This is a genomic window from Nocardioides sp. (assembly GCF_044226765.1).
GTDB lineage: Bacteria > Actinomycetota > Actinomycetes > Propionibacteriales > Nocardioidaceae > Nocardioides.
The window spans coordinates 1-53,321 of the sequence record NZ_JBGAGJ010000005.1 but is presented as its reverse complement, the minus strand read 5'-3'; the positions used below and the strand labels follow the sequence as shown (position 1 = coordinate 53,321).

Below are 53,321 nucleotides of genomic sequence, written 5' to 3'. Positions count from 1 at the left end.
AAGGGCCTCACCCACCGCGCCGTGGACCGGCGGGCCGGGCTGCCGGAGGGCAGCTGCTCGGCCTACCTGCGCACCCGGCACGCCCTCCAGGCGGCGCTGGCCGAGCACGTGTCCGGCCAGCTGCTGGCCGACGTCGACGAGCTGGCCGACCGGTTGCTGCACTCCGACGAGCCGCACGGCTTCGACGCCGCCCTGGGGCTGCTGCTGCGCTGGCTGGACCAGCGCGACCTGCTGGTGGCCCGGCTCGAGCTCACCATGGCGGCGACCCGCGACCCCGGGCTCGCCCAGGTGCTCGCGACCCACCGGGCCCGGCTCGTCACCATCGTCGAGGGGATCATGACCACGCTCGGCAAGGAGCACGGTGCCGCGCGCGCCGAGGCGCTGGTGGCGTCGTACGACGGTCTGCTGCTGACGGCCCTGCTCAAGCCCGAGGACGAGCGGACCGCGTTCCTGGCCGAGTCGCTCCAGCTGCTCGGGAGCACGATGGCCGGCGCCCCGGTGACGTGACGTACGCCTCGTCTTCCTGACCAGGACCCGGGTCTACCCTGGGCGCTCTACTGTGGGCGCGGCAGTCGCCGCCCGCACGTCCTCGTCGAACGGAGTCCCCATGCCCGAGGCAGTCATCGTCAGCGCCGCCCGCACGCCGATCGGTCGGGCCAACAAGGGCTCGATGACCGAGTTCCGGCCAGACGACCTGACGGCGTTCATCGTCAAGACGGCGCTGGACAAGATCCCGGAGCTCGACCCGACGACGATCGACGACCACTACCTCGGCTGCGGCCTGCCCGGCGGCGAGTCCGGCAACAACATGGCGCGCGTCGTCAACGTGCTCAACGGGCTCGACGACGTCCCCGGGGCGACGATCACCCGCTACTGCTCCTCCTCGGTCCAGACCACCCGGATGGCGTTCCACGCGATCAAGGCCGGCGAGGGCGACGTGTTCATCTCCTCGGGCGTGGAGACGGTGTCGCGGTTCATGAAGGGCACCTCCGACCACTGGCCCGACACCAAGAACCCGGTCTTCGCCGACGCCGAGGCCCGCACCGCGAAGACCGCCGAGGGCGGCGTCGACTGGCACGACCCGCGGCAGGACGGCGACGTGCCCGACGTCTACATCGCGATGGGCCAGACCGCCGAGAACGTCGCCCGTCTGCGCGGGCTGTCGCGCCAGGAGCTCGACGAGTTCGGTGTCCGCTCGCAGAACCTCGCCGAGAAGGCGATCAACGACGGCTTCTGGGCCCGCGAGATCACCCCGGTGACCACGCCGAGCGGCACCGTCGTCTCCGCCGACGACGGCCCCCGCGCCGGCGTCACCTACGACGGGATCAAGGACCTCAAGCCGGTCTTCCGTCCCGACGGCGTCGTCACCGCCGGGAACTGCTGTGCGCTGAACGACGGCGCCGCGGCGGTCGTGATCATGTCCGACACGAAGGCCGCCGAGCTCGGCCTCAAGCCGCTGGCGCGGATCGTGTCGACCGGCGTCTCCGGTCTCTCCCCCGAGATCATGGGACTCGGTCCGGTCGAGGCGACCAAGCGGGCGCTGGCCCACGCCGGGATGAGCATCGGCGACATCGACCTGGTCGAGATCAACGAGGCGTTCGCCGCCCAGGTCGTGCCGTCCTACCAGGACCTCGGCATCGACCTGGACCGCCTGAACGTCAACGGCGGCGCGATCGCGGTCGGCCACCCCTTCGGCATGACCGGCGCCCGGCTGCAGAACACCATGCTCAACTCGCTGGAGTGGCACGACAAGTCCACCGGGCTGATCACGATGTGCGTGGGTGGCGGCCAGGGCATGGCACTCATCCTGGAGCGGCTCTGACCGGGCCGCGTGCGACCTAGACTGCCGGTGTGACGGACGACGGGGACTCGGGGACGACCTGGCTCGACGAGGACGAGCAACGCTCCTGGCGCGCGCTCGTGATGGGCATGACCCTCCTCCTCGACCGCCTCGACGACGACCTGCACCGGGTGTGCGACCTGTCGATGGTCGAGTACGAGATCCTGGTGCGGCTCTCCGAGCGCGAGGGCCGGCAGATGCGGATGGCACAGCTCGCTGCCGCACTCGCCCACAGCCGCAGCCGCGTCACGCACACGATCGGCCGGATGGAGCGCGCGGGACTGGTGAGCCGGTCGTCGTCCCCGGAGGACGGGCGCGGTGTCATCGCGTCGATGACCGACAAGGGCTGGGACCTGCTGGTGCGCACCGCACCGGTCCACGTCACGGGGGTGCGCGACAACCTCGTCGACCTGGTGAGCAAGGAGGACTTCCAGGCGGTCGGCCGCGTCATGAACGCCGTCGCCGACCACCTGGTCGCCGCGCACCCCGAGATGGAGATCAGGGACGCTCCCGCCAATCGCCGCTGAGTCGGGCCCGGTTCCCGTTGAGTGGGGCCGAGTTCCCGCTCTCGGGGAACCAGGCCCGACTCACGGGCGAATCAGGCCCCACTCGACGGCGTAGATCAGTCGCGGGTCAGGCGGCGATGGGTGACCCGGTGGGGGCGGGCCGCCTCCTGGCCGAGGCGCTCGATCTTGTTCTCCTCGTAGGCGGCGAAGTTGCCCTCGAACCAGAACCACTTGCCGCCGTCCTCGTCGTCGCCCTCCCAGGCGAGGATGTGGGTGGCGACGCGGTCCAGGAACCACCGGTCGTGCGAGGTGACCACGGCACATCCGGGGAAGTCGAGGATCGCGTCCTCCAGGGACGACAGGGTCTCGACGTCAAGGTCGTTGGTGGGCTCGTCGAGCAGCAGCACGTTGCCGCCCATCTTCAGGGTCAGCGCCAGGTTGAGCCGGTTGCGCTCGCCACCCGAGAGCACCCCCGCCTTCTTCTGCTGGTCCGGGCCCTTGAAGCCGAACGAGGCGACGTAGGCGCGCGAGTTCATCTCGAAGTTCGCGACCTTGATGAAGTCCAGGCCGTCGGAGACGACCTCCCAGACGTTCTTGTTCGGGTCGATGCCGCCGCGGCTCTGGTCGACGTACGACAGCTTGACCGTGCTGCCGACCTTCAGCTCGCCGGCGTCGGGAGCCTCGGTGCCGGTGATCATCCGGAAGAGCGTGGTCTTGCCGACGCCGTTGGGGCCGATCACGCCGACGATGCCTGCCCGCGGCAGCGAGAACGACAGGTCGTGCATGAGGACCCGACCCTCGAAGCCCTTGGTCAGTCCCTTCGCCTCGAGCACGACGTCACCCAGGCGCGGTCCGGCCGGGATGTTGATCTCGGAGGTGTCGATCTTGCGCATCCGGTCGGCCTCGGCCGCCATCTCCTCGTAGCGGGCGAGGCGGGAGCGGCTCTTGGTCTGGCGCGCCTTGGCGTTCGAGCGCACCCACTCGAGCTCCTTCTCCAGCATCTTGGCGCGCTTGGCGTCCTTCTGCCCCTCGATCTTGAGGCGCTCCTTCTTGGTCTCGAGGTAGGTCGAGTAGTTGCCCTCGTAGGGGTGGGTGCGACCCCGGTCGAGCTCGAGGATCCACTCCGCGACGTTGTCGAGGAAGTAGCGGTCGTGGGTGACCGCGAGGACGGCGCCCGGGTAGGACTTCAGGTGACCCTCGAGCCACTGGACGGACTCGGCGTCGAGGTGGTTGGTGGGCTCGTCGAGCAGCAGCAGGTCGGGCTGCTGCAGGAGCAGCTTGCACAGCGCCACCCGGCGGCGCTCGCCACCGGAGAGGTTGTCGACCAGGGCGTCCGGCGGCGGGCAGCGCAGCGCGTCCATGGCCTGGTCGAGGCGGCTGTCGAGGTCCCAGGCGCTGGCGTGGTCGAGCTCGGTCTGGAGGTTGCCCGCCTCCTCGTTCAGCTTGTCGAGGTCGGCGTCGGGGTCGCCCATCGACATGTACAGCTCGTCGAGCCGGGCCATCTTGGCCTTGAGCTCGCCGACCGCCTCCTCGACGTTCTCCTGCACCGTCTTGCCCTCGGTGAGCGGCGGCTCCTGCTGGAGCATGCCGACCGTCGCGTCGGGGTCGAGGATCGCGTCGCCGTTGTTGGCGTGGTCGAGCCCCGCCATGATCTTGAGCAACGAGGACTTGCCGGTGCCGTTGGGCCCGACGACGCCGATCTTCGCCCCGTGCAGGAACGACAGCGTCACGTTGTCGAGGACGACCTTGTCACCGTGGGCCTTGCGCACGTTGCGCAGGGTGAACACATACTCCGCCATGATCACCGAGCCTAGTTGGCGCACCCCCGGAGCACCGAGCCGGGGACCACGGTCGGTGACCGGCCGGGCCGCCGACCGGTCGCCCGCCGGGCGGCCGGGCGGTCAGGCGGCGGGCGCCTCGGCACCGGCCGAGGGCTCGGACCGCGGCGTCCGGGTGAACTGGCTGGTCCCGCGACTCAGGTCGTGACCGACCGCCGTGGCGTCGATCTCGAACGCCTCGACCTCGATGTTCTGGCTGTTGACGTAGCGCCGCAGGTCCAGGCGCCCCTGCACGAGGACCGGGTCACCGCGGCGCAGCGACCGGGCCACGTTGTCGGCCAGCCCGCGCCAGCAGGTCACGGTGTACCACTGCGTCGCGCCGTCCGACCAGGTCTCGGTGCGGCGGCTGAACCGGCGCGGGGTGCACGCGAGCCGGAAGCTCGCGACCGGCGCGTCACCGGCCTTCCGCAGGTCGACGTCGCCGCCGAGCCAGCCGCGGACGGTGATGGTGCAGTCGTTCATCTGACGGTCTCCTCGCCTCGGTGGGCCCGGTGGGCCTCGATGGATGCTCCGAGGCTCGGTGAGGGCACCGACGACCGGCGGGGCCCCACGTCCCGCCTGTGGAGGGGCCGGCCGCAGGCTCTCCTTGTGGACGGAGTGCGGCCCGCCAGGATCAGGCGAGTGCCCGGGCGAGACCGGACCGCACGGCGTCGTACGCCGCCAGCTCGGCGTCGACCGGTGTCACGACCAGCTCGCGGGACACCTGGGACACGGCCTCGCGCAACCGCTGGTCGGCCCGGTCGGCACGCCGACGGGCGACACGACCGGCCAGCAACCGGCCGAGCAGGCCGAGCACGATCCCGAGCACGAGTCCACCGGCCAGCAGCACCACCGGGAGGGCCACGCCGGCGACCTGGAGGGCGTCGGACAGCGTGCCGGTGACCAGCAGGGCCACGGTCCACCCCGCCCCGGCGACGGCGGCGACCAGCAGCAGCCACTGGAGGACCCGCGCCAGCGACGCCCAGGCCGGGGTCCTCGTGCCGCCGACCTCGGTGGCGCCGAGCGCGGCGTCGAGCCGGTCGCCGAGCTCGTCGAGGCGCGAGACCGACGCGCGGTGGACGGAGTCGACCCAGGGCCGGGCGAGCCCGGTCGACACCTCGTCGGCCAGCGCGCGCACCTCGCCGTCGACCCGTTCGCGCTGCACCTGCGCCGCCTGCGGCAGGTCGCGGGTGCGCCCGCTGAGCCGGCGTCCCTCGGTCCCGAGGTCCAGCTGGAGTTTGCGGGCCGGGTCGCGCCGCAGACCCGAGGTCCAGGTCGCGGGGGGCCACCCGGTCGCCCGCTGCACGGCGGTCCGGGTCGAGCGCTCGACCGCCTCGACCACGACCGGGACCCCGGCCGCGGCGGCGAACGCGTCCTCCAGGGCGCGCGTGCGCTCCTCGGAGAGGGTCCCGGCCGGGCGGTCACCGCTGTGCTCGGACAGCTCGGCCGCCACCTCGTGCAGGTCGGCGTCGATGCGAGCGCGGGTGGACTGCTTCTCCCCCGCCCGCCGCGCGATCTCCTCGCGCAGCTCCTCGATGCCGGTGCCCTCGCGCGCGCTCACGGCGAGCACGGGCACCCGGTCGAGCCCGTCCGCATCGAGGAGGCGGCGCACGTCGGCCAGCATCGACTCCCGGCGCTCCTCGGGGACGGTGTCGATGTGGTTGAGGACGACCAGCATCACGTCCTGGTGCCCCACGGCAGGGGCGAGGTAGCGGTCGTGGATCGCGGCGTCGGCGTACTTCTGGGGGTCCAGCACCCAGACGATCACGTCGGCCAGCACGACCAGGCGGTCGACCTCGAGGTGGTGGGCCACCTCGGTCGAGTCGTGGTCGGGGAGGTCGAGCAGCACCACGCCGTCGAGCTCGGAGTGGGAGCTGCGTCGTCCCGAGTCGAGCATCGAGTCGCGGGTCGTCTGGTGCCGGGCCGGGATGCCGAGCCACTCGAGCAGCTCACCGGCGCCGTCGCGGCCCCACACGCAGGCGGAGGCCCACGAGGTCGTCGGACGGCGCACGCCCACCGCCGACAGCTCGAGACCGGTGAGCGCGTTGAACGTCGAGGACTTGCCCGACCCGGTCGCGCCCGCGATCGCGACCACGGTGTGGGTGGCCGAGAGGCGCAGCCTGCCGGTGGCCCGGTCCACGACCTGCTGCGCCCGGTCGACCACGGCGTCGTCCAGCCGGCCGCGGGCGGCCGTGGTCGCGGTCTCGAGGCCCTCGATGCGCGCACCGGTGTCGGTGCCGCGGGTGACCAGCTGGTGGGCCCCCTCGAGCGTGGACGTCATCTTCTCCCTCGGCACGGACGATGTGACCCCAGCCTAGTGGTTGTCCGTGGCCGTCCCGTCGGTCTCCCCCCGTGCCTGCTCGAACCGACGGTCGTCGACGCGACGCGCGGCGGCGCGCAGCTGCTCGGCCGAGTCCTCGGCCACGCCGAGCGCGGTCACCACGGCGGCGAACCGGGCCCGGTCCGCGTCCAGCAGACCCCCGACCCGGCGGTCGAGGGAGGCACCGGCCCGCTCGACGAGGTCGCCGACGGCCGCCGCGCCGAGCACCGCGTCCAGGAGGGTGCGCCCGGGCTGCGCGGCAGAGCGGTCGGCGGCGGTCCGGGTCAGGACCTGCACCATCAGCGCCACCCCGAGGCCCTGGGCCCCGTAGGTGAGCAGGTCGGCGTTCATCCGCCACTCGGCGACCGCGGCGCGCACCTGCTCGAGGACCTCCTGCTGCCAGGAGCGCACCTCGGCCTCGGCCCGCCGGCGGACGTCGGGCCCGGCCCGACCCAGCCGGTGGTCACCGGCCAGCAGCACCCGGCCGTCCTCCCGCTCCGACCACGCGGCGGCGGCAGCGTCGGCGGCGGACTCGGCCACGTCGAGCACGAGCGACTCGACGCCGGCCTCGATGGCCAGCGCGACCCGGTCGGCGGCCTGGGGCGTCCCCTTGACCGCGCTGAACACCCGGTCGCGGAGCCGGCCGACGCGCTGGTCGAGCCCGCGCAGCAGCTCCCCGCTCCCGATGAAGTCCTGCCAGCGCGCCAGCGCCTCACCCCGCAGCAGCGACCCGTCGCCGACCAGGCCGACCAGCCGGGCCGCCTGCTCGTCGTACGCCGCGTCGGCGCTCGCCCGGAGCGCGGCGGCGGCCGCCAGCTGCTCGCCCACAGCGTCCGCGACGGCGTGCGAGTGACGGGCCAGGGTGCGCACCGTGCCGTCGAGGGTCTGCCGCACGACGAGCTGCCGGGCGGCCGGGTCGGCGGCGAGCGACAGCAACCAACCACGGATGTCGGCGACCAGCTCGGCGGGGAGCAGGCCGTCCTCGGAGACCGGAGACTCGTCGACAGTGAACAGCGGCGAGTCCTTCAGGCCGCGGCTGGCCAGCATCCGGGCCAGGTGCGCCGAGACCGTCTGCACGGCGTCGGCGGGCGTCCGGTCCAGGACGACCGCGACCGCTGTGCCACGCTCGGCGGCCGTGCGCAGGTGCTCCCACGGCACCTGGTCGGAGTAGCGGGCCGCCGAGGTCACGAAGAGCCACAGGTCCGCCGCGGCCAACAGGTGTGCCGCCAGCTCCCGGTTGTGCTCCTCCACCGAGTCCACGTCCGGGGCATCGAGGATGGCCAGCCCCTCGGGCACCCGGTCGGACGCCACCAGCTGCAGCGAGCGCGGGTCGTCCGTGCCGTGGTCCACGCGCACCAGGTCGGGCAGCAGGCGGTCCTGGCCGAACCACTGCTCCTCGCCCGGGTGGTGGACCAGGACCGGGGAGCGGGTGGTCGGACGCAGCAGTCCGGACGCCGTGACCCGGCTGCCGACCAGGGAGTTGACCAGGGTCGACTTGCCGGCCCCGGTGGAGCCGCCGACCACGACCAGGAGCGGGGCGTCGAGGCTCATCTGGCGCGGGATCGCGTAGTCCTCGAGCTGGTCGATCATCTGCTGCCGGCTCGCCCGCAGGGCGTCGACGCCCGGCAGCTCGAGCGGGAGCCCCGCAGCCTGCAGCGCACCGCGGAGCTGCACCAGGGCGGTGATCATCCGGGTGTTCTGGTCGCTGGAGACGCTCATCGGGTCGGAACCACCTGTCCGGGGAAGGCGATCGACGGGCGGAGCGCGTCGATGCGCTGGAGGAATCGCTGGCCGCGGGCGGCGTAGTCGGGCGGCGGGGTGCCGCGCAGCAGACGGTAGTGGAGGAAGCCGAGCTCGACCGCAGCCTGCTGGTAGTCGCGCATGGCGCGCTCGGCGGTCCTGCCGCCGGTCTCGCGGGCGTAGAGGCGGGCGCGCCGCCGGGCCCCGAGGTCGACCACCCAGCCGATGTCGGTCGCGGGGATCAGCCCGCGATCGGCGGCGTCGGCCAGTGATGCCGCGAGCATCCGCCGCTCCGAGCTGCGCGACCACACCGCGAGGAGCAGCACCCCGACGAAGGCGGGCGCCATCAGCACCAGGTACGCCAACGCGAAGTTGTCGAACCCGTACACGGTGGAGGTGTTCCACAACGCGTGGGCGCCCACGGCGCACACGTACCCCGCCACCGGCCACAGGACACGGGCCCGGTGGGTGCGGGCGTTGACCGCGAGCCCGACGCCGATGCCGGTGAACGTCGTGAACATCGGGTGAGCGAACGGACCGATCACGCAGCGCACGAGGAAGGTGGAGGTGAGGGCGTGGGTGCCGCCCGGACCCGCCCCGTCGGTGCCGTTGTAGGCGGCCGCGAGGTAGAGGATGTTCTCGGTGAACGCGAACCCGATGCCGACCATGCCGGCGTAGACGATGCCGTCGAGCACCCCGTCGAGCTCGCCGCGGCGCCACCACAGGAGCATCAGGAGGAACAGGCCCTTGACCGCCTCCTCCGACACCGGGGCGACGATCTCGAGGCTCTCCCGGTCCGTGAAGGCCACCACGTAGCCGCCGAGGCCCTGGATGAGCAGCGCCAGCGTCGTGGCGACGAAGCACCCCCAGAGCAGTCCGGCCGCCAGCAGCGTCCGCGGCTCGGGCTCGTAGCGGTCCAGCCACAGGTAGCACGCGACCAGGGGGCCTACCGGCAGCGCGGCCAGGACGGTCGCCAGCAGGACGGTCCGCGGGGCGCCGGCGAAGGCCAGGACGGTGAGCATCAGCAGTGCGCCGAGGACCACCAGGACCGTCACCACGACCGTGAAGACCACCGACGAACCGGTGGTCCGATGGCGGCTCCCTGGCATGGCCCGCAGCCTATCGGTGGGCCCGGGCCGGGCCCCGGTCGCGGCGTAGAGTGGCCGGCGTGACCGAGCAGACCACGCCCGAGACCGGTTCCAGCACGGCAGCCCCCGCGACCGAGTCGCACGACCCGGCCGTGCCCGCGGCGTACGCCGCGTTCATGCGTGAGGGATGGGGCGACCGCGAGCTCGACCTGCCGGTGCAGCCGGTCGCCGAGCGCGCGGCCCAGCGGCGTGCCCGGCTCGCCGAGGCCTTCCCCGGCGATCGCCTCGTGCTGCCGGCCGGCGGGTTCAAGGTCCGGGCCTACGACACCGATTACCGCTTCCGCCCCGACACCGCCCACACCTACTTCTCCGGCAACCAGACCAGCGACGCCGTCCTGGTCGTCGACGACGGCGAGTCGGTCCTCTACGCCCGGCCGCGCTCGTCCCGCGACACCGACGAGTTCTTCCGCGACCGGCAGTACGGCGAGCTGTGGGTCGGCCGCCGGCCGTCCCTGAAGGAGATCTCGGACTCCCTCGGCATCGAGGTGCGCCACATCGAGGACCTCCCCTCGTTCGACGACGACCGCAAGACCCGCCACCTCGACACCGACGACGAACTGGCCCGGGTCGCGTCGGAGCTGCGGCTGGTCAAGGACGCCTGGGAGGTCGAGCAGCTGCGCGAGGCCTGCGACGTCACGACCCTCGGCTTCGAGGACTCCGTGCGGGAGTGGGACCGCGTCCTCGAGCACGGCGAGCGCTGGATCGAGGGCACGTTCTTCCGCCGGGCCCGGGCGATGGGCAACGACATCGGCTACGACTCGATCGTCGGCGGCGGCTCGCACGCCACGACCCTGCACTGGATCGACAACACCGGCCCGATCACGCCCGGCACGCTGGTGCTGCTCGACATGGGCGTGGAGAACCGCTCGCTCTACACCGCGGACGTCACCCGGACGCTGCCGGTCGACGGGACGTTCTCGCCCCTGCAGCGCGAGCTCTACGACATCGTGCACGCCGCCCAGCAGGCCGGCATCGACGCCGTCCGGCCGGGCGTCCCCTTCCGCGCCGCCCACAACGCGGCGATGGAGGTGCTCGCGCACGCGCTCGCCGACCTGGGCCTGCTGCCCGTCTCCGCCGAGGAGGCGCTCGACCCCGACAGCCGGGTCTATGCCCGCTGGACGCTGCACGGCACCAGCCACATGCTCGGCATGGACGTCCACGACTGCGGCATGGCCGCGCCGGCGGCGTACGCCGAGGGCACCCTCGCCGAGGGCATGGTGCTCACGGTCGAGCCGGGCCTGTACTTCCAGGAGGACGACCTCCTCGTCCCCGAGGAGCTGCGCGGGATCGGCATCCGGATCGAGGACGACCTCCTCGTGACCGCCACCGGGTCGGAGAACCTGTCGGCCGCCCTGCCCCGGACCTCGGCCGACGTCGAGGCGTGGATGGCCCAGCACCGCCGCTGACCGAGCACCACCACCGACCCGGCGGCGCGCGCCCGGTGGGCTAGTGGAGCCAGACCTTCAGCAGCACGACGAGGAGTCCGACCGCGAGACCGGCGACCGCACTCGCGATCCGGCCCCACAGGTCGAGGCCGCCGCGGGCGCCGGCGACGTAGCTGTAGACGCCGAGCAGCCCCACGGTCGCGAAGAGCGCGATCCAGGCCGCTGTGCGCAGCTCCGCCCCGAGCAGCTCGGCGCCCACGAGGATGACCAGGGGCACGACCGACGCCCCGGCGATCGGGGCGGTCTCGCGCAGCGCGTGCCGGAACGCCACGAGCGGGTGGTGCCGGTGGGTCATCGCGCTGCCGAGGGTCACCGCGTGGAGGTGGGCGATCCAGTAGACGAAGACCGTGCCCAGGATGGCGGCGCACAGGTCGCGGGTGGAGTCGATGTGGCCGGCGGCGTACGCGATGGCGGCCGCGCACACGACGGTGCCGGTGATGGCACCCTCGCCCCCGGTGATCAGCCCGAGCGGGTCCCGGGTGCGCGCGTCAGGCACTGCCGAACGTCTCCAGCAGCGTCTCCCGCTCGGCCTCGGTCAGGTTGGTGCTGATCAGCGTCGCGTCCCGCCCGTGGAACCGCTCGCCGAGCCGGTCCAGGTCGCCCTCGTCGGTGACGAGGAAGAGCGCCGACGTCCCCTCGGTCACCTCGGTGCGGATCCGTTCGAGGTCGGCCTCGGAGATGCCCACGCCGGACGTTGCCTTGGCCAGGGCACCGATGCCGGCGCCGAGCGCCAGCCCGGCGACGGGGATCATGAACAGCGCACCACCGAGGACCCCCCAGAGCGCTCCCCAGGCGGCGCCCTTCTTGGCGCTGCTGTGCTGGTGGTGCAGCTCGGGCTTCTCGGCTCCCTGCGGCCACGAGAGGGTGGCGTGGTCGAGGATCTTGACCAGCCCCTCGGACGCCGCGGCGGTGAGCTGGCCCTCCGCGTGCGCCGCCCCGTCGGCGGTCTCGAACTTCCACACGGTGAAGGTGGTCATCGGTGCCTCCTGCTCGTCCGGCGATCGGTCGAACGCTACTCCGAGCGGGACGGTGGCCAAGCCACCCGAATCGTGTGAGGCGCGCCCTCGACGGCGATGGAAGTGTCGACGCCGGACCGGCGGCCCGCCGGTCGTCACCACGGTCATCACGAGGGAGAGACCATGACCGAGACCAGCCCGGACGTCGGGCCTGTCGACTACCTCGTCGTCGAGTTCCCCGGCGCGAACTTCACCGGCGAGGCGCTCGCCGAGGTGGTGAGCCTCGTCGACCGCGGCATCGTCCGCATCCTCGACCTCCAGGTCGCGATGGTCGGGGAGAACGGGGAGTTCACCGCGATCGAGATCGCCGACTTCGACGGGGACGGCGCTCTCGACCTCGCTGTCTTCGAGGGCGTCCAGTCCGGCCTGCTCGACGAGGACGACCTCGCCGAGAGCGCCGCCCTGGTCGGACCGGGCGACGCCGTCGCCGTCTTGCTGTACGAGAACACCTGGGCGGGACCGTTCGTCTCCGCCCTGCGCCGCCAGGGCGCCGATGTCATCGCCAGCGGGCGCATCCCCGCCGACGAGGTCATCGAAGCCCTCGAATCGATGGAGGACTGACCATGCCCGGACTCGTTCGTGGCGTCGCGCGTACCGCTGTCATCGCCGGTACGGCGACCGCCGTCTCGAACCGCGTCTCCCGCCGTCAGGCCGGCCGCTGGGCCGAGCAGGAGCAGGCGCAGGCGTACCAGCAGCAGCAACAGCAGCCGCCGCCCCAGCAGTACGCGCCCCCGCCGCCGCCCCCGGCCGCTCCGGCCGAGGACGACATGATCGCCAAGCTCGAGCAGCTCGGCTCCCTGCACGACAAGGGGATCCTCACCGACGAGGAGTTCGCCGCGCAGAAGGCCAAGATCCTGAACGGCTGAGCCCAGCAGCACAGCAGGACGAGAAGAAGCCCGCCGGACCGAGGTCCGGCGGGCTTCCTCGTCTGCGACGAACGCTCAGGCGAGCAGCTTGGCCTTGGCGGCCTCGAACTCCTCCTGCGAGATCGCACCCTGCTGCTGCAGGTCGTGCAGACGGGCGATCTCCTCGGCAGCACTCGTGCTGCCGCTGGTCCCGGCCACGCTCTGCACGTACTCACGCATCTGGTCCTGCTGCTGCTGAGCAGCCTTCGCGGCGTGCTCGCTCATCTTGTGTCCCCGGGCGATCAGGTAGACCAGGACCCCGAGGTACGGGACCAGGATGACGAAGAACACCCAGATCGCCTTCGACCAGCCACCCAGGTCGTCACTGCGGAAGATGTCCGCGAAGACCGTGATCAGTAGCCAGATCCAGATGAAGAACAAGAAGAACCAAAGCATCGACAAGAAGACGTCTCCGTTGCCGAACTCCATGACGGTCATGATTCGCTAACCCTCCCGGTGCGAGTGTGTCTGGCGCGATTCTCACGGCCCCGGAGCGGGAGCACACCACCCGATTCGCGTGAGCCTCAGACCTCGGCGAGCCCGCCAGCGGCCCGGCGACGGCGGCGCAGCGGGGCGGTGGCGGCGTACGCGCCCACGCTGAGCCCGCCGACGAAGAAGACGTGCAGCCCGGCGGTCTGGGCGACGCCGACGGACGCGAACGCACCCGGGGCGGCCAACGCCCAGCGGCGCACCTGGCGGCTGCGCGAGGCGCCGGTGGAGGCCCACGTGGCCAGGTGCTCGCAGTTGTTGCGGACCAGGTGGTAGTCCTCCCACCCGAGCCGTGACTCGGCGTTCGCCATGATCGCGTCGACGGGCAGCCGCTGGCGGTAGGGCCGGACCTGGACGGGCGAGCCCTCGGCGAACGCGTCGATCGAGGTGCGCTCCACGCGTCGCACGGGTCCGCGCACGCGGACGAAGTGGATGACGGTGCCGTCACCGCAGTCGATGCCGTGGTGGGTGTAGCGGCGACCGCGGCGGACGAACACGTGGTCTCCGCGAGCCATCCCCCACTCCTTCCGCTTCGCCGCCCATCCTGCCGCATCCGGCGCGGGCGGGCGGCGGCGGGGCGGAGGGTCAGCCGGCCCGGCCGACCGGCTCCGGCTCGACGGCCTGGTCGAACACGAACCGCCGGAACACCCAGAACCGCAGGACGACGCTCAGACCGAGCCCGACGACGTTGGCCGAGACGTTGTCCGCCAGGGGGCTGCTGAGCCCGAGCACGTACCGGCTCACCCACAGGCACACCACCGGCACGAGCATGGTGAGCGCACCGAGGCCGAAGAACCGCAGCAGCCCCGTCGAGGGGTTGCTGACCTCGCGGTCGCGGAACGCCCACGCCCGCATGCCGGCGTACGCCAGGCAGCCGGCCAGCACGTTGACGAGCACGAACGCGGCGACCGGCTGGTCCCGCATCGGCGCGCTCCCGGTCCCGAGCCCGTGCACGAGCAGGTTGAACCCGACGAAGGAGACGAGGGTCGCCACCCCGCCGACTGTCAGGAACCGCAGCACCTCGCCCAGCAGCCTGCGCGTGCTGCGGGGGCGCCCCGAGGTCGTGCTCACACCTCGAGGCTACGTGCCGGCAGGGCGAGGGACCGCATCGGGGAGCCGGGCCACTCCGTGGCGGACAGCCGACGACAGCCGCCGTTCCGGGGCGGTCCGGTCGCGTCCAAGGCAGGTCCAAGTGAAGCCCAAGCCGCTGGTCGCACGCTGGTCCTACCCAACCGAACAACTGTAGGAATCGAGAAGAGGAAAGTCCCATGGAGTACTTCACCGGTCTGTCGACCATCTACCCGCTGGCCGTCGCCCTGCTCGTCGTGATGGCCGTCACCGCCGTCGTCGCGCTCACCGCCCTGACCCAGACGCTGGTCGCTCGGCGCGAGCAGCGCGTCACCCGACCTGAGCCCGTCCCGGCCCGTCAGGCGTGCGCGGCATGATCGACGTGAGCGGCATGATCATGGCCCACGACGCGTTCCGGTGGAGCCTGCTGCCCGCCGCCGACCTCGTGCGCGGGGTCGCGGACGGCGACACCCGCCGCGCGGCGCTCGTCGCCACGCACGTGGAGACGACCCTCGCGATCCTGGAGGGCCACCACACCAGCGAGGACACCCTGCTGTGGCCGCGCCTGCTGGAGCGGGTGCCCGAGGAGCTGGCGCCGGTCGTGCACCTGATGGAGAGCCAGCACGAGCAGATCCACGAGCACCTCGAGCAGACCCTCGCCCTCCTGCCGCGCTGGCGGCAGGGCGCCGCTGCCGGTGACCGCGAGCAGCTCGCCCTCGCCGTGGACGCGCTCGTCGCCTCGCTCGTCGAGCACATGGCGGCCGAGGAGGAGCACCTGCTGCCCCTGGCAGCGCGCTCGATGAGCGAGTCCGAGTGGGCCGAGCTCGGGGAGCGCGGGATCCGGAAGATCCCGTTCCGGTTCCTGCCGACCGCGTTCGGCATCATGCGGCACGTCGGCGACCCGGTCGTCGTCGCCACCGACCTCGCCAAGGCCCCGCTGCCGATCCGCACCTGGTTGCGGCTGACCGCCGACCGCGCCTTCACCCGCTACGCCGCCGAGCTGGGCATTGCGCAGTAGGTGTGGGACCGCGGGCGCTGCCGCGGCTCACGTCGCCCGAGGGTCGCCTCCAGGCCCGTGTCAGCAGGCGATGTAGTACGGGTCCCAGCGGTACACCTGCCCGTTGCGGTAGACGAGCTTGAAGCCGGTGAAGAACCGGTGCCCGCACACATCGGTGGCTCGGTAGAGCACGATGCGCGCGGGTCGCTTCGCGATGGGGCCAGAGGCGCAGTCCGGCGTGCAACGGGTGACCCATGCGATCCCGTGGCCGACAGCCCTGGTCGCGGTCCAGGAGCTCCAGCGCGCTGGTTTGACCATCAACGTGCCGTCGCCGGACACATAGAGGATGCGCGGTCGATAGACGGGGTACGACCCGGAGCCACTCGACGCCCAGTAGGTCCGCGGCGCTGCTCGCCCTCCATCAGTGACGGCCTCGCTGGGTGCCATGGCCAGCGGTAGGAGCACGACGGCGACGGTCGTCGCGACAACGACGGCGACGGATCGCACTGAGGCCACGGCGTGGCTCGCGGTTGCGCGCATGGCGGCACCCTAGGTCCGTGCACCTCGATGCGCGGCCTTTTCAACGAGGCTGTCTGCTCAGCAGTAGGTGTGGCACCGGCTGTCGTCGCCATAGGCGGCCCGAGCCTGCACCACTTCGTCGACCGGGCTTGCCTGTCCGCCATCTCGCCAGGAGTTCAAGTACGGCTGCGGGTACACGGTGCCGCGGCGGATCCACCAGTACCCAGCGGGGGTGGGCCAGCTGATGGCGAAGTGCAGATGGGTCCCGGTCCCCGCGGCGCTGCCACTGTCCCCAACGCGGCCGAGCGGGGTACCGGCCGTGACGTGCGTGCCGGGGCGGATGTCGGACAGCACCTCCTCGAGATGTGACCCGTAGTACCGCACGCCGTCGACCCCGACCAACGAGACGGATCGGCCCCCGCGATCCGCGCCGAGGTTGGTCGATGAGGACCAGGTGTCGTCGCGGGTGACCTCGTCAACGCGACCGTCGACCGGGGCGACGAACATGCAGCCTCGCGCGGCGAACATGTCCGCGGCCGGGTAGTCGTGGTGAGTCGATCCGTAGGTGGCCGTACAGTCCGCGATCGGGAACCTGTAGTGCGGCACAGCCGATGGGCTCGATGTCGGAGAGGTCGCCCGCTTCGGGTGTCTGGCTCCGTGACGGTGGTGCGACGTCGCGCCGGCGACATCGGTATCACCAGCTTCCCCGGCCCCCACAGTCGTCACCCCGCTCGGCGAGGAGACGGTGGGCGAGGGGGTGGGGGTCAGCGGCGGGGCGACGACCGGGTGACGCAGGGTGTGGACGGCATAGGCCAGGCCGGCGAGGACGACGAAGACGGCGAACGCTGACATCAACGCGATCCACCACGCGGCACGGCTCGTCGACGGTGTGCGTGAAGCCGCGTGCTTGCTCATAGTCCCCCGTCACTGGCGTCCACTCGCCGCCCTGTGGCGTCATCGGCCGAAGTACTGGGCGGCTTGCGGACCAGCGTAGGCCGCGTCCGAGGTTTGGTCGGCCGTTTGTGACCAGTCGGCGGCCCGCTCGGCGAGCGAATTCGCAGTTACGCGGTGGAGGACGGCGCCGCCGCCCTAGCATCATCTCGACCGTGTACTCGTGGCACGACTCGGATCCAACCGGGATGGTGCCGTCCTTGGGGGAACGAGACCACTGATGAGCCATTGCCCGCGCTGCGGCAACCCGACGGCAGGATCGGCTTTCTGTCCGGCCTGCGGCAGCCCGCAGACCACAGCGGACGACACTCAGTCGCTTCCTCAGCAGCCGAGCGACGACGTGCCAGAGATCCTCCAGCCGGACTCTCCGCCGCCGGCGGCGCCGTACGTGACGCCGCCACACCAGCAGCTGCCCCCTTCGATGCCCCAACCGCTGCCCCAGCAAGTGCCGCAGGTGGTCGTCCAGCAGACGCCGAGGTCGTCACCGGCCGTGGCGATCACTGCGGTCATCGCGGGAGCGGTCGTGCTGGTGGTGGGGCTCGGCGTCTTGTTCCTCACCCTGCGTGACGGGAGTTCCAGCGACACCGCGACCCAGGGCGGTGCGGTCGCGAGCGAGGCGTCGACGCCGGCGGATGCGTCGAGCACGACGGAGGCGTCACCGACAGCCCAGAGCCCGGCGACGCGTTCCAGGAACCACCATGCCGGCAGCGGGCCGGCGACCGGGACGCGAGACGTGGCGACGCTGCGGGCTGGCCTGTTCTGCCGCGACCTCTACGCCCGCGGGTACAGCTACGTTGCAGCCGTCAACTACTGGCGGCTCCACGGCAACCCGAACCAGATGGACATCGACCGCAACGGCATCCCGTGCCAGACCGTGTACTCGCCCTCGGACGTCAGCGCCTACTGGGGCGTGCACGCGGTCCCACAACAGATCGTCACGTCAGTGCAATCGCTCCCGAGTGGGTTGTTCTGCCGCGACCTCTACGCCTCGGGCTACAGCTACTCCGACGCGGTGAACTACTGGTTCTACCACGGTCAGCCGGACCAGATGGACATCGACCTCAACGGAGTTCCGTGCGAGACCGTCTATCCATGGGTCGACATCCAGACGTACTGGTACGGATGAGCAACGACGATTCGGGAGTCCTTTCCATGTCTGATCTCGCTTTCACCACCTCGGTCAGCAGACGTGCCAGGAAGGGGACGCGACGCATCGTCCTGGCGCCGCTCACCGCTCTGGTCTTCGTGGCCGGCCTGCTCATCGGAGTTCCGGTGCCCACCGACGCCCTCACTTCCGGCGGTCCAGGGGTCATGACGACAGGATCTTGGTATGGAGTCAAGCTCGGCGACTCCCTGAACCGGGTCGCGCGCGTGCATGGCTGGTCCGCCGGTTCGTGCCTCGGCGGGTCGGTGCCGGACTACATCCGCGTTCCCCGCACCTATGGCGTCGCGATCGCGCGTGGCGCCAGGGCCGGGCGGGTGGGCTTCATCGAGGCCTATCGCAAGCAGGTGGGCGGACCTCACGGAGTCAGGGTCGGAGTCCGGGTCTCCAGCGTCGCAGGATTCCTGGACACCGGCACCGAGCATCATGCAGACGAGGGCATCGGCTCCGGCAACGAGTGGCGCTACTGGGTGATCCCGGTGCGATCCCACTACTTCTACGTCCGCGCCGGCAGCCTGAGCCCGCGTTCGCGCGTCATCTCCTTCGGTCTGGCAGTGTCCAGGTCCGTGGCCAACGAGCGCGGCCGAACCCAGGGCGGCTGCTACTAGACCCCCGGCCGCGCCGGCACAGCTCGATCGGCAAGCGGAGCAGCGGTCAGCAAGCTTCCCACAGGACCTGCGGCCACTTCCCCCCGAGGACCATGACGTGCACCATGGTGTCAGCGGTCGGTTCGGTGTCGGCGTCGAACTGGAACGTCAGCGTCCGCGCGCCGACACGAACGAACATGAACGGGATGCTGTAACCCTCGACCTCTCGGTACCGCACGCTGCTCAGGCCCGGGTACGCCGCGCTGATCTCGGCCACTGTCGATCCAACGCCGGTGCCACCACGAGCATGCTCCCTCGGGGACCAGACGGCCATCATCCGCAGTCTCGAGGCTGGGGAGAAGCTCACCCAGCCGCGCTTCGCCCACGCCGGCCTCAAGCCGATCGGGCCGCAGACCGGGGCGTGCCGCGTCACCATCCCGGTGGCGACCGCGGCATCGACGGTCATTCCGATGCGCAGCTGACGCCACCGCCCCACCCCCACCTGCGCGGTCGAGGTTCGCAGCACCGTGGTGGGCGCAGCTTGGTGCCGGGCACCCCGATCGGCGCTCGCCTCTGCGCCGGCCGCACCAGTCCCACCCACCAGCAGCGAGCCCGTCACAGCGGCGGCGAGAGCACACGAACGGATTCGGTCCTTTCGCACGACGCCCCCTAGTCACCCATCCACTCGATGACCTGCTTCTTCCCGTGGTGAGTGCGGCGACAGGTCATGCCGCTGAAGTAGTCGTGGTCGGGGAACTTGCACTTGAACCCGCGGACGGTGAACGCGTACTGACCCAGGTCGACGTGGTCCAGCGCTCCGTCAAGCACCTTCTTCGCCTCGGCGCAGGAGACGTTCTTCACTCCGAGGTAGTCGCCGCCAGCGGGACAGTGCTTCATGAGTGCGGCCTGAGCCGGGCTGGCGACGGCGGCGGCCAGCCCGAGCACCAGCACGGCGGGCGACACAAGACTGACAAGCTGTCGAGGCTTCATGGCCGCAGAGCGTAGGCCGAAGGCGTCCCGTTGACAGCCGCTTGGAGGCAAGACGCCTGATTTCATCCCTTCGGGGGATTCGCAGCTCACCTTGCCCCCGCACCGTCGGGCATACTGACGACCGAGACGAGCAACGTGCCGGTCATGCACCGAGGGGAACCGAGGTCATGTTCAGCTGGTTGCCGTCCTTCCGCCTCCGTAGCTCAGCTGGATAGAGCAGCGGCCTTCTAATCCGCCGGTCGCAGGTTCGAGTCCTGCCGGGGGCGCCCCGATACAACGTCTTGTCGACGGAGCGGACCGTGGCGCCGACCCCCGTGGTCGTGCGTCGGATCTCGCTCTGCAGCTTGCCGACCGGTCATACCTCGCCCGATCCAGCGGACACTCGGTCAGTCGCCCAACCAGTAGATGCTCTGCTTCTTGCCCTTGTGGTTGCGGTGGCACGAGATGCCGTTGGCGGCGTCACGACCCGGGAAGACGCAGTGGAAGCCTCGGACGGTGAACGAGTAGTCCACGCCGACATGATCGAGCGCAGCCCAGACGACCTTCTTCGCCTCCGTGCAGGACACGTTCTTGACGCGCAGGAGATCCGGACCGGCGCAGCGGCTCGAGGCGGCGGCGTCAGCCGCCGGGGCAGTCGCGGACAGTCCGATGACGAGAGCGGCCGCTGACGCCGCAGAGGCGAGGTGTCGAAGACCCATGGCCGGGACGCTAACCGAGGCCGGCCCGGTCCGACCCGAGTTCACACGAATGCACCGTGCCGTTCACACCGCACGCGGACAGCGCAAGTCGTCGGGCGACTGTGAAACCCGCCCGAAACGCGAGTCGAGCCGTCAGGACGTCTCGGTGGGCAGCGGCGTGTCCGGGTCGTCGAAGGGGCGCCGCTCGGCGGGGTCGAAGTCGGGCTGGTCGGGCCGGTTGACGTGATCCTCGGGGTCCATGTCGACGTCCTTGACGTCGGCATCGTCCTGCCCGTGCTCGTCCTGCCCGTGCTCCTCGCCCGGACCTGGCTGCGGGTGCGGTTCGCTCATACCGGCTGGGTACCCGGCCGGGTCGGCGCTACGCGGGCGGCGAGGTGTCGATGCTGCGCATCCGGTCGGGCTCGAAGCCGTTGCGCATGCCCCACCCGACCGCCTGCGAGCGCCGGGTGACGCCGATCTTGCGGTAGGCGGTGCGGATGTAGGTCTTCACCGAGTTGATCGAGAGATAGGTGCGCTCGGCGATCTCCTGGTTGCTCAGGCCCTGGGTGATCAGGGCGAGAACCTCGGACTCACGGGCCGTCAGCCCCGCCTCGCGGCCGGGCCACTCCCCGGCGGCCCGCTCGGCTGCTTCGGGGTCCGGGCGGGGCGTGACGGTCTCGCCGGCGTGCACCGCCTCGATGCCGTCGACGATCTGGTCGGCGCTCAGCCCCTTGGACAGGTAGCCGGCGGCGCCGCGGTCGATCGCGCGCGCGACCAGGTCGGGCTGCACGTTCCAGCTGAAGATGACGACCCTGGCCTCGCTGCCGCGCACCAGGTCCTCGAGGTCGACCCCGTCGCCCTGCACCTGGCCGAAGGTGTCGTAGAGGATCACGTCGACGTCGCTGATCACGGGCAGGCCCGAGTCGAGCTCGACGACGCTCACGCGATCGGTGTGGGGCGAGAGCATGGCCGCGACGCCGGCGACGACCATCTCGTAGTCGTTGACGACCGCGACCCGGATCGGGCTGCCAGACATGAGCCCACCCTAAGCCGAAGGCGGGGATTGTCGGATGTGATCGGGTCGACACGCGCGTCAATGCCGGGTTCGGCGGCCGCCGCAGGTTAGAAAAGGACTGCCCCGCTTGGTATGAGCTCGCGGGGCTCAACTCATTTCTGGGCTCGTTCCGGAGCCTGGTCCGCCACGTAGGCGTCGATCTCCGCCAGCAGCCGGGCCTTGACCGGCTCGTCGGCGAACGACACGCGTACGGCGTCCCGCGCCACGTCGGCGACCCCCGCCTCGTCGAGACCGAGCAGCTCGGCCGCGATCTCGTACTCGCGGTTCAGCGTGGTCCCGAACATCGGCGGGTCGTCGGAGTTGATGGTGACCGTCACCCCGGCGTCCCGGAACGCCCGGATGGGGTGCTCGTCGAGCGAGGCGACCGCGCGGGTGGCGACGTTGGAGGACGGGCACACCTCGAGCGGTACGCCGGACTCCGCGAGGTGCGCGAGCAGCGCCGGGTCCTGGGCGGACGACGTGCCGTGCCCGATCCGCTCGGCCCCGAGGTGCTGCAGCGCGTGCCAGACCGTCTCGGGCCCGGTGGTCTCCCCGGCGTGCGGCACGCTGTGCAGCCCGGCCGCCCGCGCCGCGTCGAAGTGCGGCTGGAACTGCGGCCGGGGCACCCCGAGCTCCGGCCCACCCAGGCCGAAGCCGACCAGCCCCTCCGGCCGGTGGCGCAGCGCGAATTCCAGCGTGGCGTCGGCGGCCGGGACACCGGACTCGCCCGGGATGTCGTAGATCCACCGCAGGACCAGCCCGAAGTCGCGCTCGACGGCCCGCCGGGCGTCCTCGATCGCCTCGGTGTAGGCCTCGATCGGCATGCCGCGCTCGTCGTCGTGGGGCAGCACCGAGGTGTACGGCGTGCAGGTGAGCTCGGCGTACCGCAGGCCCTGACCGGTCGCCATCTCGCGCCCGATCTCGTGGGTCAGGTAGCGGATGTCCTCCGGTGTGCGCACCAGGTCGACGACCGCCAGGTAGACCTCGACGAAGTGCGCGAAGTCGCGGAAGGCGAAGAACCGGCGCAGCTCGTCGGGGTCGCTGGGCACCGTGCCGGGATGGCGCTCGGCGAGCTCGGAGACGATGCGTGGCGAGGCGGACCCGACGTGGTGGACGTGCAGCTCGGCCTTGGGCAGGTGGGTGATGAACTCCGACAGGCTCACCCGGCGGAGTCTGTCAGCGGCCCCGCCGGTTCGCCTACTCGTCGCGGCCGGTCAGCCCTGGAGCTGCGCCACCAGGTTCTGGCTGAGCTCGTCCATGGTCCGGCCGTCCGAGAAGACCTTCCCGTCGAGCAGCACGGTGGGCGTGCCCTGCACCCCGGCGCTCACCGCGGCCTTGGTCGCCTTGGTGACCCACGGGGTGCCTTCGTCGGCCTCGATCGCGTCGCGGACGTCGGACTCCTTGGCCCCGGCCTGCACGGCGAGGTCCGCGAGCTCGGAGCTCTCCGGGAACGGGCCGGCCTCGCTGGGCTGGTTGTCGTAGAGGAGGTCGTGGAACTTCTTGGCGACCTCAGGCCCGGAGTTCGCGAGCACGATCGAGAACGCGCCGGCCGAGCGCACGGAGTAGCTCGACTCGTCGCCGCCCCCGAGGAGGTCGAAGGGCCGGTACTCCACCTGCACCTTGCCCTCGTCGGCGAGCTTCGCGAGGTCCTCGCGGCTGGCCTTCTCGAGCTCGCCGCAGTAGGGGCAGAGGAAGTCCTCGTAGATGACGACCTCATGGGGCGCACTGTCGGGTCCGATGGTGACGCCGAGCTCGCTCGTGGAGCTCGACGAGGAGGCCGAGACGTCGTTCGTGGTGTCGAGGGCACGCGCGATGAGGAAGCCGCCGGCGAGGATGACGAGGACGGCGAGCACCACCCCGCCCACCATCAGGTTGCGGCGGCGGCGCTCGGCCGCCTGCTGCTCGGCCATGGCGGCCGCAGCGCGGGCGGTGCGGTCGGTGTCTCGGTTCTTCTTCGACATGCGCGGTCCTTCTAGGCAGGGGTACGACGGAACAGCAGCGAGTCCAGCGACAGTCTGGTGGACGGCAGCCAGGCGAGGAACAGCGAGAGCAGCAGGAGCACGACGTCGCGACCGATCTCCCACGGGTACTTCGAGGCCGCGTCCTGGTCGTACCCGCCGCCACCGAAGCAGCCGCAGTCGATCGAGATGCCGCGCGCCCACACCGATGCGATCCCGATGATGAAGGCGACGAACAGGAGGCTCGACACGACGGCCGCGCCCCGGGTGAGCAGGCCCAGCACGAGCATCAGGCCGACGACGATCTCGAGGACGGGGAGCAGCTGCCCGACCGGCTGGGCGAGGTTGCCCGGCAGGAGCTGGTAGGCGCGGACGGCGGTGACGCTCTCCGCGGGATGCAGGACCTTGGCGGCACCGGCCCAGATCCACACCGACCCCACCACCAGGCGCGCGACCAGGCCGAGCCACTCCTTCACGTCTCCGACCCTAAGGGGGCATGCTGAACCTCGACTGAGACGGAGGTCCCGACCGGTCAGGACTAAGGTGTGCGCGTGAACGACCGACTCGTGTGGATCGACTGCGAGATGACCGGGCTGGACCTCGGCGCGGACGCGCTGATCGAGGTCGCGGCCCTGGTTACCGACTTCGACCTCAACGTGCTCGGCACCGGCGTGGACGTGATCGTCAAGCCACCGGCCGAGGCCCTGGACCAGATGAACGACTTCGTCCGCGACATGCACGAGACCTCGGGCCTGCGCCAGGAGCTGGACGCCGGCGTCTCGCTCGCCGAGGCCGAGGACCAGGTGCTCGCCTACATCCGGGAGCACTGCCCCGAGGGCAGCCGCCCGCCGCTGGCCGGCAACAGCGTGGCCACGGACCGGGCGTTCATCGCCCGGGACATGCCGCGGCTGGAGACGTTCCTGCACTACCGGATCGTCGACGTGTCGTCGATCAAGGAGCTGTCGCGCCGGTGGTTCCCGCGGGCGTACTTCCAGGCGCCCGCCAAGCGCGGCAACCACCGCGCCCTGGCCGACATCCAGGAGAGCATCGAGGAGCTGCGGTACTACCGGGACGCGGTGTTCGTCCCCTCCCCCGGTCCCGACTCGGACGCCGCGCGGGAGATCGCCCGCCGCCACGGTGGCTCGCTGACCGGGCTGGTCGCAGACGAGCCGCCCACGGCGCAGGCCGATTCCGCGGAACCGGTCTGACTCCTCTACACTTTCGCAACGCACCGACCCCGGTCGGAGCGATCGTGGTGGGTGTAGCTCAGCTGGTAGAGCACCTGGTTGTGGTCCAGGTGGCCGCGGGTTCAAGTCCCGTCACTCACCCCACTGCCCGCGAGGGCGACGAGGCCCCGGTCGGCGCAGCGCCGACCGGGGCCTCGTCCGTCCCAGCGGGGTCGCCTGCTCGTCCTCGGCCCGGCTCCCCGCCGGGCTCACGCCGACCTTGCACGGCGAGGTCCGTGGAAAACAAGGTCCGACGCACCCGGTCGACCGACGGGAGAGCCCTCGTCCGCAGCACCGTGGTTAGCATCGCGTCATGGGCGCCGGCCATCACCATCCCTCCGGGCACGCCGGCACGCACCACCGCTGGCGGCTCGCGACGACCTTCGGGCTCGTCGCGGCCTTCCTCGTCGTCGAGCTCGTCGTCGGACTGTCGACCGGGTCCCTCGCCCTGGTCTCCGACGCCGGCCACATGGCCGCCGACGTGGTCGCCCTCGGTGCGGCGCTCGCCGCGACCAAGATCGCCACCCGGCCCGACACGACCGGACGGCGCACCTACGGCTCCTATCGGGCCGAGATCTTCGCCTCCGGGCTGACCGTCCTCATCATGCTGGGCGTGGCGGCGTACGTCGTCGTCGAGGCGCTGGGTCGGTGGGGCGACGACGTCGAGGTCTCACCGGGGCCGCTGCTCGTGGTCGGGACGCTCGGCCTGGCCGTCAACGTCGTCTCGATGCTCCTCCTGCGCGGTGGGTCCGACGAGTCGCTCAACGTCAAGGGCGCCTACTACGAGGTCGTGGCGGACGCCGCGGGCAGCGTCGGCGTGATCGTGGCCGGGCTGCTGGTGCGAGTCACCGGCGACGGCTGGTGGGACACCGTGGTCGCGCTTGCGATCGGGGTGTTCGTCGCCGTGCGCGCGGTCGCGCTCGGCCGCGAGGTGCTGGCCGTGCTGGGCCAGCACGTCCCGGCAGGCATGGAGGTCGACGACGTCGTGCGCGACCTCGAGCTGGTGGAGGGCGTGGCCGACGTGCACGACCTCCACGTCTGGACCCTGACTTCGGGCATGCTCGTCGCGACCGCCCACCTGGTGCTCGACGAGAGCGGTGACGCGCAGCAGGTGCTGGACGGCGCCCGCCGGGTGCTGCGCGAGCGGCACCGGGTCGAGCACGCCACCTTGCAGGTCGAGACGACCCGGACGCGTGAGTGCGAGGACACGACCTGGTAGTCGATTCGAATACCCCCGGGGGTATCTGTTACGGTGAGGGCACCGCACCAGGACACCGACCAGGAGGAACCATGTCGACCTCGGACCACGGTCACGGCAAGACCGTCCTGCGCGATCTCTCGCCGCTGCACCGTGACCTGCGCAAGGCGATCCCGGACGTCTACCAGGGCTTCCGCGAGCTGCACCAGGCCGCCTTCGCCGAGGGTGTCCTCGACGTCCGCACCAAGGAGCTCATCGCCCTCGCGATCGGGGTCGTCGAGCAGTGCGACGGCTGCATCGCCTCCCACGCCCAGGGCGCCGTCCGCGCCGGCGCCACCCGCCAGGAGGCCGCCGAGGCCATCGGCGTCACGTTCCTGATGAACGGCGGCCCCGCCACCATCTACGGCCCCCGTGCCTACAACGCGTTCTGCGAGTTCGCGGACGCGGCCGAAGCCACCGACCCGACCCCCTGAAGGGATCCACCGATGTGCTCACCCACCCCCTGCCGGACCTGCCGGAAGATCACCTGGTCCGGCTGCGGCCAGCACGTCGCCCAGGTCAAGGCGTCCGTGCCGGACGACCTGTGGTGCCCGGGCCACCCCGGCGAGAGCGGCTCCGGGCTCCTGTCGCGCGTCTTCGGGCGCTGAGTCGCGCCCGCGCACGCCGTCAGTCGGTCGCGAGGTCGACGACCTCGGCGCCGGCGGCGACGGAGCGCACCATCTCGATCGCCTCGATCGCTGCGCTCTTCCAGATGTAGCCCTGGCTGCGGGCGACCAGCTCACCCTGGGCGTCACGCAGCTGCCAGCGGTACTCGCCGCCGACCTCGACCACCTCGAACCTGCCCCACATCGCATCCATCGCTTACCCGGACCGGTGGTCGTCTAAGCCTGGGCCGGGTCCGGGTCACCGACTGGTCTGGTCGGGAGCAGCCGGGTGAAGAAGAGCGACACCAGCGTGAGCAGGCCGAGCACGGAGAGGCTGATCCGCAGCGCGTCGATCCGCGCGGAGGTGTTCGCGTCCACCACCGCCTGCGCCGTCGAGTCCGAGACCCCGGCGTCGGTCAGCGCCTGGTCGAGCTGGGCGTCGGAGAGGAACGGGATCCCACCGGCGAGGTCGACCGAGGCCTGCTGCGCCACCTCGTGCGGCACGGCAGGGTTCGCGTCGATCCCGGCCAGGAAGGACGCGGTGAGCGCGCCGATCAGCACCGAGCCGGCCAGCGCCGTCCCGAGCGACGCCCCCAGGTTGGTGGCGGTGTTCTGCAGACCACCCACCTCACCGCTCATCTCGTCCGGCATCGCGGACACCGTCACGGCGCCCAGCTGCGAGGCGAGCGCCCCCACGCCGAGCCCGGCGAAGAGGAGCGGCACGGTCACGATCGACGCGCCCGCACCGACCTCGAGGGCACCGACGAGCGAGACGATGCCGGCCAGGAGCGCGACGAGCCCCCACGTGACCACGCGACGCGGCGAGGCGTGCGGCCAGACCTTGGGTACGCCGATGGCCGCGATGAGCAGCGTGACGGAGAGCGGCAGCAGCCGGACGCCGGTCTCGAGGGCGGTGAGGCCGAGCGCGACCGACAAGAAGAGGGGGATGGTGAAGAACAGGCCGGCCTGGATGAGGAACTGGAAGAAGAACATCGTCAGCCCCCCGGCCAGCTGCCGGTTGCCGAGCATCGAGACCTGCACCAGCGGCTCCCGGCCCGACGCGGCCCGACGCTCCTCCCACCAGAAGAAGACCCGCACGACGACCAGGCCCGCGAGCACCAGCCAGGTCGTGTACGACACGCCGGCCAGGTCGGGCGCCCCCGGCTTCGGCAGCACCCAGCCCCACTCGCCGGACCGCAGGACGCCGTACACCGCCATGCCGAGGCCGGCGGCGGAGAGCAGGATCCCGACGACGTCGAGCGGCTTGCGCTCCTCCGGGGCGACGTCGACGATCTTGCGCGCCGCCGCCAGGATCGCCACCACGATCACGACCTCGCCGGCGAACACCAGCCGCCAGGTCCACCAGGTCGTGACGGCGCCGCCGATGAGCGGGCCGGCCGCGACCGCGATCGCACCGGCGGCCGCCACCAGGCCGTAGGCGCGCGGCCGCTCGGCGGCCGGGAAGTTGCTGGCCACGAGGGCGACGATCGCCGGCATGATCAGCGCCGCCCCGAGACCCTCGAGCAGGGACCAGCCGATGATCAGGACGGTCAGGTTGGGCGCCAGGGCGGTCGTGAAGGACCCGGCGCCGTAGATGACGCACCCGATCGAGAAGGCGCGCCGGCGCCCGATCATCGTGCCGATCTTGCCGCCGGTGATCATCATCGTCGCCATCACCAGGGTGTACAGCGTGATGGCGGTCTGCACGCCGGTGACCGTCGTCCCGACGTCGGTCGCGACCTGGGCGATCGAGACGTTCATGACCGAGCTGTCGAGGGTCATCAGGAACTGGGAGGACGCGAGGGTGAGCAGCACCAGCCCGGCCCCGGTCTTGGTCGATGCCGTCACCCGGGCATGGTGACCCGCGGCGGGTGGGGACGCCTCACCCGGTTGGGGTGGTTGGGTGATGGAGGCGGCCTCGATCAGTCGGCGGTGATCAGGGGCAGGCGCACGCGGAACACGGTGCCCTCACCCTCCTCCGACTCCACCGTCATCGTCCCACCGTGCTTCTCGACGATCGCGTGGGCGATGGAGAGGCCCAGGCCGCTGCCCGGGATCGCCTGCTGCTGGGCCAGGGACGAGCGGAAGAACCTGCTGAACAGCTGGTCCTGCTCCTCCGCGGGGATGCCGATCCCGGTGTCGGCGACGGCCACCTCCGCCTGTCCGTCGTGGATCGTCAGCGCGACCTGCAGGCGACCACCCTCGGGGGTGAACTTCACCGCGTTGCCGAGCAGGTTGATCACCACCCGCTCGAGCATGTCGCGGTCACCCAGGCACGGCGCCGGGTCCTCCGGCAGGTCGACGTCGAGCTCGAGCTCACGGCGCTCCAGCGTGGGTGCGACGACCGCGACGCCGGCCGCGACGACCTTGCGCAGGTCGACGACCTTGTGCGCGAAGCCGATGCCGTCCTCCTGGATCCGCGAGAGCGTCAGGAGGTCGTCGATGAGGGACAGCAGGCGGCTGCTGTTCGCCGAGAGGCGTTGCACGGCGTCGAGCTGCTCGTGGCTCAGCTGGCCGTAGACGCCGTCCTCGAGCATCTCGGTGTAGCCGAGGATGCTGGTGATCGGCGTGCGCAGCTCGTGGCTGACGCTGGAGACGAAGGCGTCCTTGACGCGGTCGACCTCCTGGAGCCGGGCCACGGCCTCCCGCTCGGTCGCGAGGGCCTCGACGAGGCGGCGCTCGGCCTCCTTGCGCTCGGTGATGTCCTCCGACGTGCTCACGTAGCCGGTGACCTGGCCGCGGTCGTCCTCGATCGGGTCCAGCGACATCGAGTGGCTGCGCACGACGCCGTCCTTGCGGACGAAGGGCATGTCGGTGGGGCCGGCCCCGAGCAGGGTGCGCGCCACCTCCCGGAACTCGGGCTGCACGCCCAGCTCCCGAGCCTTCTCGGCGATCGCCTCGTCGCTGTGGAGGTACTCGGTCGTGCGTCCGAGCATCTCCTCCGCGCTGTAGCCCAGGAGCTGTTCGGCGCCGGGGTTGACCAGGGTGACCAGGCCGTGGGCGTCGGTGCCGATGATCGCGACGCCGCCGGCGCCGTTGACGATGTTCTGCACCATGTCGCGCTCGGCGGCGACCTGGCGGGCGTTCTCGAGCTGGTCGCCGACGATGAGCACGAACGGCACGACGACCAGGGCGCAGTCGATGATGAACAGCGACAGGAGCAGGCCCTGCACGTCGGCCGGCAGGCCGAACCGGCTGTCCACCTCCGCGAACGGGCCGTGGTCGCGGGTGGTGAGGGCGATGGCGAACCCGAGCACCACGAACAGCTGGGCGATCGACTCGTAGGCGCCGCTGCGCAGGGCACCCCAGGCGAGCACGGGGATGAGGGCGAACACCAGGCTCGGGAAGTCGTCGAGGTAGAACACGACCGGCGTGAGCGTCACGATCAGCACCCACTGGGCGGCGCGCTCGACCGGCGGCGCGAGACCGGGGTGCGGCCGCAGCCGGCAGAAGAACGGCGTGACCGCCAGGTTGGACGCCAGCGACGAGGCCAGCACCGAGAGGCCGAGCAGGAGCGGGTCGCCCCAGCCGGTCACCAGGCTGGTCACGACCCCGCTCACACCGACGCAGAGCGCCCCGAGCGCCGAGCCGCCGATGTAGCGACCGAGCTCGGCGTTGGTCCGCAGGGGCGGCCGGTCCCGGACGCCGCCGGTGAGCACCCGCCAGAACGCCCAGCACTGCACGGTCATGCCGACGGCGATGCCGAACGCCACCGACTCCGGGCGACCCGTGGCGATGGTCCCGAACGCGATCGCGAAGATCAGCAGCAGGACGACCGGGGTGCTCGGCTTCGGCGCGATCATCAGCAGCGCGGTCGCCAGCGCCGCCGGCCAGATCCCGATCGCAGCGCCGGTCGCCGGTGCGCCGTACACCGCCGCCAGGCCGAAGCCCACGGTGAGGGCGACCAGGCCCGCGAACCACCCCCACGATCTCGCTGCCACTGTCACCTCCCGAGCGGTCTGGTCCGCGCCGTGTCGTGGACATGTTCTCGCGCATCCTCTCGCGCTGCATCCCGTCGTGGCCCGGACTCGCCCAACCCGAGCCGGGACAATCGATGCCCTAGGGTCGGGCGGGTGATGACGGAGCGGAGCAGCTACGACGTCGTGGTCGTCGGTGGCGGGCATAACGGCCTGACGGCGGCGGCCTACCTCGCCCGCGCGGGCCTGTCGGTCCTCGTGCTCGAGCGGCTGGCCGCGACCGGCGGCGCCGCCGTGTCGGCGCAGGCATTCTCGGGCCACCCGGCGCGCCTCTCGCGCTACTCCTACCTGGTCGCGCTGATGCCCGAGGCGCTGGTCGCCGACCTGGGGCTGGACCTGCGGCTCGCGTCGCGGTCGGTCGCGTCGTACACCCCGTGGGTCCGCGACCAGAAGCCCGGCGGCCTGCTGGTGCAGCGGCCCGAGCGCGGCGGCACCGCACAGTCCTTCCGCGAGCTGACCGGCTCCGACGACGAGTACGACGCCTGGCAGCGCTTCTACCGCGAGGTCGAGGGGTTCGCCGGCGTGGTGGCGCCGACGCTGCTGGAGCCGCTGCCCGCCGAGCGGGACGTCCGCGCGGCGGTCGACCCGGAGGTGTGGCGCGACCTGGTCACCCGGCCGATCGGCGAGACGATCGAGGAGCGGTTCACCGACGACACCGTGCGCGGCGTGGTCGCGACGGACGCGCTGATCGGCACGTTCGCCTCCCTGCGCGACCCCTCCCTGGTCCAGAACCGCTGCTTCCTCTACCACCTGGTCGGCAACGGGACCGGCGAGTGGCGGGTGCCGATCGGTGGGATGGGCGCGGTCACGGATGCGCTCGCCCGGGCCGCGGCGTCGGCGGGCGCCGAGATCGTGACCGGCGCCGGGGTGAGCGCGATCCGCGGCGACGACGACGGGGCCGAGGTCACCTGGCACGACGGCGCCGGCGACCGCACCGTCCGGGCCCGCCACGTGCTCTCCAACGTCGCGCCGTGGGTGCTGCGCATCCTCCTCGGCGAGCCCGAGGACCCGGCCACCAAGCCCGAGGGGTCGCAGCTGAAGATCAACCTCCTGCTCGACCGGCTGCCGCGGCTGCGGTCCGGGGTCGACCCGGAGGTGGCGTTCGCCGGCACCCTCCACCTGGCCGAGGACTACAGCCAGCTCGAGGCGGCGTACGCCGACGCGGCGGCCGGTCGCATGCCCTCGGTGCTCCCCGGCGAGATCTACTGCCACTCGCTCACCGACCGCTCGATCCTCGGCGACGCGCCGGCCGGGACGCACACCTTCACCTACTTCGGCGTGCACACCCCCGCGTCGCTCTTCGAGGCCGACCCGGAGGGCACCAAGCAGGTGGCCGTCGAGCGGGCCCTGGCCGCCCTCAACGAGCACCTGGTCGAGCCGATCGAGACCTGCCTGGCCACCGACGCTGCCGGCCGTCCCTGCCTGGAGGCCAAGATCCCCCAGGACGTCGAGCGCGACCTCGCCATGCCCGGCGGGCACATCTTCCACGGAGACCTCGAGTGGCCGTGGGCGCCGAACCGCGCCCGCCTCGACACCCCCGCCCAGCAGTGGGGCGTCCAGACCGACCTCGCGTCGGTGCTCGTCTGCGGCTCCGGCGCCCGTCGCGGCGGCGCGGTCTCGGGCATCGGTGGCCACAACGCGGCGCAGGCCGTGCTCGCCTCTCGCTGACCCCTCCTCGATTTCTCGCGTCCCCCGCCCGCTGGTAGAGTTCACGTCGCTCCACAGCACGCGCCATTAGCTCAATTGGCAGAGCAGCTGACTCTTAATCAGCGGGTTCGGGGTTCGAGTCCCTGATGGCGTACCACCGGTCCCAGCACCGTCGACAGGCCCGTCCGGAGAGATCCGGGCGGGCCTTCGCTGTGTCACCCGTCGCTGCCTGCCCGGGTGCCATCGCGCCGTGGATACCCTGGCCGCCGTGGATGCCGACGTCGTCGTGGTGGGTGCCGGACTGGCCGGGCTGCGATGTGCGAGCGCCCTGGCCGCGACGGGGCTCGAGGTGGTGGTCCTCGACGCGGGCGACGCCCCAGGAGGGCGGATCCGCACCGACCGGGTCGACGGGTTCCTGGTCGACCGGGGCTTCCAGCTGCTCAACCCGGCGTACCCCGCCGTGCGGCGCTGGGTCGACGTCGACGAGCTGGGCCTGCAGCCGTTCGGGGCCGGCGTCGCGGCGCGGACCGAGGAGGGCACCGTCCGGCTCGGGCACCCGCTGCACGCACCGGGACTGCTGCCGCCGACGCTGAGCACCCTCGTCCGGCGTCCCGGGGAGGTCGCCGCGCTGGCCCGCTGGGCGGCGCCGCTGCTCCGACCTCGTCGGACCTCCCTCTCGCACGTGCTGGCCGGCCGTCCCGACGTCGACCGCCGCGCCGCGCTCGACCGGGCTCACGTCGATGGGTTCCCGCGCCGGGTGCTCGAGCGCTTCCTGTCCGGCGTGCTCCTCGAGGACGATGGCAGCACCGCCGATCGGTTCGTGCTGCTGCTCGTCTGGATGTTCGTGCGAGGCGTCCCGGGCCTCCCGGCCGGGGGCATGCAGGCGCTGCCCGAGCAGCTGGCCGCGGGACTGGGTGACCGGGTCCGGCTGGGCGAGGTGGCCCGCACCGTCGGACCCGACGCTGTCACGACGGATGGCGGCCGACTGACGGCCCGGCAGGTCGTCGTCGCGACCGACGCATCCCAGGCGCACGCGCTGCTCGGCCTCCCCGTGCCGGGCAGCAAGGGCGTGGTCACCACCTGGTGGGCGGCGCCGGACGCTCCGGCCACCGCCCTCCTCCACGTCGACGCCCGCCGTCGGCCCGCCGGCCCGCTCGTCAACGCCGCCGTCGTCTCCGCCGCCGGACCGACCTACGCCCCTCCCGGTCGTCACCTCGTCGCCGGCTCGGCGCTGATGGGCGACGCCCGCGAGACGTCGGAGCGGGCGATGCGAGCGCACGCCGGCGATCTCCTCGGCGTCGACCCCGGCCGGTGGGAGGTCGTCGCGCGGCACGAGGTCCCCCACGCACTCCCGGCCCAGCCCCCGCCGTACGCGGCTCGCCGACCGGTCGAGGTGGAGGGGCTGGTGGTGTGCGGCGACCACCGCGACACCGGGTCGATCCAGGGCGCGCTGGTCAGCGGTCAGCGGGCCGCCGACGCGGTGCTCGCCCGGCTCCGGTCGGCCTGAGCGGATCCGAGCGTCGTCACGGCGCCTCGGCGGCGTCGGGGACCGGGTCATCCGCGCCGGCCGCCGTCCGCGGGAGCGCGACGGTGGCCAGCAGGCCGACCAGCAACGCCGCCGCGGCGAGCCAGAGCGTCACCTGGCTTGCGTGGACCATCGCGTCGGAGGCCGCCTGGGCCACCGACTGCGTGGCGGGGTGCGCCTGGAGGCCGGCGATCGCGATGCCCGCGCTGTCGGTCACGGCCGAGGTGACCCCGTCGACGGCGCGGGCCGGGAGCCCGAGGGCGGTCAGGTTGTCCCGCGTCGCGGCACCGAGGCGGGAGATCAGCAGGCCGCCGAGGAGCGCCACGCCGAGCGCGGAGCCGAGCTGCCGGATGGAGCTCTGCACCCCGGATGCCTGCCCGCTCTCGTCGCGCGGCACGTCGGACAGGATCAGCGAGGTCAGCTGCGCGGTCGCCATGCCGACGCCGACGCCGTAGACGAAGAGGAACACGCAGAGCACCCAGGTGGAGATGGTCATCGAGAGCACGAGGCCGAGCCCGCCGACGGCGAGCGCCTCCAGCGCCAGGCCGGTCTGCACGACCGAGCGCTGGGAGAGACGCTTGCTGATCTGCGGGAGCATCCCGGACACGACGAACGTGCCCAGGGCCAGCGCCGCGAGGATCCCGCCGGTCTGCAGGGCCGTGTAGCCCAGGGTCCCCTGCAGCAGGAGCGGGAGGGTGAACAGCAGCCCGAACTCACCGAAGGCGACGATCAGGGCTGCCACGACCCCGGCACGGAAGGTCACCAGCCGGAAGAGGCCGAGGTCGACCAGGACGTGCCGGCCCCTCTCGGCCCGGCGATGCTCGACGAACACGAACGCGACCATGAGGAGCACTCCCGCCGCGACCGCGAAGGGGACGGGAGAGACCGTCCCGTCGTCCTGGCGCCACCAGCCGTAGGTCTGGGCCTCGATGAGCCCGAAGACGATCGAGCCCATCCCGAGCGCCGAGAGCAGCACGCCCATCGGGTCGCGGCCGGGGACGGCCGCCGGGTCCCGCGTCTCGGGGATCGCCAGCGCCACGCCGAGGAGGACGACCACACCGAGCGGGATGTTGAGCCAGAAGGCCCACCGCCAGGAGACGTCGGTCGCCAGCCACCCGCCGACCAGGGGCCCGATCGCGGCCATGCCGCCGATGGCCGACCCCCACACGGCGAAGGCGATGGTGCGTGCGCGGCCGACGAACATCGCGTTGATGGTCGAGAGGGTGCTCGGCACGATCATCGCGGCACCCAGGCCCTGCACCAGCCGGGCACCGACCAGGACCGCCGCGTCCTGGCTCGACCCGGCGACCAGGGAGGCCGCCATGAACAGGACCATCCCCGCACCGAAGAGGCGGCGGCGCCCGTGCAGGTCGCCCCAGCGGCCCAGGGTGAGCAGGAGGGCGGCGAACACCAGGGAGTAGGACGCATTGATCCACTGGGCGTCGGTGGTCGTCAGCCCGAGGTCCTCGATCACGACGGGCAGGGCCACGTTGACGACCGTGGCGTCCATGATCACCACCGAGACCCCGAGGGCGATGGACAGCAGTGCCAGCCAGCCCCGTCGGTCGATCCGGTCGGTGGGCTGCGGCGCGGTCCCGTCCATGGCGGCAAGTTACCAACGCCATGTCGGCAACATCCCACAACCCCAGAATCACCCCTTTGGGCGTAGTGCCACGGCGCGTCTGACACCGGTCCGCCCGAGACGATGGGACCATGGCCGGCCGTCCGACCCGCGTGGGGATCGTGAGTCCCCAGGAGGTGCTCATCAAGGGTCTCGCCGCCATGCTCGCCGAGCACCCGCACCGCTCCGCGGTCACCACCGTCGACGACGCCCAGGTGGTGCTGTACGACGTGCTCGGCGTCTACCGCAACAACGGATCCGACCTCGACGAGATCATCGGCGACGACGGTCCGGTCGTCGTCGCGATCAGCCGCGACCTGCGCCCCGACCTGCGTGCGCGGGCGCTGGCCGCCGGGGCGCACGGCTGGATCTCGATGAGCGTCGACTCCCACGAGCTGGTCGCCGCGGTCGAGGCCGCCGTCGAGGGACGGGACCTTCCCGGACGCACCGACCGGCTGGGCACCGACATCGGGCTGACACCGCGCGAGGTGGAGGTGCTGTCCCTGATCGCCCAGGGCAAGAGCAACATCGAGATCGCCGAGCGGCTGTTCCTGTCCATCAACTCGGTGAAGACCTACATCCGCTCGGCGTACGCCAAGATCGGAGCCACCTCCCGCAGCCGCGCCGTCGCCTGGTGCCTGCAGCACGGCTTCGCCCCGCCGGAGGACTGACCCGCCCTCTCGCCGCGCGGCATGAGCCGGGGCCTCCCGGGGCACCTCTTCGCCATGGCGACCCGGCACGCTGACCCCGCCACCGCGGAGGTCGACTCTCCCACCGACCTCACGGCACGGTCCTGGCGCTACGTCCTTCGCAAGACCCTGCGGGAGTTCTCGGCCGACCAGTGCACCGACCTCGCCGCCGCGCTCACCTACTACGCGGTGCTCGCCGTCTTCCCGGCGGCGATCGCGCTCACCTCGCTGCTCGGCCTGGTCGGCGAGGGCACCAACAGCGTGCGCACGGTGCTCGACATCGTGTCCCAGCTCGGCGGCGGGTCCGTGGTGGACAGCGTCCGCGGACCGCTGCTCGACGTCAGCCGCTCCCAGGGCGCCGGGCTCGCCCTCGTGCTCGGCCTCGCGGGTGCACTGTGGTCGGCCAGTGGGTACGTCGGCGCCTTCGGCCGGGCGATGAACCGCGTCTACGAGATCGAGGAGGGCCGGCCGGTCTGGAAGCTCCGACCGGTCATGCTGCTGCTGACCCTCGTGCTGGTCGTGCTCACGGCCGCGGTCCTGCTCGCGCTGGTCGTGACCGGCCCGGTGACCGGTGCCGTCGGCGACGCGATCGGGGTCGGGTCGTCGCTGCAGCTGGTGTGGAACATCGCGAAGTGGCCGGTGATGTTCCTGGTCGTCGTGCTGATCGTGGCGCTGCTCTACTACGTGACGCCGAACGTGCGGCAGCCGAAGTTCCGCTGGGTCAGCGTCGGCGCCCTCGTCGCGATCGTCACCTGGGGCGTCGTGTCGGCCGCGTTCGGGTTCTACGTCAGCAACTTCTCCTCCTACGACAAGACGTACGGCGCGCTGGCCGGCGTCATCGCGTTCCTCCTGTGGCTGTGGCTGACCAACCTCGCCCTGCTCTTCGGCGCCGAGCTGGACGCCGAGCTCGAGCGAGGCCGCCAGCTGCAGTCCGGCATCCCGGCCGAGCGCGAGCTGCAGCTGCCGCCCCGCGACGACCGCAACATCGAGAAGTCCCGGGCCACGGAGGAGGAGGACGAGCGGCGCGGCCGCGCGATCCGCCTCCGGGCCCGCCCCCAGCCCCGACGTCGGAAGGACTGACCCGCATGACCCTCACCTCGCTCTGGCACGACCGGCGACCGCACACCGAGCCCGTGCCACCGGCCGTGGCCGGCGACTGGGACGTCGTGGTCGTCGGAGCCGGGATCACCGGCCTGACCACGGCGGGTCTGCTGGCCCGCGCCGGCCGGTCGGTCCTCGTCGTCGAGGCCCGCCACGTCGGGGCCGGCACGACCGGTGGCAGCACGGCCAAGGTGAGCCTCCTGCAGGGCACCCACTACTCCCGGATCGCCCGGCGCCACCCGGCGTCGGTCCTGCGCAGGTACGCCGAGGCGAACGCCGAGGGACTGGCCTGGATCGCCCGCTTCTGCCAGGAGCACGGGGTCAACACCCAGCGTCGCGCGGCCTACACCTACGCGAACGGCGAGAAGGGCACCAGGTCGATCCGCGCCGAGCTCGACGCGATGCACCGAGCCGGACTCGAGCAGACGACCTGGGTCGACGAGGTCGGCCTGCCGTTCCCGACCGCCGGAGCCATCCGGCTCGATGACCAGCTGCAGCTCGACCCGGTCGAGCTCGTCGACGCCCTCGCCGCGGACGCACGGGCCCACGGGGCCGTCATCGCCGAGGGAGCCCGCGTCCAGCGGGTCCACGGGCACGGGCCCGCGCAGGTCGTGACCGAGGCCGGCGACGCACATGCCGGGACCGTCGTCATCGCCACCAACATGCCGATCCTCGATCGTGGAGGATTCTTCGCCCGCGCGGAGCCGGCCAGGTCCTACAGCATCGCGTTCCGGACACCCGAGCCGGCCGTCGACGGCATGTACCTGTCCGCCGACGAGCCCTCGCGCTCGCTCCGCGACGCACCTGACGGCAGTGGTCCGCTGCTCCTGGTCGGCGGCGAGGGCCACCAGGTCGGCGCCGCCACCTCCGAGCACGAGCACCTCGACCGGATCCGCGCCTGGACCGCCGAGCACTACCCGGGCGCCGTCGAGACCCACGCGTGGTCGGCCCAGGACTACCTGCCGCACCACGGCCTGCCGTGGGTCGGTCCGCTGCTGCCGGGAGCCGAGCACGTCCTGGTCGCCGGCGGCTACTCGAAGTGGGGCATGACGAACGGCGCGGCGGCGGCCCTCGCGCTCTCGTCACGCATCCTCGGTGGACACACGGAGTGGGCGTCGGCGTACGAGCCGTGGAGCACCCGTGAGCTCACCGGCCTGCCCGACAGCGTGCGCGTCAACGGCATCGTGGCCATCGAGATGACGCGCGGCTGGATCCACAAGCTGACCGGCGCCGACCGCCCGGTCTGCACCCACCTCGGTGGCGTGCTGCGGTGGAACGACGCGGAGGAGAGCTGGGACTGCCCGCTGCACGGCTCGCGGTTCGCCCCCGACGGGAGCGTGCTCGAGGGCCCGGCGACCTGTCCGGTCCGGTCGCTGGCCTCGGAACAGGAAGGCGCCGCCCGGCGCTGAGGCCGGCATGGACCTCGACCAGGCGTTGGGCGCGGCTCGCGCCAACCACCAGGCAGTGCTCACCACGATCCGGCGCGACGGGCGCCCGCAGCTGTCCAACGTGCTGCAGGCGGTCGGTGACGACGACGTCGTCCGGATCTCCACGACGGCCGACCGGGCCAAGACCGCGAACCTGCGTCGGACCCCCTGGGCGGCGGTGCACGTCAACGGCGACGACTTCTGGAGCTACGCCGTGATCGAGGGAGACGTCACCGTCTCCTCGGTCGCGACCGAGCCCGGCGACGCGACGGTCGATGAGCTCGTCGACCTCTACCGGGCGCTCTCGGGCGAGCACGCGGACTGGGACGACTACCGGGCCGCGATGGTGCGCGACCGCCGGGTCGTCGTACGCCTGGCGCCGACGCGCGCCTACGGCATGCTGCGCTGACGGCGTAACCGCGGCGCGGGACGGCTCGTTCGACCGGTATGCGCGCCGCCACCCTCCTCCTCAGCGCCGCCCTCGCCGCGACCGTCGCCACCGCTGCCACCTCGGCCGGTGCCCCGGGGGCCGAGGCGCGAGGACGCTGGGCGCCGGCCGCGTCGGCGAAGATCCACCCCGGCACGATGATGTTCACCGCGGGTGCCCAGTGCACCGCGAACTTCGTGTTCACCGACAGCGCCGGCACGGTCTACGTCGGGTACGCCGCCCACTGCGCCGGCACCGGCTCCTCGACCGACACCGACGGCTGCCGGACCCGGTCGCTGCCGCTCGGCACCCGGGTCGCCTTCACCGAGGGCGGCAGTCCCGCCGACGAGGGCACCCGGATCGGCTCCGGCCGCCTGGCGTACTCGTCGTGGCGCACGATGCAGCGGCTCGGGACGCGGTCGGCGGACGTGTGCGCCTACAACGACCTGGCGCTGGTGAAGGTGGCCGCGGCCGACGTGGGCAAGGTCAACCCGTCCGTCCCGTTCTGGGGCGGACCCACCGGCATCGACACCGACGGCACCGCCGCCGGCGACCGGGTCTACACCTACGGCAACTCCAGCCTGCGCGCCGGCCTCGCCCCGCTGTCCCCCCACACCGGCATCAGCCTGGGCGACCAGGCCGCCGACGGTGGCTGGTCCCACCCGCTCTACACCGTCACCCCCGGCATCCCCGGCGACTCCGGCTCCGGGTTCCTCTCCGCCGACGGCACCGCCATCGGCGTCCTGTCCACCCTCGGCCTCGCACCCCTGCCGGCCTCCAACAACATCGGCGACCTCGCCCACGAGCTGGCCTGGGCACGGGCTCACTCGCGGATCCGCGGGCTGCGGCTGGTGCCCGGGACGGAGCCGTTCTCGGCCCTCCGCTGAGCGTGCCTACCGGTCGTTCCGGCCGCTTTCCTCAAGGCTGCCGCAAGGTATCGCCACGCTGCGTACAAGGTTGGTTCACGCCTCTACTTGAGGTGGATTCGGTGTGGAACGGTTCTGGTATCCGCTGAATCCGAACCACAGGAGCATCCCGTCATGCGAGCTCGACTCGTCACCGCCGCCGCCGCTGTCGCCACCGCGACGCTGGTCCCGGCGTTCGCCGTCCTCGGCGCCTCTCCGGCCGGCGCCGCGCCGGCCGGGAACACCGGCACCGTGAAGATCTCCGAGGTCGGGGGCGCGGCCGACGAGAGCAACGACCCGCACGTGGGTTGCAGCTTCGACGTCCAGTGGTACGGCTACCAGCGGGCCGCGACCTCCGCGGTCGAGTTCGAGGCGCAGTCGCCGACCAAGGACGTCGACATCACCGTCACCGGACCCAAGAAGGTCGTGCTCGGCGCTCCCGCCGCCGGCAGCCAGCTCAACACGGTCCGCACCTACACCCCTGGCCTCAAGGGCGAGCCGAAGGCCAACCAGGGCTACCACGTCAAGCTGACCACCGAGACCGAGGGCACCAAGGGCAACGACACCAAGACCAAGGTCTTCTGGGTCGGCCCCTGCACCCCACCACCCCCACCGACCCCGGCACCCCCGGTGAGCCGACCGACCCCGGCACCCCCGGTGAGCCGACCGACCCCGGCACCCCGACCGACCCCGGCACCCCCGGTGAGCCGACCGACCCCGGCACCCCGACCGACCCCGGCACCCCCGGTGAGCCGACCGACCCCGGCACCGACCGACCCCGGCACCCCGGTGAGCCGACCGACCCCGGCACCCCGACCGACCCCGGCACCCCGGTGAGCCGACCGACCCGCACCCCGACCGACCCGGGCACCCCGACCGACCCCGGTACGCCGTTCGACTGGAACTGGAAGTACCAGGACCCGACGTGTGCCGGCGTCACGGTCGACTACCCCGCGAACATCCCCGCGGGCCAGGCCAACGACGTCAACGTCCGGGTCCAGACCCCGGCGGGCACCCAGACCCTGAACTTCCACAACAACGAGGGCACCTGGTCCGGCGAGCACGCGTTCAACCTGGCCGACCACGCCCAGTGGGACGCCGGCACCGCGTCCTACGCCATCACCTGGGTCCAGGTCGGTGGCACCAACTACCACTGGCAGGGCACGGTCGCCTGCGTCACCGACGGTGACCCCACCACCGCCGACGCCCCCAAGTACGACACCGAGATCGACGGCTTCGCCGCCGGCACCACCACCGTGAACCGCGGCTCGACCGTCCGCAGCGACACCGTCTCGGTCTCCGGCGACAACGGCGAGGACCTCCAGCTCCAGGTCTGGACGACCGGCTCGGCCCGCGGCGCAGCCCAGGCTCGCGCGACCGGCCACTGGACCACCGTCAAGACCCTCGCCCCCGCCACCAACGGCAAGGCCCGCGTCTCCTACCCCCGCCTGACCAAGAAAGGCACCTACAAGTTCCGGCTCGCGGTCGCCACCACGGCCACCTCGACCGGCGACACGACCGCCACGCTCACCGCCCGGGTGCGCTGACCGGTCGACACGGAAACGGCCGCGGCCGGCGCCCTCTGGGGGGAGGCGCCGGCCGCGGCCTTCGTCGTTCCAGCGTCTGGGCCGGCTCAGAGGTAGAGGCCGGTGGCCTGGTCACCGACGCGGTCGGCGGCGACGGCGTGGATGTCGCGCTCGCGCATGACGACGTACACCTCGCCGGCCACCTCGACCTCGGCCTTGTCCTCGGGCTCGAAGAGCACCTTGTCACCGGGCTCGACCGCGCGGGCGTGCGGGCCCACCGCCACCACCCGCGACCACGCCAGGCGGCGGGCGCCGAGCGCTGCGGTCGCGGGGATCACGATGCCGCCGGACGACCGGCGCTCGCCGGCCTCCCGGTCGACCTCGACCAGGATCCGGTCGTGCAGCATCTTGATCGGGGTCTTGTCACCCACGTCAGCGGACGACCCTCCGCACGAAGACGAAGAAGCCGACGACGGCCACGGCGGCGCCGGCGGCCTTGAGGATGTTGTCGGTGCGCGGCTGGCCGGTCTGCCGGTCCACGAAGTGGCCCTTGATGCTCTCCACCTGGCGCCCGACGATCGTCTTGGGCTGCACCCGGTAGACGAGCTGGTCGATCGTCGCGGCCAGGCGCTCGCGGGTCTCCTCGATCTCCTGCTCCAGAGCGGACAGCGGCTGGTCCTGGCTCACGGTTGCTCCTCAGCGTTGTTCGGCGACGGTTGGAGGCTATCAACGCGCGGCCGGGCGACGTGCGCGGGTCGGCCGGCTGGGACGCAGGGCCGCTAGCCGCTGAGGTCCGCGGACCAGCGCTCCTCGATCTTGCCGAAGTACCAGACCGCCAGCGCCAGGGCCCAGGAGGCGACGAAGAGGATGACGATCGCGTAGCCGGCGTAGTCGAGGTCGATGCCGGCGATCCAGGCGAGCGGGCCGTCGGTGATCGAGAACCGGTCAGCCAGCACACCGACCAGCTCGATCGTGCCGATGACCAGGGCCACCAGGACCGAGATCGTGGTGATCGTGAGGTTGTAGAAGACCTTGCGGACCGGACGCTCGAACGCCCAGCCGTAGGCGGCGTTCATGAAGACGCCGTCGATGGTGTCCATCAGGCACATCCCGGCGGCGAAGAGGATGGGCAGGACCAGGATCGCGTAGAACGGCAGGCTGAACGCCGCCGCCCCACCGGCCAGCACCAGGAGGCCGACCTCGGTCGCGGTGTCGAACCCGAGCCCGAACAGGACGCCGACGGGGTAGATGTGCCACGGCTTGCGCACCGACTTGGTCAGCCCGCCGAGGAACCGGTTCATGAAGCCGCGCGAGTCCAGCTGCTTCTCCAGCTCCGCCTCGTCGTACCGGCCCGCGCGCATCTGCCGGAAGACCTTGAGGATCCCGAGCAGCGCGACCAGGTTGAGGATGCCGAGCGTCCAGAGGAACAGCCCCGAGACCGACGGGCCGATCACCCCGGTGACGGTGTGCAGCGCCGAGCTGTCGTCCTCGAGCGGGCCCACCAGCGACCGCACGCCGACGGCCAGGAGGAACGAGAGCGCGAAGACGATCGTGGAGTGCCCGAGCGAGAACCAGAAGCCCACCGACAGCGGCTTGCGTCCCGGCGCCTCGCCCTGCGCCTCCAGCGCCACGTTGTCGGCGATCAGCTTGCGCGTCGTGTTGTCGACCGCCGCGATGTGGTCGGCGTCGAAGGCGTGCCGAAGACCGAAGGTGTAGGCGAGCACCCCGACACCCGCCGTGAAGACCGGGTGGTCACCGCCGAGGCTGAAGTGCTGGGGGACCACCAGGCCGAGCAGCAGGGCGATGCCCACGACATGGAGGACGACGATGACGGTGGTCATCGCGGCCAGGGAGCGGCGGTCGGCCGGGGTGAGGCTGCGCCGGAACACCGTCACACGCGAAGGGCCCGACGGGCGTGCGGTCGGCGTGGAGGTGGCCACGGGGCTCCTTCGGCGGGCGATCGACGGGGCTCGGCTAGGTTGGTCGTGCCCACCCTACGTTATTGCACATTGTTTGCGACAAGGAGTCCGCGTGAGCCAGCCCGACCGCCTCTCCCCCGGCGACACCGCGCCCGAGTTCACCCTCGCCGACGACACCGGAGCCGAGGTCGCGCTCAGCGACTTCCTCGGCCGCAAGGTGATCGTCTACTTCTACCCGGCCGCGATGACGCCTGGCTGCACGAAGCAGGCGTGCGACTTCACCGACTCGCTCAACTCGCTGCGCGCCCAGGGCTACGAGGTGCTCGGCATCTCCCCGGACCAGCCCGCCAAGCTGGCCAAGTTCCGCGAGCGCGACCACCTCACGATCACCCTCCTGTCCGACCCGGACAAGGCCGTGATGAAGGCCTACGGCGCGTTCGGCGAGAAGAAGCTCTACGGCAAGCTGGTCGAGGGCGTCATCCGCTCCACCGTGGTCGTCGACGAGGACGGCAAGGTCTTCCTCGCGCAGTACAACGTCAAGGCCACCGGCCACGTCGCCAAGCTCCGCAAGGACCTCCAGCTCAACCTCGCCGACGAGCAGCCGGGCAACGGCGCCTGACGCTGCTCGTTTCCCCGGTCGGCCGGGGAAACGTGCAGACACGCCGGTGACCGGCGGGGGTGGTCAGGGGAAGCGTGCAGGACACGCCGACGACGTACGGCGTGTCCTGCACATTTCCCCTGACCAGTCCCCGAGCGGCCTCGAGGTGACAGCCTGAGAGACTGGCCGCCGCGCGCCCGTAGCCCAATCAGGTAGAGGCACCAGGTTTAGGTCCTGGCCAGTGAGAGTTCGAGTCTCTCCGGGCGCACCGAGCCGAGGCGGCCCTCACGAGTCGCCGAAGTCGGCGTAGAGGTCCGGCAGGCGTACGGCGAGGTGGTTCATCTCCTGCGCGCAGTGCACGAGCAGCGCCCGGGCGTCGAGCTCGTTGCGCCGGGCCAGCGGGCGCAGCAGGGTGGTCGACGCGCCTCGGAGGCGAGCCCCGCCCCGACGCAGGACCGCGAGCCGGCCGCCGAGCCAGAACCGCGACCACATCTCGCTCCCCCCGTCGACCGCGCGGACGTCGTGGACGAACCGTCCGACGTCGACCGGCGCCTGCGACAGGCCCAGGACCGCGCACACGCGGGTGCCCCGGGCGGGCGGCGGGTCGTCGAGCCCGAACTCCCCCGGCGGCACGAACGAGATGGCGCCGCGCACCAGCGTCGACCCCAGGTGCTCCACGACGTGCGACGTGCGCCCGACGTAGCGCTCCCGGCCTCGGCGCGGGTCCGCGTCGGCCGCCTCGCCGTTGAGCCCGTCGGCCCACTGCGCGCTCACGTGCGCGAGCGGGTGCCAGAGCCGGTAGCGGCTGTCGCGGCTGCCGTGCCAGCCGAACCACCAGTCCCACATCGCCGGGGTCACGCCCGGCATGAGCGTGCGGACGGCCACCTCGATGCTGCGGTCGCGGTGCACGGCGTACCCGTCCGGGAGCGACGCGATCGCCGTCGGTGCGACCGGCCCGTGCTGCAGGGCCACCACCACGTGGTCGGGCAGGGGCGCCATGTCCGGGTCGAGATAGCGGCTCCACGCGTCGGTCACGAGGCCCGCCCCATCCAGGAGTGGAACCGCCCCTCCGGGTCGTACGCCGCCCGCACCTGGTCCAGCCGCGCCATCGCCTCGTCGGAGGCGAACCGGGCGGGTCGGGCGCCGAGGTTCTCGTCGGCGAGCTGGACGCCGGTCGCGAGGTCGGCCATCGCGGCCATGTGGGAGCGGGACCAGTCGGCGTACGCGGCGTCGTCCGACTCGTCCTTCCAGGCGCCGTAGAGGGCGAGGTAGACCTCGTCCTCCAGGCTGTAGGCCATGTCCTGGCGCGCCGGCGACGGACCCCAGGTCAGCCACAGGAAGTGCGCGGGGTGCGGCGGCAGGTCCGCGATCACGTCGAGCAGGCGCGGCACCAGGTCGGCCGCCGGGGCGTGGGTCCACATGTTGTCCGTCGCGTAGCGGTGCTCGCTGGGGTAGTTCGACATCACGGCGTCGTACCACTCCGGCATCGTCGTGGCCGCGAACGGCACCGCGACCAGCGACTCGTCACGGACCGGACAGGTCTCCAGCAGGGCGAGCACCTCGCGGGCCTCGGCCTCGGAGTCGGCGAAGACCGGTGACGCGATCACCAGCGACGGCTCGCTGATGCCCAGCGCCGGGATGCCGCGAGAGCAGACGATCTGCACCTCCACCCGGCGGTCGACGTCGGCGGCGATCTCACGGGCCCAGGTGTAGACCTCGGCGGCGCAGGTGGCGGGGTAGACATACACGCTGGACCCGCAGACCGCGGGGCGCGGGTGCAGCCTCAGGTGGAAGGCGACCACGACCGCGAAGAAGCCGGGCCCCGAGCCGCGAGCCGCCCAGTAGAGGTCCGGGTGCTCGTCGGCCGAGCAGTGCACGAGGGTCCCGTCCGCGAGCACGACGTCGAGGCCGAGCACGCTCTCGCACGCGGGTCCGAGGGCGCGGCTGTTCCAGCCGTAGCCGCCCTGGAGGAGGTAGCCACCGACGGCGACGCCGCGGCAGTGGCCGGCCGGGAAGAACAGGTCGTGGGCCTCGAGCTCGGCGACCAGCGCGCTGCCCTGGCAGCCGGGCCCGACGACGGCGGTGCGCGCCGCGACGTCGAGCCGGGTCGAGTCGAGCCGCGACACGTCCAGCAGCAGGCCGCCGTCGCGCACGTGGTTGGCCGACCAGCTGTGTCCGCCGGAGCGGACGCCGACGCGCAGGCCACGGTCGGCGGCGTACCGCACCGCGGCCACGACGTCCTCGACCGTCGTCGCCTGGACCACCAGGTCGGGGTACCGGTCCGGCACCCGGGCGTTCCAGACCGTGGCCCGCCGGGCCTCGTCGTAGCCGTCGTCGTCGCGCTCGAACAGTCGCATGGCGGGTGACCCTACGATTTTAGATGTCAGATGACAACAAATGGTCTAGGCTACGACCGTGACGGGACCCGGACGGCCTCGGCAGGTCGACGACGAGGCGATCTTCACCGTGGCGCTCGAGGCCTTCGGGTCGGTCGGGTACGACGCGGTGTCGCTGCGCGACCTCAACCGGACCCTCGGGGTCAGCCACGGCATGCTGGCGCGCCGGTTCGGCGACAAGGACCGGCTGTGGGAGGCCACCGTGCGGTGGGGCTTCGGCCGCCACCAGGCCCGGCTGCTCACAGCACTGACCGGCTCCGCCGAAGGCGACGACCCGGCGGACGACCTGGACCGGCTGCGCCGGGTGCTGCGCGAGTTCGTCGCCACCGCGGCGGACCTCCCCGACCTGCACCGCGTGGTCACCCAGGAGGCCTGCCGCGAGTCACCCCGTGTGGACACGCTCTTCGAGGTCGCCGTCGCCCGGCTCTTCGAGCACGGCCTGCGCGACCTGCTCGACCGGCTGGAGCGCGATGGCCGGATCCGCCACGTCGCCAGCCGCGACGCGTTCTTCCTGGTGGCCAACGGTGCCGCCGCGGTCTTCGCGATGGCGCCGCTCAGCCGGCGGTTCGACGAGGCGGACGGACCTGTCGAGCCGGCGGCGTACGCCGACCGCGTCGCGGACCTGCTGCTCTCCGCGGTGACGCTGCCCGGGGCCGGTCAGCCCGCCTGACGGTCCTCCTCGCGCAGCCGCGGCACGGTGATGAGCTCGGGCTTGAACCCGCGCTTGTCGGCGAAGAACTCGCGGATCCGGTCCATGTCGGCGACCACGTCGCCGGTCAAGGCGAAGGTCGGGCCCCAGCCGACGGTACGGGAGGGGCCGTCGAGGAAGGCCAACGTGATCGGCAGGCCGGTCTGCTGGGAGATCCGGTAGAAGCCGGACTTCCAGTACTCCCCCTTGCTGCGGGTGCCCTCGGCGGCGATCCCGAGCAGGAACGACTCGTCGGTCTCGGCGTCCGCGAGCAGCTGCCGGATCGTGGCGCCCGGGTTCTCGCGGTCCAGCTCGACCGCGCCCGAGGCGCGCAGGATCCAGCCGAGGGGACCCTTGAAGAGCGAGTCCTTGACCAGCAGCCGGATCTTCACGCCGCTGTGCCACGCCAGCAGCTGGGTGAGCACCCAGTCCCAGTTCGAGGTGTGCGGAGCGCCGACCAGGATGCCCTTGCGCGGGACCTCGCCGACCGCCTGCCACCGGATCACGCGGAGCACGAGGTCGGCCAGGCGGCGACGGAAGCGGAACCCGGCGCTCATCCCAGCACCCGCGCCACGATCGGAGCCATCCGGCGCAGCGCCCAGCCGCGGTGCGAGACGGCGTCCTTGTCCTCACGCGACAGCTCGGCAGTGGTCCGACCCGGCCGGTCGTCGGCGACGAACAGCACGTCGTAGCCGAAGCCGCCGGTGCCACGGGTCTCGCGGATCACGTGACCGGGCATCACCCCGCTGGTGAGCTCCTCGCCGCCGGGGTGGCAGAACGCCACGGCGCACTGGAAGTGGGCGGTACGCAGCTCGTCGGGGACGTCCGCGAGCTGGTCCAGCAGCAGCCGGTTGTTGCGGTCGTCATCCTTCGGTTGCCCCGACCAGCGGGCCGAGAGCACCCCGGGCATCCCGTTCAGCGCGTCGACGCAGAGACCGCTGTCGTCGGCGAGCGACGGCAGGCCGGTCGCGGCGAGGCCGGCCCGCGCCTTGAGCAGCGCGTTGCCCTCGAAGGTCGGCTGGTCCTCGACCGGCTCGGGGTAGGGCGCCACGTCGTCGAGCCCGAGCACCTCCACCTCGGGGAGGTGCTCGCGGAGGATCCGCTCCATCTCCTCGATCTTCTTGGCGTTGCGCGAGGCGAGGAAGACCTTCACCGGCCCGCCTTCGGCGCGGACAGCGCCTCCCGCTGCAGCCGGGTGAGGTCGGCGCAGCCCTTCTCGGCGAGGGCGAGCAGCGCGTCGAGCTCGGCGCGGTCGAACGCGACGCCCTCGGCCGTGCCCTGCACCTCGACGAACTTGCCGTCACCGGTCATCACGACGTTCATGTCGGTCTCGGCGCGGACGTCCTCGACGTAGGGCAGGTCGAGTCGGGGCACGCCGTCGATGATGCCCACGCTGACCGCCGCGACCGAGCCGGTGAGCGGCTCCCCCTTCAGCGCGCCGGTCGAGCGCAGGTGCGTGACGGCGTCCGCGAGTGCGACGTACGCCCCGGTGATCGCCGCGGTGCGGGTCCCACCGTCGGCCTGGAGGACGTCGCAGTCGAGCTGGATGGTGTTCTCGCCGAGCGCCTGGTAGTCGATCACGGCGCGCAGCGAGCGGCCGATCAGCCGGCTGATCTCGTGGGTGCGCCCGCCGATCCGGCCCTTGACCGACTCCCGGTCCGACCGGGTGTTCGTCGAGGCCGGCAGCATGGCGTACTCCGCGGTGACCCAGCCCAGGCCCGAGCCCTTGCGCCAGCGCGGGACCCCCTCGGACGCGGACGCGGCGCACAGGACGCGGGTGCGACCGAACTCGACCAGCACCGAGCCGGCCGCGTGGTCCAGCCAGCCGCGGGTGATCGTGATCGGCCGGAGCTCGTCGTCGGCCCGGCCGTCCTCGCGAGGGGTCGTCATGCCCCCCAACCTAGTCGGCGGTCACTTCACCTCGGCACGCAGCACCCGCCAGGTGCCGATGGCCAGCGGGACCACCAGCCAGATCAGTCCGGAGACGACCAGCTGGCCCCACTGCTCACCGCTGAGCGGCCAGTCGTATAGCTCGCCCTGCGCGCTCTGGAAGTCGACCCACGGCGCGACCGAGCCGAACCACCCGATCAGCGCGGTGCCGAGCGCGAGCAGCCCGGGCAGCACCCACCGGTAGACGAAGAAGACCACGATGGCGGCCGGGGTGTTGAGCAGCAGCGTGGCCAGCGCGAAGCCTCCGAGCATCGCGAACGTCTGGGTGACCAGGAACGCGAGGAAGCCCGACCAGCCGAAGTGCCACACCGGGCTCTCACCCTGCAGCGCCGCGTAGAGCAGGATCGTGACGAGCCCGACGACCAGGGCGACCGCGATCGTGGCGAGGGTCAGCAGCAGGCCGACCACCGCCTTGGCGGCGATGACGTGCGGTCGCCGCGGCTCGAGGGCGAAGGTCACCATCGCCGTGCGCTGGCTCCACTCCGAGGTCACCACCATGATGCCGAGCACCGGCAGCAGCACCGACGTCACGAACGCCGCGACCGCGGTCGTGTCGCCGTACGCCAGCGGCTCGTCCTGGGAGACGGTCACCGCCAGCACGATCACCTCGGCGGCGACCACCAGCAGGGCGATCACCATCAGCAGCCAGAAGCCCGCCCGGGTGTCGTAGGACTTGCGCAGCTCCACGGCCACCAGGCGCCGGTACGGCGTCGGGCGGGTGTCGCCGAGGTCGAGGGTGGCCAGCGTCATGACCGGCCCCTCACTTCACCTCGGCGCGCAGCACCCGCCACACACCGATGGCCAGCGGCAGGACCAGCCAGATGAAGCCCGACACCGCGAAGTGAGCCCAGTCCTTGCCGGTCATGGTCGCGTCCACCAGCGGCCCCTGCGCGTAGTTGAAGTCGATCCAGGGCTGCAGCTTGGAGAACCAGTCCATCAGCGCCGCGCCGATGCCGAAGAGCCCCGGCAGCACGAACGTGTAGACCATGTAGAGCACGATCGCCGCGGGCGAGTTGAGCAGGAGGGCGGCGAACGCGAACCCGGTCAGCATGCCGATCAGCTGCAGCAGCAGGAAGCCGCCGAAGCGCGCGAGCTCCAGGTTCCAGACGACCGGGTCGCTCGACACCACGCCGTACACGACGTTGCACAGGGCGGCGAGCACCAGCGCGATCAGCACCGCAGCGACCGCGAGCAGGACCCCGACCGCGAGCTTGGCCCAGATCACGTGCGGGCGCCGGGGCTCCAGCGAGAAGGTCACCATCGCGGTGCGCTGGCTCCACTCGCTGGTGAGCAGCAGGATGCCGATGACCGGCAGCAGGATCGCGATGGAGAAGTTCGTCGACGTCAGGAAGCTGTTGTAGGTCAGCGACACGTCCTCCTGGACGGCACCGACGGCGAGCTGGATGACCATGACGACGGCGGTCAGGGCGGCTGTCGAGATGAGCAGCCACAGCCCGGAGCGGGTGTCGTAGGCCTTGCGCAGCTCCACGCGCACGAGACGACCGAACGGCGTCGGCGACGTCCCGGAGATGTCGAGGGAGTGGCCGAGCCCGGGCGCGGCCATGCTGTTCATGCTCATGCCGGGGCCCCCTCGCGCTGGGTGTCGGCGGTGAGCTCGAGGAACAGGTCCTCGAGACCTCCGTCGGCCGAGCGCAGGTCGGTCAGCACGACCGAGGCCTCCAGCGCGGCGCGGCCGACCTCGACCGGCTCGGTCTCGGCGCGCAGGCCGTCACCGGCCGGCGTCACCGCGATGCCCTTGGCGCGCAGCGCCTCGGCGAGCGCGGTGTTGTCGAGCGCGGTGACGTGCGTGGCCGCCCCGCCTCCGGCGCCGGCCAGCAGCGACTTCTTGTCGCCCTGCGCGACGATCCGGCCGTTGCCGATGAGGATCATCTCGTCGGCGATCTGCTCGACCTCGTGCAGCAGGTGGCTGGAGAGCAGCACCGTGCCGCCGCGCTCGGCGTACCCCTTGAGCAGGCCGCGCATCCACCGGATGCCGGCCGGGTCGAGCCCGTTGGCCGGCTCGTCGAGGATGAGCACCGACGGGTCACCGAGCAATGCGTGCGCGATGCCGAGCCGCTGCTTCATGCCGAGGGAGTAGTTGCGCAGCCGGCGCTTCGCCTCGGTCGGGGTGAGCGAGACCAGCTCGATCATCTCGTCGACGCGCGACGCGGGCAGGCCCATCGTGCGGGCACCGAGCTCGAGGATCTCCCGACCGGTGCGACCGGCGTGCTGGGCGGACGCGTCCAGCAGCACGCCGACGTGACGCCCGGGGTTCGGGATGTCCTTGTAGAGGTGGCCGCCGATGGTGACGCGGCCGGCGGTGGGCGGGGTGAGCCCGACCATGACGCGCATGGTGGTCGTCTTGCCGGCGCCGTTCGGGCCGAGGAATCCCGTGACCCGACCGGGCTGGCACACGAAGCTGACGTCGTCCACCGCGGTGAACGAGCCGTACTTCCTGGTGAGGCCTTCGACTTCGATCATGCGACTACCTTGCCTGACGGGGGTGCCCGGGGCATCGACCCGGGGCATGAACCGCCGGCGACCAAAGTAGGGGTCCTGGTCGACCGGAGGCGCCTGTGCCAGACCCCCGGGACCGACCTAGCCTGTGCGGCGTGGACCGGCAGCCGCCCGAGGAGTACCAGCCGCAGCTGGGTGCGTGGAGCACTGCGTGGCGGATCGGCGTCATGCTGCTCGTCAGCGCCCTCGCCTGGGTCCCGGTGGTCCAGCACGAGGCGCGGACGGGGGCCTGGTGGGTCGCCGCCGACCTCCTCCTCGGTGCGGCGTGCTACGCCCTCGTCATCTGGAGGCGGCGGCGGCTCCCGGTCGCCGTGGCCCTGGTCACCGGCCTGGTGTCCTGCGTGTCCGGCGTCGCCGCGGGACCGGCCCTCCTCGCGGCCGTGTCGGTCGCCACCCGTCGTCGGTGGCGCGAGATCGTGCTCGTCGGCGCGGTCAACGTCGTGGCCGGCCAGCTCTTCGCCGTGCTCACCGACACGACGTCGCACCCGCGCTGGGTCGACCTGGTCGTCACCACCGTGGTCGTCGCCGCGGTGCTGGCCTGGGGCATGTACATCGGGTCGCGTCGCGAGCTGATGTGCACCCTGCGCAACCGCGCCGAGCGTGCCGAGGCCGAGCAGGAGCTGAGGGTCGCCCAGGCGCGCGGGCAGGAACAGGCGCGCATCGCCCGGGAGATGCACGACGTCCTCGCGCACCGGATCTCGCAGATCTCCATGCACGCCGGGGCGCTGGCCTACCGCTCGGGTCTCAGCGACGAGGAGGTGCGTGCGAGCGCCGAGGTGATCCGCGACAAGGCGCACGAGGCGCTCGACGACCTGCGCGGCGTCCTCGGCGTGCTGCGCGACGGCCGCACCGGCGAGACGCTGCTGGCGCCGCAGCCGACGTACGCCGACCTGCCCGGCCTGGTCGCGGAGGCCCAGGAGTCCGGCACCCGGGTCGAGCTCGAGGACCTCGTCGAGGGGCCGGTGCCGGACGTGGCCGGCCGCACCGTCTACCGGATCGTGCAGGAGGGCATCACCAACGCCCGCAAGCACGCACCCGGCGCGCTGCTCACCGTCCGGGTCGCCGGGTCGCCGGAGGACGGGATCGACGTGCTCCTGCAGAACCCCGTCGGCTTCGAGCCCACCCGCACCCCCGGGTCCGGGCTCGGCCTGGTCGGCCTGGCCGAGCGCGCGGAGCTGCGTGGCGGCCGGCTGGAGCACCGGCGCGACGGCGGCCGGTTCGTCCTGCACGGCTGGATACCGTGGGCGGCATGACCGGCCCCACCTCCGTCCTCCCGACCTCGGTGCTGCTGGTCGACGACGACCCGCTGGTGCGGTCGGCGCTGGCGCTGATGCTCGGTGGCGAGCCGGACATCGAGGTGGTCGGCGAGGCCGCGGACGGGGGTGAGGGCGTCCGGCTGGCGGCAGAGCTGCGGCCCGACCTCGTGCTGATGGACATCCGGATGCCCCGCGTCGACGGCCTGGAGGCGACCCGCGAGCTGCACCGGCGCCCGGACCCGCCCCGGGTCATCGTGCTGACCACCTTCGACGCCGACGAGCACGTCGTGGACGCGCTGGCCTCGGGCGCGACCGGGTTCCTGCTCAAGGACACCCCTCCCCCGCAGATCGTCGACGCGATCCGCAAGGTGGTCGACGACGAGCCGATGCTCTCCCCCTCGGTCACCCGCACCCTGCTCCGGCGACTGCGCGACGAGCCGGACGACGCGGCCGGTCCGGGCGCGCGCCGGGCCGACGCCGAGGCGCGGCTCGGCCGGCTCACCGACCGCGAGCTCGAGGTCGCGCAGGCGGTCGGCCGGGGGCTGAGCAACGCCGAGATCGCCGCCGAGCTCTTCCTCTCCGTGCCGACGGTCAAGGCGCACGTGTCGCGGCTGTTCGAGAAGCTGGTCGTCACCAACCGCGTGCAGATCGCGATCCTGGTCCACGACGCCGGTCCGGCCTGACCGGATCGCCCGCGCGGCGGGTCCGGGGTGGATCGCCTGCCGTTTCATCACGGTATGCAGGTGAACCGGCACTTCCCACGGTGGGCACGCCATGGGAGGTGCAGGTTCGACAACAGACCGTGATGAACCTGCGACCAATGAGGCTGCGAGCCGCATCCGTTCAACCACCGGGCGCGCCCCTGCGGGGGTCTCGACAAGCACGACCACCGGTG

62 protein-coding genes and 4 tRNA genes (1 of these 66 running past the window's edge) are annotated in these 53,321 nt (G+C 72.0%); 31 read left to right on the top strand and 35 right to left on the bottom strand.

Annotated elements, in window-relative coordinates; translation table 11 throughout:
- From ACILRH_RS12390 to ACILRH_RS12380, 3 genes are all read left to right on the top strand, one after another.
- Positions 1-507, top strand: the 3' portion of a protein-coding gene (locus ACILRH_RS12390; protein ID WP_395693699.1) for a TetR/AcrR family transcriptional regulator. Its footprint begins 69 nt before the window's first position; the window shows 507 of its 576 coding nt (coding positions 70-576); the start codon falls outside the window, past its left edge; its stop codon occupies positions 505-507.
- A 100-nt stretch (positions 508-607) separates the two neighbouring features.
- Positions 608-1,822, top strand: a complete 1,215-nt coding sequence (locus ACILRH_RS12385; protein ID WP_395693697.1) for an acetyl-CoA C-acetyltransferase — start codon at positions 608-610, stop codon at positions 1,820-1,822.
- 29 nt (positions 1,823-1,851) lie between these two features.
- Positions 1,852-2,367 carry a MarR family winged helix-turn-helix transcriptional regulator gene (locus ACILRH_RS12380; RefSeq protein ID WP_395693695.1) on the top strand — a complete coding sequence of 172 codons (516 nt, stop codon included), beginning with the start codon at positions 1,852-1,854 and terminating at the stop codon, positions 2,365-2,367.
- Positions 2,368-2,462: 95 nt separating this feature from the next.
- Here the strand turns inward: ACILRH_RS12380 and ettA are convergent, their stop codons facing one another.
- The 5 genes from ettA to ACILRH_RS12355 all read right to left on the bottom strand — a co-directional run bounded on the left by ettA (position 2,463) and on the right by ACILRH_RS12355 (position 9,332).
- A complete protein-coding gene (ettA, locus tag ACILRH_RS12375) occupies positions 2,463-4,145 on the bottom strand; it encodes an energy-dependent translational throttle protein EttA (protein ID WP_395693693.1) in 1,683 nt (560 codons plus the stop codon).
- A gap of 102 nt (positions 4,146-4,247) precedes the next feature.
- Positions 4,248-4,646 carry a single-stranded DNA-binding protein gene (gene ssb, locus ACILRH_RS12370; RefSeq protein WP_395693691.1) on the bottom strand — a complete coding sequence of 133 codons (399 nt, stop codon included), beginning with the start codon at positions 4,644-4,646 and terminating at the stop codon, positions 4,248-4,250.
- 151 nt (positions 4,647-4,797) lie between these two features.
- On the bottom strand, positions 4,798-6,444 hold the full coding sequence (locus ACILRH_RS12365) for a GTPase (protein ID WP_395693689.1): 1,647 nt from the start codon (positions 6,442-6,444) through the stop codon (positions 4,798-4,800).
- A gap of 33 nt (positions 6,445-6,477) precedes the next feature.
- Positions 6,478-8,202 (bottom strand): dynamin family protein, encoded by a 1,725-nt coding sequence (locus ACILRH_RS12360; RefSeq protein ID WP_395693688.1) that lies wholly within the window; start codon positions 8,200-8,202, stop codon positions 6,478-6,480.
- On the bottom strand, positions 8,199-9,332 hold the full coding sequence (locus ACILRH_RS12355) for a PrsW family intramembrane metalloprotease (RefSeq protein ID WP_395693686.1): 1,134 nt from the start codon (positions 9,330-9,332) through the stop codon (positions 8,199-8,201). The genes ACILRH_RS12360 and ACILRH_RS12355 overlap by 4 nt, the downstream gene beginning before the upstream one ends.
- 59 nt (positions 9,333-9,391) lie before the next feature.
- Between ACILRH_RS12355 and ACILRH_RS12350 the strand changes: the two genes are divergently transcribed.
- Positions 9,392-10,777: an aminopeptidase P family protein gene (locus tag ACILRH_RS12350; protein WP_395693684.1), complete on the top strand. Its 1,386-nt coding sequence runs from the start codon at positions 9,392-9,394 to the stop codon at positions 10,775-10,777.
- Positions 10,778-10,817: 40 nt separating this feature from the next.
- Here the strand turns inward: ACILRH_RS12350 and ACILRH_RS12345 are convergent, their stop codons facing one another.
- Positions 10,818-11,312, bottom strand: coding sequence for a hypothetical protein (locus tag ACILRH_RS12345; protein ID WP_395693682.1), 495 nt, complete (start codon positions 11,310-11,312; stop codon positions 10,818-10,820).
- A complete protein-coding gene (locus ACILRH_RS12340) occupies positions 11,305-11,793 on the bottom strand; it encodes a DUF1269 domain-containing protein (RefSeq protein ID WP_395693680.1) in 489 nt (162 codons plus the stop codon). The genes ACILRH_RS12345 and ACILRH_RS12340 overlap by 8 nt, the downstream gene beginning before the upstream one ends.
- A gap of 162 nt (positions 11,794-11,955) precedes the next feature.
- Here ACILRH_RS12340 and ACILRH_RS12335 point away from each other — a divergent pair, with 162 nt between their 5' ends.
- Positions 11,956-12,393, top strand: coding sequence for a DUF6325 family protein (locus tag ACILRH_RS12335; RefSeq protein WP_395693679.1), 438 nt, complete (start codon positions 11,956-11,958; stop codon positions 12,391-12,393).
- Positions 12,394-12,395: 2 nt separating this feature from the next.
- Positions 12,396-12,698, top strand: coding sequence for an SHOCT domain-containing protein (locus tag ACILRH_RS12330; RefSeq protein ID WP_395693678.1), 303 nt, complete (start codon positions 12,396-12,398; stop codon positions 12,696-12,698).
- 75 nt (positions 12,699-12,773) lie between these two features.
- Here the strand turns inward: ACILRH_RS12330 and ACILRH_RS12325 are convergent, their stop codons facing one another.
- From ACILRH_RS12325 to ACILRH_RS12315, 3 genes are all read right to left on the bottom strand, one after another.
- Entirely contained in the window at positions 12,774-13,175 is a 402-nt protein-coding gene (locus tag ACILRH_RS12325) for an SHOCT domain-containing protein (protein ID WP_395693676.1), read from the bottom strand.
- An 86-nt stretch (positions 13,176-13,261) separates the two neighbouring features.
- Entirely contained in the window at positions 13,262-13,741 is a 480-nt protein-coding gene (locus ACILRH_RS12320; RefSeq protein WP_395693675.1) for a lecithin retinol acyltransferase family protein, read from the bottom strand.
- 70 nt (positions 13,742-13,811) lie between these two features.
- Positions 13,812-14,297, bottom strand: coding sequence for a GtrA family protein (locus ACILRH_RS12315; protein WP_395693673.1), 486 nt, complete (start codon positions 14,295-14,297; stop codon positions 13,812-13,814).
- A gap of 197 nt (positions 14,298-14,494) precedes the next feature.
- Between ACILRH_RS12315 and ACILRH_RS12310 the strand changes: the two genes are divergently transcribed.
- Entirely contained in the window at positions 14,495-14,671 is a 177-nt protein-coding gene (locus tag ACILRH_RS12310) for a hypothetical protein (RefSeq protein ID WP_395693672.1), read from the top strand.
- Entirely contained in the window at positions 14,668-15,312 is a 645-nt protein-coding gene (locus ACILRH_RS12305) for a hemerythrin domain-containing protein (protein WP_395693671.1), read from the top strand. Before ACILRH_RS12310 ends, ACILRH_RS12305 begins: the two co-directional genes overlap by 4 nt.
- 60 nt (positions 15,313-15,372) lie before the next feature.
- Here the strand turns inward: ACILRH_RS12305 and ACILRH_RS12300 are convergent, their stop codons facing one another.
- Positions 15,373-15,831: a hypothetical protein gene (locus tag ACILRH_RS12300; RefSeq protein ID WP_395693670.1), complete on the bottom strand. Its 459-nt coding sequence runs from the start codon at positions 15,829-15,831 to the stop codon at positions 15,373-15,375.
- Between the two features lie 57 nt (positions 15,832-15,888).
- Positions 15,889-16,725 carry a M23 family metallopeptidase gene (locus ACILRH_RS12295; protein ID WP_395693668.1) on the bottom strand — a complete coding sequence of 279 codons (837 nt, stop codon included), beginning with the start codon at positions 16,723-16,725 and terminating at the stop codon, positions 15,889-15,891.
- A 199-nt stretch (positions 16,726-16,924) separates the two neighbouring features.
- Between ACILRH_RS12295 and ACILRH_RS12290 the strand changes: the two genes are divergently transcribed.
- Both ACILRH_RS12290 and ACILRH_RS12285 read left to right on the top strand, forming a co-directional pair.
- Positions 16,925-17,887, top strand: coding sequence for a hypothetical protein (locus ACILRH_RS12290; protein ID WP_395693667.1), 963 nt, complete (start codon positions 16,925-16,927; stop codon positions 17,885-17,887).
- Positions 17,884-18,531, top strand: coding sequence for a hypothetical protein (locus ACILRH_RS12285; protein WP_395693665.1), 648 nt, complete (start codon positions 17,884-17,886; stop codon positions 18,529-18,531). The genes ACILRH_RS12290 and ACILRH_RS12285 overlap by 4 nt, the downstream gene beginning before the upstream one ends.
- A gap of 46 nt (positions 18,532-18,577) precedes the next feature.
- On the opposite strand, the gene ACILRH_RS12280 is transcribed toward ACILRH_RS12285, so the two are convergent.
- Positions 18,578-18,976, bottom strand: a complete 399-nt coding sequence (locus tag ACILRH_RS12280; protein ID WP_395693664.1) for a hypothetical protein — start codon at positions 18,974-18,976, stop codon at positions 18,578-18,580.
- Positions 18,977-19,179: 203 nt separating this feature from the next.
- Complete coding sequence (locus ACILRH_RS12275; RefSeq protein ID WP_395693663.1) at positions 19,180-19,500, bottom strand: hypothetical protein; 321 nt, start codon at positions 19,498-19,500, stop codon at positions 19,180-19,182.
- A 192-nt stretch (positions 19,501-19,692) separates the two neighbouring features.
- On the opposite strand from ACILRH_RS12275, the gene ACILRH_RS12270 reads away from it, so the two are divergent.
- Positions 19,693-19,766: transfer RNA gene (locus tag ACILRH_RS12270), tRNA-Arg, on the top strand.
- A gap of 120 nt (positions 19,767-19,886) precedes the next feature.
- On the opposite strand, the gene ACILRH_RS12265 is transcribed toward ACILRH_RS12270, so the two are convergent.
- The 6 genes from ACILRH_RS12265 to ACILRH_RS12240 all read right to left on the bottom strand — a co-directional run bounded on the left by ACILRH_RS12265 (position 19,887) and on the right by ACILRH_RS12240 (position 23,665).
- Positions 19,887-20,198 (bottom strand): hypothetical protein, encoded by a 312-nt coding sequence (locus ACILRH_RS12265; RefSeq protein ID WP_395693662.1) that lies wholly within the window; start codon positions 20,196-20,198, stop codon positions 19,887-19,889.
- Between the two features lie 132 nt (positions 20,199-20,330).
- Entirely contained in the window at positions 20,331-20,528 is a 198-nt protein-coding gene (locus ACILRH_RS12260) for a hypothetical protein (RefSeq protein WP_395693660.1), read from the bottom strand.
- A gap of 28 nt (positions 20,529-20,556) precedes the next feature.
- Positions 20,557-21,213 (bottom strand): response regulator transcription factor, encoded by a 657-nt coding sequence (locus ACILRH_RS12255; protein WP_395693658.1) that lies wholly within the window; start codon positions 21,211-21,213, stop codon positions 20,557-20,559.
- Between the two features lie 131 nt (positions 21,214-21,344).
- Positions 21,345-22,394 (bottom strand): adenosine deaminase, encoded by a 1,050-nt coding sequence (locus tag ACILRH_RS12250; protein WP_395693656.1) that lies wholly within the window; start codon positions 22,392-22,394, stop codon positions 21,345-21,347.
- Between the two features lie 51 nt (positions 22,395-22,445).
- Entirely contained in the window at positions 22,446-23,192 is a 747-nt protein-coding gene (locus tag ACILRH_RS12245) for a DsbA family protein (RefSeq protein ID WP_395693654.1), read from the bottom strand.
- An 11-nt stretch (positions 23,193-23,203) separates the two neighbouring features.
- Positions 23,204-23,665 carry a MauE/DoxX family redox-associated membrane protein gene (locus tag ACILRH_RS12240; protein WP_395693653.1) on the bottom strand — a complete coding sequence of 154 codons (462 nt, stop codon included), beginning with the start codon at positions 23,663-23,665 and terminating at the stop codon, positions 23,204-23,206.
- A gap of 75 nt (positions 23,666-23,740) precedes the next feature.
- Between ACILRH_RS12240 and orn the strand changes: the two genes are divergently transcribed.
- From orn to ACILRH_RS12215, 5 genes are all read left to right on the top strand, one after another.
- Complete coding sequence (orn, locus tag ACILRH_RS12235) at positions 23,741-24,397, top strand: oligoribonuclease (RefSeq protein ID WP_395693651.1); 657 nt, start codon at positions 23,741-23,743, stop codon at positions 24,395-24,397.
- A gap of 47 nt (positions 24,398-24,444) precedes the next feature.
- Positions 24,445-24,520 (top strand) — tRNA-His (locus ACILRH_RS12230).
- Between the two features lie 208 nt (positions 24,521-24,728).
- Positions 24,729-25,634: a cation diffusion facilitator family transporter gene (locus tag ACILRH_RS12225; RefSeq protein WP_395693650.1), complete on the top strand. Its 906-nt coding sequence runs from the start codon at positions 24,729-24,731 to the stop codon at positions 25,632-25,634.
- A gap of 71 nt (positions 25,635-25,705) precedes the next feature.
- On the top strand, positions 25,706-26,086 hold the full coding sequence (locus ACILRH_RS12220; RefSeq protein WP_395693648.1) for a carboxymuconolactone decarboxylase family protein: 381 nt from the start codon (positions 25,706-25,708) through the stop codon (positions 26,084-26,086).
- A 12-nt stretch (positions 26,087-26,098) separates the two neighbouring features.
- Positions 26,099-26,260 (top strand): hypothetical protein, encoded by a 162-nt coding sequence (locus ACILRH_RS12215; protein WP_395693646.1) that lies wholly within the window; start codon positions 26,099-26,101, stop codon positions 26,258-26,260.
- Between the two features lie 19 nt (positions 26,261-26,279).
- Here the strand turns inward: ACILRH_RS12215 and ACILRH_RS12210 are convergent, their stop codons facing one another.
- The 3 genes from ACILRH_RS12210 to ACILRH_RS12200 form a co-directional block, all read right to left on the bottom strand.
- Complete coding sequence (locus ACILRH_RS12210) at positions 26,280-26,471, bottom strand: YegP family protein (protein WP_395693644.1); 192 nt, start codon at positions 26,469-26,471, stop codon at positions 26,280-26,282.
- 23 nt (positions 26,472-26,494) lie between these two features.
- On the bottom strand, positions 26,495-28,105 hold the full coding sequence (locus ACILRH_RS12205) for an MFS transporter (RefSeq protein ID WP_395693643.1): 1,611 nt from the start codon (positions 28,103-28,105) through the stop codon (positions 26,495-26,497).
- Between the two features lie 74 nt (positions 28,106-28,179).
- Positions 28,180-30,198, bottom strand: coding sequence for an ATP-binding protein (locus ACILRH_RS12200; protein WP_395693641.1), 2,019 nt, complete (start codon positions 30,196-30,198; stop codon positions 28,180-28,182).
- Between the two features lie 135 nt (positions 30,199-30,333).
- Between ACILRH_RS12200 and ACILRH_RS12195 the strand changes: the two genes are divergently transcribed.
- The 3 genes from ACILRH_RS12195 to ACILRH_RS12185 all read left to right on the top strand — a co-directional run bounded on the left by ACILRH_RS12195 (position 30,334) and on the right by ACILRH_RS12185 (position 33,388).
- Entirely contained in the window at positions 30,334-31,902 is a 1,569-nt protein-coding gene (locus ACILRH_RS12195; protein ID WP_395693639.1) for a phytoene desaturase family protein, read from the top strand.
- Positions 31,903-31,962: 60 nt separating this feature from the next.
- Positions 31,963-32,038, top strand: a tRNA-Lys gene (locus ACILRH_RS12190).
- Positions 32,039-32,149: 111 nt separating this feature from the next.
- Positions 32,150-33,388: an NAD(P)/FAD-dependent oxidoreductase gene (locus ACILRH_RS12185; RefSeq protein ID WP_395693637.1), complete on the top strand. Its 1,239-nt coding sequence runs from the start codon at positions 32,150-32,152 to the stop codon at positions 33,386-33,388.
- 16 nt (positions 33,389-33,404) lie between these two features.
- Here the strand turns inward: ACILRH_RS12185 and ACILRH_RS12180 are convergent, their stop codons facing one another.
- Positions 33,405-35,009 (bottom strand): MFS transporter, encoded by a 1,605-nt coding sequence (locus ACILRH_RS12180; RefSeq protein WP_395693635.1) that lies wholly within the window; start codon positions 35,007-35,009, stop codon positions 33,405-33,407.
- Between the two features lie 110 nt (positions 35,010-35,119).
- Here ACILRH_RS12180 and ACILRH_RS12175 point away from each other — a divergent pair, with 110 nt between their 5' ends.
- From ACILRH_RS12175 to ACILRH_RS12145, 7 genes are all read left to right on the top strand, one after another.
- Positions 35,120-35,698, top strand: a complete 579-nt coding sequence (locus ACILRH_RS12175; protein ID WP_395693634.1) for a LuxR C-terminal-related transcriptional regulator — start codon at positions 35,120-35,122, stop codon at positions 35,696-35,698.
- A gap of 21 nt (positions 35,699-35,719) precedes the next feature.
- On the top strand, positions 35,720-36,796 hold the full coding sequence (locus tag ACILRH_RS12170; protein WP_395693632.1) for a YihY/virulence factor BrkB family protein: 1,077 nt from the start codon (positions 35,720-35,722) through the stop codon (positions 36,794-36,796).
- A 5-nt stretch (positions 36,797-36,801) separates the two neighbouring features.
- Positions 36,802-38,226, top strand: a complete 1,425-nt coding sequence (locus ACILRH_RS12165) for an FAD-dependent oxidoreductase (RefSeq protein ID WP_395693630.1) — start codon at positions 36,802-36,804, stop codon at positions 38,224-38,226.
- A 7-nt stretch (positions 38,227-38,233) separates the two neighbouring features.
- Positions 38,234-38,653 (top strand): PPOX class F420-dependent oxidoreductase, encoded by a 420-nt coding sequence (locus tag ACILRH_RS12160; protein WP_395693628.1) that lies wholly within the window; start codon positions 38,234-38,236, stop codon positions 38,651-38,653.
- 38 nt (positions 38,654-38,691) lie between these two features.
- On the top strand, positions 38,692-39,558 hold the full coding sequence (locus ACILRH_RS12155) for a hypothetical protein (protein WP_395693626.1): 867 nt from the start codon (positions 38,692-38,694) through the stop codon (positions 39,556-39,558).
- Positions 39,559-39,711: 153 nt separating this feature from the next.
- On the top strand, positions 39,712-40,413 hold the full coding sequence (locus ACILRH_RS12150) for a hypothetical protein (RefSeq protein ID WP_395693624.1): 702 nt from the start codon (positions 39,712-39,714) through the stop codon (positions 40,411-40,413).
- Positions 40,410-41,123, top strand: a complete 714-nt coding sequence (locus tag ACILRH_RS12145) for a hypothetical protein (protein ID WP_395693622.1) — start codon at positions 40,410-40,412, stop codon at positions 41,121-41,123. Before ACILRH_RS12150 ends, ACILRH_RS12145 begins: the two co-directional genes overlap by 4 nt.
- A gap of 86 nt (positions 41,124-41,209) precedes the next feature.
- On the opposite strand, the gene ACILRH_RS12140 is transcribed toward ACILRH_RS12145, so the two are convergent.
- The 3 genes from ACILRH_RS12140 to ACILRH_RS12130 form a co-directional block, all read right to left on the bottom strand.
- Positions 41,210-41,509, bottom strand: coding sequence for a GroES family chaperonin (locus ACILRH_RS12140; RefSeq protein ID WP_395694123.1), 300 nt, complete (start codon positions 41,507-41,509; stop codon positions 41,210-41,212).
- 25 nt (positions 41,510-41,534) lie between these two features.
- Entirely contained in the window at positions 41,535-41,789 is a 255-nt protein-coding gene (locus tag ACILRH_RS12135; protein WP_395693621.1) for a DUF3618 domain-containing protein, read from the bottom strand.
- A gap of 92 nt (positions 41,790-41,881) precedes the next feature.
- Complete coding sequence (locus ACILRH_RS12130; RefSeq protein WP_395693619.1) at positions 41,882-42,991, bottom strand: HoxN/HupN/NixA family nickel/cobalt transporter; 1,110 nt, start codon at positions 42,989-42,991, stop codon at positions 41,882-41,884.
- A 142-nt stretch (positions 42,992-43,133) separates the two neighbouring features.
- Here ACILRH_RS12130 and bcp point away from each other — a divergent pair, with 142 nt between their 5' ends.
- The gene (gene bcp, locus ACILRH_RS12125) at positions 43,134-43,640 is read left to right on the top strand and encodes a thioredoxin-dependent thiol peroxidase (RefSeq protein ID WP_395693618.1); all 507 of its coding nucleotides are present in this window, start codon (positions 43,134-43,136) and stop codon (positions 43,638-43,640) included.
- A 172-nt stretch (positions 43,641-43,812) separates the two neighbouring features.
- Positions 43,813-43,887: transfer RNA gene (locus tag ACILRH_RS12120), tRNA-Leu, on the top strand.
- Positions 43,888-43,904: 17 nt separating this feature from the next.
- On the opposite strand, the gene ACILRH_RS12115 is transcribed toward ACILRH_RS12120, so the two are convergent.
- Complete coding sequence (locus ACILRH_RS12115) at positions 43,905-44,654, bottom strand: DAPG hydrolase family protein (RefSeq protein WP_395693617.1); 750 nt, start codon at positions 44,652-44,654, stop codon at positions 43,905-43,907.
- Positions 44,651-45,976 carry an FAD-binding oxidoreductase gene (locus tag ACILRH_RS12110; RefSeq protein WP_395693615.1) on the bottom strand — a complete coding sequence of 442 codons (1,326 nt, stop codon included), beginning with the start codon at positions 45,974-45,976 and terminating at the stop codon, positions 44,651-44,653. Before ACILRH_RS12110 ends, ACILRH_RS12115 begins: the two co-directional genes overlap by 4 nt.
- 58 nt (positions 45,977-46,034) lie before the next feature.
- On the opposite strand from ACILRH_RS12110, the gene ACILRH_RS12105 reads away from it, so the two are divergent.
- Positions 46,035-46,685, top strand: a complete 651-nt coding sequence (locus tag ACILRH_RS12105) for a TetR/AcrR family transcriptional regulator (protein ID WP_395693613.1) — start codon at positions 46,035-46,037, stop codon at positions 46,683-46,685.
- Here ACILRH_RS12105 and ACILRH_RS12100 read toward each other — a convergent pair.
- The 6 genes from ACILRH_RS12100 to ACILRH_RS12075 are packed head-to-tail and all read right to left on the bottom strand — an operon-like array spanning position 46,673 to position 51,134.
- Entirely contained in the window at positions 46,673-47,260 is a 588-nt protein-coding gene (locus ACILRH_RS12100) for a 1-acyl-sn-glycerol-3-phosphate acyltransferase (RefSeq protein WP_395693610.1), read from the bottom strand. The two genes, ACILRH_RS12105 and ACILRH_RS12100, sit on opposite strands and share 13 nt — an antisense overlap.
- Complete coding sequence (gene rdgB / locus ACILRH_RS12095; RefSeq protein ID WP_395693608.1) at positions 47,257-47,856, bottom strand: RdgB/HAM1 family non-canonical purine NTP pyrophosphatase; 600 nt, start codon at positions 47,854-47,856, stop codon at positions 47,257-47,259. Before rdgB ends, ACILRH_RS12100 begins: the two co-directional genes overlap by 4 nt.
- Positions 47,853-48,593 carry a ribonuclease PH gene (rph, locus tag ACILRH_RS12090; protein WP_395693606.1) on the bottom strand — a complete coding sequence of 247 codons (741 nt, stop codon included), beginning with the start codon at positions 48,591-48,593 and terminating at the stop codon, positions 47,853-47,855. Before rph ends, rdgB begins: the two co-directional genes overlap by 4 nt.
- A gap of 21 nt (positions 48,594-48,614) precedes the next feature.
- The gene (locus ACILRH_RS12085; protein ID WP_395693604.1) at positions 48,615-49,403 is read right to left on the bottom strand and encodes an ABC transporter permease; all 789 of its coding nucleotides are present in this window, start codon (positions 49,401-49,403) and stop codon (positions 48,615-48,617) included.
- Positions 49,404-49,413: 10 nt separating this feature from the next.
- Positions 49,414-50,232, bottom strand: coding sequence for an ABC transporter permease (locus tag ACILRH_RS12080; protein ID WP_395693603.1), 819 nt, complete (start codon positions 50,230-50,232; stop codon positions 49,414-49,416).
- Entirely contained in the window at positions 50,229-51,134 is a 906-nt protein-coding gene (locus ACILRH_RS12075) for an ABC transporter ATP-binding protein (protein WP_395693601.1), read from the bottom strand. The genes ACILRH_RS12080 and ACILRH_RS12075 overlap by 4 nt, the downstream gene beginning before the upstream one ends.
- A gap of 131 nt (positions 51,135-51,265) precedes the next feature.
- Here ACILRH_RS12075 and ACILRH_RS12070 point away from each other — a divergent pair, with 131 nt between their 5' ends.
- Entirely contained in the window at positions 51,266-52,423 is a 1,158-nt protein-coding gene (locus ACILRH_RS12070; RefSeq protein ID WP_395693599.1) for a sensor histidine kinase, read from the top strand.
- A complete protein-coding gene (locus ACILRH_RS12065; RefSeq protein WP_395693596.1) occupies positions 52,420-53,109 on the top strand; it encodes a response regulator in 690 nt (229 codons plus the stop codon). Before ACILRH_RS12070 ends, ACILRH_RS12065 begins: the two co-directional genes overlap by 4 nt.
- The last annotated feature ends 212 nt before the right edge of the window (positions 53,110-53,321 follow it).

What these genes read in the sequence shown, in the direction of transcription:
- ACILRH_RS12160 (WP_395693628.1), top strand. Translation starts at nt 38,234, where the DNA reads ATGGACCTCGACCAGGCGTTGGGCGCGGCTCGCGCCAACCACCAGGCA.
- ACILRH_RS12295 (WP_395693668.1), bottom strand. Translation starts at nt 16,725, where the DNA reads ATGAGCAAGCACGCGGCTTCACGCACACCGTCGACGAGCCGTGCCGCG.
- ACILRH_RS12155 (WP_395693626.1), top strand. Translation starts at nt 38,692, where the DNA reads ATGCGCGCCGCCACCCTCCTCCTCAGCGCCGCCCTCGCCGCGACCGTC.
- ACILRH_RS12225 (WP_395693650.1), top strand. Translation starts at nt 24,729, where the DNA reads ATGGGCGCCGGCCATCACCATCCCTCCGGGCACGCCGGCACGCACCAC.
- ACILRH_RS12340 (WP_395693680.1), bottom strand. Translation starts at nt 11,793, where the DNA reads ATGACCACCTTCACCGTGTGGAAGTTCGAGACCGCCGACGGGGCGGCG.
- ACILRH_RS12280 (WP_395693664.1), bottom strand. Translation starts at nt 18,976, where the DNA reads ATGACCGTCGATGCCGCGGTCGCCACCGGGATGGTGACGCGGCACGCC.
- ACILRH_RS12335 (WP_395693679.1), top strand. Translation starts at nt 11,956, where the DNA reads ATGACCGAGACCAGCCCGGACGTCGGGCCTGTCGACTACCTCGTCGTC.
- ettA (WP_395693693.1), bottom strand. Translation starts at nt 4,145, where the DNA reads ATGGCGGAGTATGTGTTCACCCTGCGCAACGTGCGCAAGGCCCACGGT.
- ACILRH_RS12215 (WP_395693646.1), top strand. Translation starts at nt 26,099, where the DNA reads ATGTGCTCACCCACCCCCTGCCGGACCTGCCGGAAGATCACCTGGTCC.
- ACILRH_RS12150 (WP_395693624.1), top strand. Translation starts at nt 39,712, where the DNA reads ATGCGAGCTCGACTCGTCACCGCCGCCGCCGCTGTCGCCACCGCGACG.
- ACILRH_RS12330 (WP_395693678.1), top strand. Translation starts at nt 12,396, where the DNA reads ATGCCCGGACTCGTTCGTGGCGTCGCGCGTACCGCTGTCATCGCCGGT.
- ACILRH_RS12080 (WP_395693603.1), bottom strand. Translation starts at nt 50,232, where the DNA reads ATGAGCATGAACAGCATGGCCGCGCCCGGGCTCGGCCACTCCCTCGAC.
- ACILRH_RS12165 (WP_395693630.1), top strand. Translation starts at nt 36,802, where the DNA reads ATGACCCTCACCTCGCTCTGGCACGACCGGCGACCGCACACCGAGCCC.
- ACILRH_RS12365 (WP_395693689.1), bottom strand. Translation starts at nt 6,444, where the DNA reads ATGACGTCCACGCTCGAGGGGGCCCACCAGCTGGTCACCCGCGGCACC.
- ACILRH_RS12275 (WP_395693663.1), bottom strand. Translation starts at nt 19,500, where the DNA reads ATGAAGCCTCGACAGCTTGTCAGTCTTGTGTCGCCCGCCGTGCTGGTG.
- ACILRH_RS12310 (WP_395693672.1), top strand. Translation starts at nt 14,495, where the DNA reads ATGGAGTACTTCACCGGTCTGTCGACCATCTACCCGCTGGCCGTCGCC.
- ACILRH_RS12170 (WP_395693632.1), top strand. Translation starts at nt 35,720, where the DNA reads ATGAGCCGGGGCCTCCCGGGGCACCTCTTCGCCATGGCGACCCGGCAC.
- ACILRH_RS12180 (WP_395693635.1), bottom strand. Translation starts at nt 35,009, where the DNA reads ATGGACGGGACCGCGCCGCAGCCCACCGACCGGATCGACCGACGGGGC.
- ssb (WP_395693691.1), bottom strand. Translation starts at nt 4,646, where the DNA reads ATGAACGACTGCACCATCACCGTCCGCGGCTGGCTCGGCGGCGACGTC.
- ACILRH_RS12285 (WP_395693665.1), top strand. Translation starts at nt 17,884, where the DNA reads ATGAGCAACGACGATTCGGGAGTCCTTTCCATGTCTGATCTCGCTTTC.
- ACILRH_RS12195 (WP_395693639.1), top strand. Translation starts at nt 30,334, where the DNA reads ATGACGGAGCGGAGCAGCTACGACGTCGTGGTCGTCGGTGGCGGGCAT.
- ACILRH_RS12100 (WP_395693610.1), bottom strand. Translation starts at nt 47,260, where the DNA reads ATGAGCGCCGGGTTCCGCTTCCGTCGCCGCCTGGCCGACCTCGTGCTC.
- ACILRH_RS12385 (WP_395693697.1), top strand. Translation starts at nt 608, where the DNA reads ATGCCCGAGGCAGTCATCGTCAGCGCCGCCCGCACGCCGATCGGTCGG.
- ACILRH_RS12140 (WP_395694123.1), bottom strand. Translation starts at nt 41,509, where the DNA reads ATGCTGCACGACCGGATCCTGGTCGAGGTCGACCGGGAGGCCGGCGAG.
- ACILRH_RS12210 (WP_395693644.1), bottom strand. Translation starts at nt 26,471, where the DNA reads ATGGATGCGATGTGGGGCAGGTTCGAGGTGGTCGAGGTCGGCGGCGAG.
- ACILRH_RS12300 (WP_395693670.1), bottom strand. Translation starts at nt 15,831, where the DNA reads ATGCGCGCAACCGCGAGCCACGCCGTGGCCTCAGTGCGATCCGTCGCC.
- ACILRH_RS12075 (WP_395693601.1), bottom strand. Translation starts at nt 51,134, where the DNA reads ATGATCGAAGTCGAAGGCCTCACCAGGAAGTACGGCTCGTTCACCGCG.
- ACILRH_RS12110 (WP_395693615.1), bottom strand. Translation starts at nt 45,976, where the DNA reads ATGCGACTGTTCGAGCGCGACGACGACGGCTACGACGAGGCCCGGCGG.
- ACILRH_RS12305 (WP_395693671.1), top strand. Translation starts at nt 14,668, where the DNA reads ATGATCGACGTGAGCGGCATGATCATGGCCCACGACGCGTTCCGGTGG.
- rph (WP_395693606.1), bottom strand. Translation starts at nt 48,593, where the DNA reads ATGACGACCCCTCGCGAGGACGGCCGGGCCGACGACGAGCTCCGGCCG.
- ACILRH_RS12245 (WP_395693654.1), bottom strand. Translation starts at nt 23,192, where the DNA reads ATGTCGAAGAAGAACCGAGACACCGACCGCACCGCCCGCGCTGCGGCC.
- ACILRH_RS12265 (WP_395693662.1), bottom strand. Translation starts at nt 20,198, where the DNA reads ATGGGTCTTCGACACCTCGCCTCTGCGGCGTCAGCGGCCGCTCTCGTC.
- ACILRH_RS12065 (WP_395693596.1), top strand. Translation starts at nt 52,420, where the DNA reads ATGACCGGCCCCACCTCCGTCCTCCCGACCTCGGTGCTGCTGGTCGAC.
- ACILRH_RS12360 (WP_395693688.1), bottom strand. Translation starts at nt 8,202, where the DNA reads ATGAGCGTCTCCAGCGACCAGAACACCCGGATGATCACCGCCCTGGTG.
- ACILRH_RS12175 (WP_395693634.1), top strand. Translation starts at nt 35,120, where the DNA reads ATGGCCGGCCGTCCGACCCGCGTGGGGATCGTGAGTCCCCAGGAGGTG.
- ACILRH_RS12355 (WP_395693686.1), bottom strand. Translation starts at nt 9,332, where the DNA reads ATGCCAGGGAGCCGCCATCGGACCACCGGTTCGTCGGTGGTCTTCACG.
- ACILRH_RS12255 (WP_395693658.1), bottom strand. Translation starts at nt 21,213, where the DNA reads ATGTCTGGCAGCCCGATCCGGGTCGCGGTCGTCAACGACTACGAGATG.
- ACILRH_RS12220 (WP_395693648.1), top strand. Translation starts at nt 25,706, where the DNA reads ATGTCGACCTCGGACCACGGTCACGGCAAGACCGTCCTGCGCGATCTC.
- ACILRH_RS12320 (WP_395693675.1), bottom strand. Translation starts at nt 13,741, where the DNA reads ATGGCTCGCGGAGACCACGTGTTCGTCCGCCGCGGTCGCCGCTACACC.
- ACILRH_RS12085 (WP_395693604.1), bottom strand. Translation starts at nt 49,403, where the DNA reads ATGACGCTGGCCACCCTCGACCTCGGCGACACCCGCCCGACGCCGTAC.
- ACILRH_RS12325 (WP_395693676.1), bottom strand. Translation starts at nt 13,175, where the DNA reads ATGACCGTCATGGAGTTCGGCAACGGAGACGTCTTCTTGTCGATGCTT.
- ACILRH_RS12260 (WP_395693660.1), bottom strand. Translation starts at nt 20,528, where the DNA reads ATGAGCGAACCGCACCCGCAGCCAGGTCCGGGCGAGGAGCACGGGCAG.